General features: G+C 66.2%; 55 protein-coding genes and 1 pseudogene (1 of these 56 cut by a window edge). 19 read left to right on the top strand and 37 right to left on the bottom strand.

What is annotated here, in order from left to right:
• A partial coding sequence (locus Q331_RS0109160) for an integrase core domain-containing protein (RefSeq protein ID WP_026380428.1) occupies positions 1-239 on the top strand: 239 nt, incomplete at its 5' end.
• A 50-nt stretch (positions 240-289) separates the two neighbouring features.
• Here the strand turns inward: Q331_RS0109160 and Q331_RS20850 are convergent.
• From Q331_RS20850 to Q331_RS0109200, 8 genes and pseudogenes are all read right to left on the bottom strand, one after another.
• A pseudogene (locus tag Q331_RS20850) lies at positions 290-3,553 on the bottom strand (strawberry notch-like NTP hydrolase domain-containing protein); the annotation flags it as partial.
• A 141-nt stretch (positions 3,554-3,694) separates the two neighbouring features.
• Positions 3,695-4,339: a hypothetical protein gene (locus tag Q331_RS0109170; RefSeq protein ID WP_026380429.1), complete on the bottom strand. Its 645-nt coding sequence runs from the start codon at positions 4,337-4,339 to the stop codon at positions 3,695-3,697.
• Entirely contained in the window at positions 4,332-4,745 is a 414-nt protein-coding gene (locus Q331_RS0109175; RefSeq protein WP_026380430.1) for a hypothetical protein, read from the bottom strand. Before Q331_RS0109175 ends, Q331_RS0109170 begins: the two co-directional genes overlap by 8 nt.
• A gap of 68 nt (positions 4,746-4,813) precedes the next feature.
• Entirely contained in the window at positions 4,814-5,011 is a 198-nt protein-coding gene (locus Q331_RS0109180; protein ID WP_034491698.1) for a hypothetical protein, read from the bottom strand.
• Positions 5,011-5,271, bottom strand: a complete 261-nt coding sequence (locus Q331_RS0109185; RefSeq protein WP_026380432.1) for a DUF6117 family protein — start codon at positions 5,269-5,271, stop codon at positions 5,011-5,013. Before Q331_RS0109185 ends, Q331_RS0109180 begins: the two co-directional genes overlap by 1 nt.
• Before the next feature lie 83 nt (positions 5,272-5,354).
• The gene (locus Q331_RS0109190) at positions 5,355-7,517 is read right to left on the bottom strand and encodes a ParB/RepB/Spo0J family partition protein (protein ID WP_026380433.1); all 2,163 of its coding nucleotides are present in this window, start codon (positions 7,515-7,517) and stop codon (positions 5,355-5,357) included.
• A 52-nt stretch (positions 7,518-7,569) separates the two neighbouring features.
• The gene (locus tag Q331_RS20855; RefSeq protein ID WP_245615582.1) at positions 7,570-7,986 is read right to left on the bottom strand and encodes a hypothetical protein; all 417 of its coding nucleotides are present in this window, start codon (positions 7,984-7,986) and stop codon (positions 7,570-7,572) included.
• Positions 7,983-8,969 (bottom strand): ArdC family protein, encoded by a 987-nt coding sequence (locus Q331_RS0109200; RefSeq protein WP_026380435.1) that lies wholly within the window; start codon positions 8,967-8,969, stop codon positions 7,983-7,985. Before Q331_RS0109200 ends, Q331_RS20855 begins: the two co-directional genes overlap by 4 nt.
• A 573-nt stretch (positions 8,970-9,542) precedes the next feature.
• On the opposite strand from Q331_RS0109200, the gene Q331_RS0109205 reads away from it, so the two are divergent.
• The 4 genes from Q331_RS0109205 (at position 9,543) to Q331_RS0109220 (ending at position 12,016) form a co-directional block, all read left to right on the top strand.
• Entirely contained in the window at positions 9,543-9,812 is a 270-nt protein-coding gene (locus tag Q331_RS0109205; protein ID WP_026380436.1) for a pyocin activator PrtN family protein, read from the top strand.
• A 121-nt stretch (positions 9,813-9,933) separates the two neighbouring features.
• Positions 9,934-10,140 carry a hypothetical protein gene (locus tag Q331_RS0109210; protein WP_026380437.1) on the top strand — a complete coding sequence of 69 codons (207 nt, stop codon included), beginning with the start codon at positions 9,934-9,936 and terminating at the stop codon, positions 10,138-10,140.
• Positions 10,137-11,312, top strand: coding sequence for a nucleoside triphosphate pyrophosphohydrolase family protein (locus tag Q331_RS0109215; RefSeq protein WP_026380438.1), 1,176 nt, complete (start codon positions 10,137-10,139; stop codon positions 11,310-11,312). Before Q331_RS0109210 ends, Q331_RS0109215 begins: the two co-directional genes overlap by 4 nt.
• The gene (locus Q331_RS0109220) at positions 11,309-12,016 is read left to right on the top strand and encodes a uracil-DNA glycosylase (protein ID WP_026380439.1); all 708 of its coding nucleotides are present in this window, start codon (positions 11,309-11,311) and stop codon (positions 12,014-12,016) included. Before Q331_RS0109215 ends, Q331_RS0109220 begins: the two co-directional genes overlap by 4 nt.
• On the opposite strand, the gene Q331_RS0109225 is transcribed toward Q331_RS0109220, so the two are convergent.
• Genes Q331_RS0109225 through Q331_RS0109245 form a run of 5 tightly spaced genes read right to left on the bottom strand, consistent with a single transcriptional unit; the run spans position 11,989 to position 15,155 of the window.
• A complete protein-coding gene (locus Q331_RS0109225; protein ID WP_026380440.1) occupies positions 11,989-12,771 on the bottom strand; it encodes a hypothetical protein in 783 nt (260 codons plus the stop codon). The two genes, Q331_RS0109220 and Q331_RS0109225, sit on opposite strands and share 28 nt — an antisense overlap.
• The gene (locus tag Q331_RS0109230; RefSeq protein WP_026380441.1) at positions 12,743-13,429 is read right to left on the bottom strand and encodes a C1 family peptidase; all 687 of its coding nucleotides are present in this window, start codon (positions 13,427-13,429) and stop codon (positions 12,743-12,745) included. The genes Q331_RS0109225 and Q331_RS0109230 overlap by 29 nt, the downstream gene beginning before the upstream one ends.
• Positions 13,426-14,439: an ImmA/IrrE family metallo-endopeptidase gene (locus tag Q331_RS20860; RefSeq protein WP_026380442.1), complete on the bottom strand. Its 1,014-nt coding sequence runs from the start codon at positions 14,437-14,439 to the stop codon at positions 13,426-13,428. The genes Q331_RS0109230 and Q331_RS20860 overlap by 4 nt, the downstream gene beginning before the upstream one ends.
• 3 nt (positions 14,440-14,442) lie before the next feature.
• Complete coding sequence (locus tag Q331_RS0109240; RefSeq protein ID WP_026380443.1) at positions 14,443-14,814, bottom strand: helix-turn-helix domain-containing protein; 372 nt, start codon at positions 14,812-14,814, stop codon at positions 14,443-14,445.
• Positions 14,811-15,155 carry a hypothetical protein gene (locus Q331_RS0109245; RefSeq protein ID WP_034491700.1) on the bottom strand — a complete coding sequence of 115 codons (345 nt, stop codon included), beginning with the start codon at positions 15,153-15,155 and terminating at the stop codon, positions 14,811-14,813. The genes Q331_RS0109240 and Q331_RS0109245 overlap by 4 nt, the downstream gene beginning before the upstream one ends.
• A gap of 214 nt (positions 15,156-15,369) precedes the next feature.
• Here Q331_RS0109245 and Q331_RS23420 point away from each other — a divergent pair, with 214 nt between their 5' ends.
• Positions 15,370-16,560: an SIR2 family protein gene (locus Q331_RS23420; protein ID WP_084174962.1), complete on the top strand. Its 1,191-nt coding sequence runs from the start codon at positions 15,370-15,372 to the stop codon at positions 16,558-16,560.
• Positions 16,561-17,083: 523 nt separating this feature from the next.
• Here Q331_RS23420 and Q331_RS0109255 read toward each other — a convergent pair.
• Positions 17,084-18,181, bottom strand: coding sequence for a CaiB/BaiF CoA transferase family protein (locus Q331_RS0109255; protein WP_026380446.1), 1,098 nt, complete (start codon positions 18,179-18,181; stop codon positions 17,084-17,086).
• On the bottom strand, positions 18,181-19,341 hold the full coding sequence (locus tag Q331_RS0109260; RefSeq protein WP_026380447.1) for an acyl-CoA dehydrogenase family protein: 1,161 nt from the start codon (positions 19,339-19,341) through the stop codon (positions 18,181-18,183). The genes Q331_RS0109255 and Q331_RS0109260 overlap by 1 nt, the downstream gene beginning before the upstream one ends.
• Before the next feature lie 100 nt (positions 19,342-19,441).
• On the opposite strand from Q331_RS0109260, the gene Q331_RS0109265 reads away from it, so the two are divergent.
• On the top strand, positions 19,442-20,395 hold the full coding sequence (locus Q331_RS0109265) for a LysR family transcriptional regulator (RefSeq protein ID WP_051630920.1): 954 nt from the start codon (positions 19,442-19,444) through the stop codon (positions 20,393-20,395).
• 59 nt (positions 20,396-20,454) lie between these two features.
• Here Q331_RS0109265 and Q331_RS0109270 read toward each other — a convergent pair whose 3' ends face one another.
• Both Q331_RS0109270 and Q331_RS0109275 read right to left on the bottom strand, forming a co-directional pair.
• Positions 20,455-21,534, bottom strand: a complete 1,080-nt coding sequence (locus Q331_RS0109270) for a tartrate dehydrogenase (RefSeq protein WP_026380449.1) — start codon at positions 21,532-21,534, stop codon at positions 20,455-20,457.
• A complete protein-coding gene (locus Q331_RS0109275; RefSeq protein ID WP_034491707.1) occupies positions 21,531-22,580 on the bottom strand; it encodes a PdxA family dehydrogenase in 1,050 nt (349 codons plus the stop codon). Before Q331_RS0109275 ends, Q331_RS0109270 begins: the two co-directional genes overlap by 4 nt.
• A 160-nt stretch (positions 22,581-22,740) precedes the next feature.
• On the opposite strand from Q331_RS0109275, the gene Q331_RS0109280 reads away from it, so the two are divergent.
• Together Q331_RS0109280 and Q331_RS0109285 are read left to right on the top strand one after the other, a co-directional pair.
• Entirely contained in the window at positions 22,741-23,673 is a 933-nt protein-coding gene (locus Q331_RS0109280) for an alpha/beta fold hydrolase (protein WP_026380451.1), read from the top strand.
• The gene (locus Q331_RS0109285) at positions 23,670-25,244 is read left to right on the top strand and encodes a rhodanese-like domain-containing protein (RefSeq protein ID WP_026380452.1); all 1,575 of its coding nucleotides are present in this window, start codon (positions 23,670-23,672) and stop codon (positions 25,242-25,244) included. Before Q331_RS0109280 ends, Q331_RS0109285 begins: the two co-directional genes overlap by 4 nt.
• A 72-nt stretch (positions 25,245-25,316) precedes the next feature.
• On the opposite strand, the gene Q331_RS0109290 is transcribed toward Q331_RS0109285, so the two are convergent.
• The 3 genes from Q331_RS0109290 to Q331_RS0109300 form a co-directional block, all read right to left on the bottom strand.
• Positions 25,317-26,834, bottom strand: a complete 1,518-nt coding sequence (locus Q331_RS0109290) for a tripartite tricarboxylate transporter permease (RefSeq protein ID WP_026380453.1) — start codon at positions 26,832-26,834, stop codon at positions 25,317-25,319.
• Between the two features lie 9 nt (positions 26,835-26,843).
• Positions 26,844-27,314: a tripartite tricarboxylate transporter TctB family protein gene (locus tag Q331_RS0109295; RefSeq protein WP_026380454.1), complete on the bottom strand. Its 471-nt coding sequence runs from the start codon at positions 27,312-27,314 to the stop codon at positions 26,844-26,846.
• 78 nt (positions 27,315-27,392) lie between these two features.
• Complete coding sequence (locus tag Q331_RS0109300; RefSeq protein WP_026380455.1) at positions 27,393-28,394, bottom strand: tripartite tricarboxylate transporter substrate-binding protein; 1,002 nt, start codon at positions 28,392-28,394, stop codon at positions 27,393-27,395.
• Between the two features lie 431 nt (positions 28,395-28,825).
• Between Q331_RS0109300 and Q331_RS0109305 the strand changes: the two genes are divergently transcribed.
• The 7 genes from Q331_RS0109305 to Q331_RS20875 all read left to right on the top strand — a co-directional run bounded on the left by Q331_RS0109305 (position 28,826) and on the right by Q331_RS20875 (position 36,978).
• Positions 28,826-30,253, top strand: coding sequence for an MmgE/PrpD family protein (locus tag Q331_RS0109305; RefSeq protein ID WP_026380456.1), 1,428 nt, complete (start codon positions 28,826-28,828; stop codon positions 30,251-30,253).
• A 10-nt stretch (positions 30,254-30,263) separates the two neighbouring features.
• A complete protein-coding gene (locus tag Q331_RS0109310; RefSeq protein WP_026380457.1) occupies positions 30,264-31,349 on the top strand; it encodes an AbrB family transcriptional regulator in 1,086 nt (361 codons plus the stop codon).
• Positions 31,339-32,025: an SDR family NAD(P)-dependent oxidoreductase gene (locus Q331_RS20870; protein WP_051630922.1), complete on the top strand. Its 687-nt coding sequence runs from the start codon at positions 31,339-31,341 to the stop codon at positions 32,023-32,025. The genes Q331_RS0109310 and Q331_RS20870 overlap by 11 nt, the downstream gene beginning before the upstream one ends.
• Positions 32,026-32,027: 2 nt before the next feature.
• A complete protein-coding gene (locus tag Q331_RS0109320) occupies positions 32,028-33,413 on the top strand; it encodes an MmgE/PrpD family protein (protein WP_051630949.1) in 1,386 nt (461 codons plus the stop codon).
• Complete coding sequence (locus Q331_RS0109325) at positions 33,410-34,489, top strand: isocitrate/isopropylmalate dehydrogenase family protein (protein ID WP_210164933.1); 1,080 nt, start codon at positions 33,410-33,412, stop codon at positions 34,487-34,489. The genes Q331_RS0109320 and Q331_RS0109325 overlap by 4 nt, the downstream gene beginning before the upstream one ends.
• Positions 34,490-34,591: 102 nt before the next feature.
• Positions 34,592-35,305: an FCD domain-containing protein gene (locus tag Q331_RS0109330; protein ID WP_245615583.1), complete on the top strand. Its 714-nt coding sequence runs from the start codon at positions 34,592-34,594 to the stop codon at positions 35,303-35,305.
• Between the two features lie 176 nt (positions 35,306-35,481).
• On the top strand, positions 35,482-36,978 hold the full coding sequence (locus Q331_RS20875) for an MmgE/PrpD family protein (RefSeq protein WP_051630923.1): 1,497 nt from the start codon (positions 35,482-35,484) through the stop codon (positions 36,976-36,978).
• A 121-nt stretch (positions 36,979-37,099) separates the two neighbouring features.
• On the opposite strand, the gene Q331_RS0109340 is transcribed toward Q331_RS20875, so the two are convergent.
• A complete protein-coding gene (locus tag Q331_RS0109340; protein WP_051630925.1) occupies positions 37,100-37,633 on the bottom strand; it encodes a cytochrome b in 534 nt (177 codons plus the stop codon).
• Positions 37,634-37,946: 313 nt separating this feature from the next.
• Between Q331_RS0109340 and Q331_RS20880 the strand changes: the two genes are divergently transcribed.
• Positions 37,947-39,260 carry an MFS transporter gene (locus Q331_RS20880; protein ID WP_051630928.1) on the top strand — a complete coding sequence of 438 codons (1,314 nt, stop codon included), beginning with the start codon at positions 37,947-37,949 and terminating at the stop codon, positions 39,258-39,260.
• Positions 39,261-39,315: 55 nt separating this feature from the next.
• Here the strand turns inward: Q331_RS20880 and Q331_RS0109355 are convergent, their stop codons facing one another.
• The 11 genes from Q331_RS0109355 to Q331_RS0109405 form a co-directional block, all read right to left on the bottom strand.
• Positions 39,316-39,627: an antibiotic biosynthesis monooxygenase family protein gene (locus tag Q331_RS0109355; RefSeq protein WP_026380462.1), complete on the bottom strand. Its 312-nt coding sequence runs from the start codon at positions 39,625-39,627 to the stop codon at positions 39,316-39,318.
• Positions 39,628-39,752: 125 nt separating this feature from the next.
• Positions 39,753-40,439, bottom strand: coding sequence for a phosphoglycolate phosphatase (gene gph, locus Q331_RS0109360; protein WP_026380463.1), 687 nt, complete (start codon positions 40,437-40,439; stop codon positions 39,753-39,755).
• Entirely contained in the window at positions 40,439-40,993 is a 555-nt protein-coding gene (locus Q331_RS0109365; protein WP_026380464.1) for a thioredoxin family protein, read from the bottom strand. Before Q331_RS0109365 ends, gph begins: the two co-directional genes overlap by 1 nt.
• 11 nt (positions 40,994-41,004) lie before the next feature.
• Positions 41,005-41,688 (bottom strand): ribulose-phosphate 3-epimerase, encoded by a 684-nt coding sequence (gene rpe, locus Q331_RS0109370; RefSeq protein WP_026380465.1) that lies wholly within the window; start codon positions 41,686-41,688, stop codon positions 41,005-41,007.
• A complete protein-coding gene (cbbX, locus tag Q331_RS0109375) occupies positions 41,685-42,632 on the bottom strand; it encodes a CbbX protein (RefSeq protein ID WP_026380466.1) in 948 nt (315 codons plus the stop codon). Before cbbX ends, rpe begins: the two co-directional genes overlap by 4 nt.
• An 80-nt stretch (positions 42,633-42,712) precedes the next feature.
• Positions 42,713-43,135: a ribulose bisphosphate carboxylase small subunit gene (locus Q331_RS0109380; RefSeq protein ID WP_026380467.1), complete on the bottom strand. Its 423-nt coding sequence runs from the start codon at positions 43,133-43,135 to the stop codon at positions 42,713-42,715.
• Between the two features lie 35 nt (positions 43,136-43,170).
• Positions 43,171-44,628, bottom strand: coding sequence for a form I ribulose bisphosphate carboxylase large subunit (locus Q331_RS0109385; protein WP_026380468.1), 1,458 nt, complete (start codon positions 44,626-44,628; stop codon positions 43,171-43,173).
• Positions 44,629-44,666: 38 nt separating this feature from the next.
• The gene (fba, locus tag Q331_RS0109390) at positions 44,667-45,749 is read right to left on the bottom strand and encodes a class II fructose-bisphosphate aldolase (RefSeq protein ID WP_026380469.1); all 1,083 of its coding nucleotides are present in this window, start codon (positions 45,747-45,749) and stop codon (positions 44,667-44,669) included.
• Entirely contained in the window at positions 45,749-47,788 is a 2,040-nt protein-coding gene (gene tkt / locus Q331_RS0109395) for a transketolase (RefSeq protein WP_051630930.1), read from the bottom strand. Before tkt ends, fba begins: the two co-directional genes overlap by 1 nt.
• A 17-nt stretch (positions 47,789-47,805) precedes the next feature.
• Positions 47,806-48,681 carry a phosphoribulokinase gene (locus tag Q331_RS0109400; protein WP_026380471.1) on the bottom strand — a complete coding sequence of 292 codons (876 nt, stop codon included), beginning with the start codon at positions 48,679-48,681 and terminating at the stop codon, positions 47,806-47,808.
• A gap of 9 nt (positions 48,682-48,690) precedes the next feature.
• Complete coding sequence (locus Q331_RS0109405; protein ID WP_026380472.1) at positions 48,691-49,740, bottom strand: class 1 fructose-bisphosphatase; 1,050 nt, start codon at positions 49,738-49,740, stop codon at positions 48,691-48,693.
• A 122-nt stretch (positions 49,741-49,862) separates the two neighbouring features.
• Between Q331_RS0109405 and Q331_RS20885 the strand changes: the two genes are divergently transcribed.
• The gene (locus Q331_RS20885; protein WP_084174963.1) at positions 49,863-50,876 is read left to right on the top strand and encodes a LysR substrate-binding domain-containing protein; all 1,014 of its coding nucleotides are present in this window, start codon (positions 49,863-49,865) and stop codon (positions 50,874-50,876) included.
• A 28-nt stretch (positions 50,877-50,904) separates the two neighbouring features.
• Here Q331_RS20885 and Q331_RS0109415 read toward each other — a convergent pair whose 3' ends face one another.
• Positions 50,905-51,189: a YrhK family protein gene (locus Q331_RS0109415; protein ID WP_026380473.1), complete on the bottom strand. Its 285-nt coding sequence runs from the start codon at positions 51,187-51,189 to the stop codon at positions 50,905-50,907.
• A 269-nt stretch (positions 51,190-51,458) separates the two neighbouring features.
• Here Q331_RS0109415 and Q331_RS0109420 point away from each other — a divergent pair, with 269 nt between their 5' ends.
• Positions 51,459-52,307 (top strand): c-type cytochrome, encoded by an 849-nt coding sequence (locus tag Q331_RS0109420; protein WP_026380474.1) that lies wholly within the window; start codon positions 51,459-51,461, stop codon positions 52,305-52,307.
• A gap of 9 nt (positions 52,308-52,316) precedes the next feature.
• Here the strand turns inward: Q331_RS0109420 and Q331_RS0109425 are convergent, their stop codons facing one another.
• From Q331_RS0109425 to Q331_RS0109440, 4 genes are all read right to left on the bottom strand, one after another.
• Entirely contained in the window at positions 52,317-52,697 is a 381-nt protein-coding gene (locus Q331_RS0109425; protein WP_084174964.1) for a DUF6980 family protein, read from the bottom strand.
• A gap of 23 nt (positions 52,698-52,720) precedes the next feature.
• Positions 52,721-53,311 (bottom strand): HupE/UreJ family protein, encoded by a 591-nt coding sequence (locus tag Q331_RS0109430; RefSeq protein WP_026380476.1) that lies wholly within the window; start codon positions 53,309-53,311, stop codon positions 52,721-52,723.
• 139 nt (positions 53,312-53,450) lie between these two features.
• Positions 53,451-55,313 carry an acetyl-CoA hydrolase/transferase C-terminal domain-containing protein gene (locus Q331_RS0109435; protein WP_322786495.1) on the bottom strand — a complete coding sequence of 621 codons (1,863 nt, stop codon included), beginning with the start codon at positions 55,311-55,313 and terminating at the stop codon, positions 53,451-53,453.
• Positions 55,300-55,540 carry the 3' end of a 3-hydroxyacyl-CoA dehydrogenase NAD-binding domain-containing protein gene (locus Q331_RS0109440; RefSeq protein WP_026380478.1) on the bottom strand. 1,877 nt of this gene lie beyond the right edge of the window, so only the last 241 of its 2,118 coding nucleotides appear in the window; its start codon lies off the right edge, out of view; the stop codon is at positions 55,300-55,302. Before Q331_RS0109440 ends, Q331_RS0109435 begins: the two co-directional genes overlap by 14 nt.

Consider the following 55,540-nt stretch of genomic DNA (forward strand, 5'->3'; position numbering starts at 1 on the left):
ACCAGACGCTGAAGAACCGGATCCTGCTCGAGAACCACTATCTGCCCGGCGCGCTCGAGGCCGCCATCGGCGACTTCATCGATCACTACAACCACCGCCGCGTCCACGAGAGCCTCGGTAACGTCACGCCTGCCGATGCCTACTTCGGCAGGGCGCCGGCCATCCTCGAGGAGAGAAGGAGGATCAAGGACGAAACCATCCGGCAGCGCCGCTTGCTCAACCAGCAGCCCGCAGCCTAACGTCAACCCAATCGAGCCAGACCCTCCAAAGCGTCATGGCCTCCGAAGTCCCGAAATATCTGACGACGGACATGCGATTCCAGATTGTCCTCGGGGCGGAACAGGCCCTGTCCGCCCGTCTGCCTCTGGCCGCGCGTGATCGCGCCCAGGGTGTCGAGCCGGCGGGCGATCGTGCTCAAGAACCGCTTCTCGGCCTTGACGTTGGTGGCGATCGGCCGGAAGAGCGGCGGCTGTGCCTGGTTGGTGCGATGCGTGCGGCCGAGCCCCTGGATCGCGGCATCGGCCTTCCAGCCAGGTTCGAGCAGGTAGTGGACGCGCAGCCGCCTGTTCCGCGCCGACAGCTCGGCGTGATACGACCTGCCGGTTCCGCCCGCCTCGCTGAACACCAGCACCCGCTTCCGGTCGTCCATGAAGGCGGCGGTTTCGGCAAGGTTGGCCGAGCTGGCGCGGGTCTCTACGACAAGGCGATCGTGGCCTCCGGCGCCTGTCCTGCGGACGATGCGGCGCGAGCGGCCCGTCACCTCGGCCACCATGTCGGTGCCGAAGCGCTGGACGATCTGGTCGAGCGCGCCGGGAACCGGCGGCAGGCTGGCGAGCTTCGCGATCAGCGCATCGCGGCGGGCGACGGCCTCACGGCTCTCGACGGGCTGGCCGTCGCGCGTGACCGGCCGCGACGACAGCCTCCCCTCCGAGTCGGTGAAGGGCTCGTAGAGCTGCACCGGGAAGGAATGGGCAAGGTAGTCGAGGACGTATTCGCGAGGCGTGATGTGGACGCGGACGTCGTTCCATTCCTCGGTCGGCAGCTCCGCCAGCCTGCGCTCCATCAGCGCCTCGCCTGTCGAGACGATCTGCACGACGGCGGAATGGCCCGCCTCCAGATCGCGCTCGATCGAGCGGATCAGGGTGGGCGTTTTCATGCTGATAAGCAGATGGCCGAAGAAGCGCTGCTTGGCCGACTCGAACGCGGAGCGCGCGGCGGACTTCGCCTGCTTGTTCAGCGTGCCGGAGCCGCCTTCGCCGCCGCCGGTGATGTTGGCGGCCTGCATCGCGGCATCCAAATTGTTATGGATGATCGCGAACGCCCCGGCATAGGCGTCGTAGATGCGGGTCTGCTCGGGCGTCAGCTCGTGCTCGACCAGCTCGTATTCCACGCCGTCGAAGGACAGCGAGCGGGCGGTATAGAGGCCGAGCGCGCGCAGGTCGCGGGCGAGCACCTCCATCGCCGCCACGCCGCCGGCCTCGATCGCCTCGACGAACTCGGCCCTGGTTGAGAACGGGAAATCCTCGCCGCCCCACAGGCCGAGCCGCTGCGCATAGGCGAGATTGTGGACGGTGGTGGCGCCGGTGGCCGAGACATAGACGACGCGGGCATCGGGAAGCGCATGCTGAAGACGAAGCCCGGCGCGGCCCTGCTGCGACGGGGCGGCGTCGCCGCGCTCGCCCTTGCCGCCGACCGCGTTCTGAAGCGCGTGGCATTCGTCGAAGATGACGACGCCATCCCAGTCCGCGCCGAGCCAGTCCACGATCTGTTGGACGCGCGACGCCTTCTCGCCGCGCTCGTCGGTCCTTAGCGTGGCGTAGGTGGTGAACAGGATGCCTTCGGGCAGCGTGATCGGCTTGCCCTGCGGGAACCGCGACTGCGGGGTAATCAGCAGGCGCTCCATGCCGAGCGCCGACCAATCCCGCTGCGCGTCTTCCAGGAGCTTGTCCGACTTCGAGATCCACAGCGCCTTGCGGCGGCCTCTCATCCAGTTGTCGAGAATGATGCTCGCGGATTCGCGGCCCTTGCCGACGCCGGTGCCATCGCCGATCATGAAGCCGCGCCGGAAGCGGACGGAGCCGCTCGCGTCGTCGGCAGCGGCCTTCACGACATCGAAGGTCTCATCGACCGTCCATGATCCGGCCAGATGGTCGGAATGCGCCTCGCCTGCATAGATCAGGGTTTCGAGCTGGGCGTCCGACAGCAGATCGTGGATGTTGGCCGGTAGGCGCGGCCGGTAGCTCGGCTTCGGCGGCGCGACGGAGGCCATCGCCGCCGACTGGACCAGCTTGGTCGGATGCGGCTGCCCGCCGGGAATACGGATCGCCTGGAGCGCGTATTCCTCATAGATGGAATCGGTGATGCGGCCGGTCCCGGCATCCTGCCTATCGACGGTCTCGTATACGAGATCGACGCCCTCCGGCTCGGCCAGCGCCTTCCTCGGCGCGGCCTTCGCCGCGCGGGAGAGATAGCCGCGCACGGTGCGGGGCGCGGGCGTGGCGGCGACCGGAACCGCGACGGCGGGATCGACCGGCAGGCGGGCCGGCACATGCCCGGCCACCCAATCCATCAGCGTCGCGGCGTCGGCTGCGATACCGCGCGAAGCGGGAAAGACGGCGGGATCGTCGGCCGGCACCTTGTCGATGACGGTGAGCCGCGTCGGGAAGGTCGTGCCGTGCTTGGCATAGACCGAGCCGTCGATCGCGGCTGAGAACACGACGCGGCCGCGCTCCTGCAGACGGGCATAGGCGGAAGCCCATTCGGGCGCGTCGGGCGCGAAGTTGGCGCCGGTGATCGTCACGAGGCGGCCGCCGGGAGCCAGACGCGCCAGCGCCGAGGCGACATGGCGGAACGCTGCGTTGGCCATGCGGGTCTCGACATTGGCCATGACGGAGAATGGCGGGTTCATCAGCACGACGGTCGGCGTCACGCCAAGATCGAGGTGGTCGTCGATCTGGGCGGCGTCGAAGCGCGTGACGGACAGGGCCGGAAAGAGGGAGGAGAGAAGCGAGGCGCGGGTCTCGGCCAACTCGTTGAGGACGAGCGTGCCGCCGGCGATCTCCGCCAGGATGGCAAGCAGGCCGGTGCCGGCCGCGGGTTCCAGCACCCGGTCGGCCGGCGTGATCGCGGCCGCCGTCGCCGCGACCAGGCCGAGCGGGATCGGGGTCGAGAACTGCTGGAAGGACTGCGCCTCCTCGGACCGGCGCGTGTGGGTCGGCATCAGCGCGGCGATCTTCGCAAGCAGCGGCAGGCTCGCCGCCGGGGAGCCGCCCTTGCGGTAGAGCGCCTTGCCGAACCTGCGCAGGAACAGCACCGTGGCCGCCTCGCAGGCTTCGTAGGCCGTCTTCCAGTTCCAGGCGCCCGCCGCGTCGGAGCCGCCGAAGGCGGTCTCCATCGCGTGGCGCAAGGCCGGCGCGTCGATGCGCTGGCCGCGTTCGAGATGGGGAAGGAGGAGCTGCGCGGCCGCGAGGATGGCGGCGGCGGTGTCGGGCTCGCAGGCGTGCGGGATCGACGCGGCCGCGTTGGCGGCCACGGTAGCGGGCATCATGTTCATCGGGGAACCTCGGGAGAGCGGGAACGGGACGAGCCGCGCAGCGCTCTCTCTCGACCGCACCGGCTCGAACCCGTCCAGGCCTTCCTCTGCCTCTCGGACCACCGGGACCGACAAACGGTCGGCCGATCTGCCGGAAGCGGATCAGCCGAAGCGGCGGCCTGATGCGGTGAAGGTGTAATCGTTGGCGACGATGGTTTCGTCGACCACCTCGTCGGAGGTCTGATACTCGTATTCGCGCTCAAGCCGGCGATAGAGCCAGCGTGCGAGATCGCGCAGCGCCTCCGTCACGTCATCCTCGGCTTCGGCGGTCATGTCCTGATAGACGGGACTGACGCGCCCGACCGAGATCGCCATGCTGTATTCGTGGCAATAGCGGCCGCGATGGCTGATGGTGGCATGGAGCTGGTAGAAGTTGCGGCGCTGGATCGCCTGGAGCGCATCGGCGATCCGGTGAAGCTCGCCATCCTTCGGCGCGTAGTCGCGGATGTTCCGCGCCGCGCCTTTGGCATGGCTGTAGTTTCCCTCGTAGCTGGCGCCGTCGCCCTGGCTCCAGAAGCCGGAGAAGAAGATGCACGGCTTCTGCCTTGTGCCGCCGCCATAGAGGGGAACGGCGCGGGTCCGCAGCCGCACGCCGAGGATTTCGCACACACGCTCGAAATCGTCGAAGACGAACTCGAACCAGTCGTGGTCGAAGGCGCCCTGCCGATACCAGACGCGCGCCTTCTCCTTCGCGCCCTCGGACAGCTCGTCGAGGCGATAGACGGTGGTTTCGACGATCTCAGGCATTGCGGCCGCTCCCATCGGGATCGCGGGCGCCGGCCATGATCGCTTCCGCCTTGGCGATCGCCGAGACGGCGCGTCGCCGCCAGAGCGCGAGTTCGGGCGCTGCGGGATCGGCGGCGGCGAACATCTTGAGAAGGCCGAGCAGCACCTCGAAATGCCGCGCCTTCCGGCGCATGGTCTCGCCATATTGCGAGGGGACCGGAAGGCTGCGCGCCGCATGGGGTGCGCCGGTTCCTTCCCAGATGCCGGTGACGAAGGTTTCGCCGGGGGTGTCGTGGGAAATCTTGCGGATCGACCAATCCTCGTCTTCCAACGCCAGCCGGCACGCCTTGTCGACGGTATCGGCCTCGTAGGGGCGAAGTCGGTAGACCGGCACGTCATGTGCGGTCTCGATAGTGAAGGTGGGCATGGAAGCCTCCTGAAACGAAAAATGCCCGGCGCGAGGCCGGGCGTGGTTGGGAGAATGGGCGGGGGGCGTCAGTGGCGGGTTCGCATGAAGGCGCGCTGGATCTCCGCGTGCCGGCGAAGCATCGCGCAGTAGAACATCCTGCGAAGGAGCCGCCGGCACGGATCGGCGCGGACTTCGCGCGGCACGTATTTTGCCGCCGCCCGGACCACGGCCCGGTCGGTATCGAGCGGGGCGACGCCGAGATCGGGATAGTGCGAGCGCAACATCACCGGCCTCCGTCATCGCGAGGTAGGAAGCCTGACGGGTCGTCCGGGTCCGGCGGAAGATAGGCGTCGTAGGGATTGCCATCGGCCAGATGGCCGAACGGCGTGAAGACGTAATCGCCGCCGTCGCGGCCGACCGCGCAGATGACGTAGCGCAGGTCGCCGGTCGCGGCGTCCTGGCATTCCATCAGCGCGAGGCTGCCGTCGCCCGCGGCTTTCAGCAGCGTGTTGAAGTTGGTGCGAGCATGGTCGGGAATCGCCATCGTGATCTCCTGAAACGAAAACGGCCCGGCCATGGCCGGGCCGAGAGTGAGGAAGGAACGGAGCGGCCGGAGCCGCTCCACGACTATTCGGCGGCGACCAGATGCTCGGGATCGCTCCCCTCGGCGCCGGCCGCCACATCGTCCTCGTCGTCTGCGAGGAAGGCGGGCAGCGCCTCGGCGTCGTCGCTGCTGCTCGCGTCAAGCTCCGGCTCGGCATCGAGCGGACGCAGCGGCTCGGGCAGCCAGCCGGTGTCGGCCAGAAGCCGTTCGGCTTCCTCGGCCATGTCGCCCTTCTTCAGATGGGCGATGAGGTCCGCCGCACGGTCGCCGGCGCCCTCGCGGACGGCTTCGAGGATGCGGGTCTTGGGAACGCGGCCGAGATAGTTGTCGACCGTGGGCCGGAAGCCCGCCTCGATCATGTCGAGCCCGGTGGTGCGTGCGAGCCGATCGGCCTCGGCCATGCGAAGGTCGAGACCGTACTGCGAGATGCCGGTGGCGCTGATCGGGTTCGGCCGCTCGTAGAGCGCGTTGATGCCGAAGCTGACGCAATGGGCGAGCAGCGCCAGGCGGCTGGCCTCGTCCAGCACGGCGAGCCAGTCCCAGAGCGCGTCGTCGTCGGAGGGAAGGTCCGCCTTCCAGCCGTCGTGCCGCTCCTTGACCGACTGCGCATAGGGGCTGTCCTTGAGGTCCGGACCCTGCTCGCGGAAATAGACCTCGCGGACGGAAGCCCCAACCGCGGCGCCGGTGGTGGAGCGCCCGAACGTGTCGCGCACCAGCTTGTGCAGCAGCGCCGTGAGCGCGACTTGCGGGTTTGCGCCTACCGCATCGCGCAGCGCGAGCGTGCGATGCGCCGTCAGTTCGGCCACCAGCCTTTCCGACAGGGGACGGATGACGTCTTCCTCGTCCTCCTCCGGCTCGGCCGGCTCGCCGCCGATGGTGATGACGGTCCGGATGACGCGCGGCTCCTCCGTGCCGCCGCCGTCCGCGTCGGCGCCTACGGCCTCCGGCGCTTCGCCGTCGATCGCTGCGGCCGGCTCGTCCTCGGGCCGGACATAGCCGCGTTCGACGACAAGATCGCCATCGGAGTCGACCGAGATAAAGACGCCGGCGGCTGCAATCTCGGCCGGGTCGTAGATGGCCGGACGGTTCTCGAAGGCGTCCAGGGCCTCCTCGATCTCCGTGAGCCGCTGGTGGGTCTCGTCGGGCAGCTCGTCGCAGCCGTCATGCTCGGCCATCAGGGCGTCGTACTCGTCGCGCAGCGCCTGGCGCTGCTTGCGCTCCTTGCGCGTGAGTTCGGGCAAGGTGCCGGCGAGCACGCGAAGGCCCCGCTCGTGACCGAGCGGGAGGTCGAGGCTGACGGTGATCCACTTCCAGCCCTCGGCGGCCACCTCGTCGGCGACGGTCCTGAGCTTGTCGGCAACAAGTCTGTCGAGGAGCGGCACGTCGTCCAGCCAGCCGCTGTCCTCCTCGTCGAACAGGTAGCGCGGCAGCACCGGGCCGCCGGCCGCGACATAGGCGTCGAGGCCGATGAACATGGCGCGCTTGTCGGACGCGGGAACGCTGGTCTCGGTGAGCATCTGGCGGACGTGCCAGGGTTCGCGGTAGTGCGACTGCCTCACGGCATCCCAGACCTGCTCCTGACGGGCATGATCGGGATTCGCGGTGAAGGTCTCCAGCAGCGCCAGCGTCATGCCGTTCTCGGCATAGACCTCAAGCAGCTTCGGCGAGACCTTGGAGAGCGCGAGGCGCTGCGCGACATAGCGCTCGGTGGTGAAGTAGGCGGTGGCGACCTCCGCCTCGGACATGCCGCCGTCGACCATGCGCTTGAAGGCGCGGAACTGGTCGAGCGGATGCAGCGCCAACCGCAGCACGTTCTCGGCCAGCGAATCGTCCACGGCCGTCGTCTTGGCGTCGGCCTTCTTGACGATGCAGGGAACAAGACCGTCCTCGGGGAAACGCCCCGCCTTCACCAGCCGGGCGATCGACCTGTAGCGGCGACCGCCCGCCGGGGTCTCGAAATCGCCGGTCTCGTTGCCGTCCGCATCGAGGATGGCGCGGACATTGAGGCCCTGCACGAGATCCTCGCGGCGGTCGATGTCGAAGGTGAGTTCGTCCAGGCCTGCCTCGACGTCGACCTCGCGGACGTTGCTGTCCGACAGCCTGATCCGGTTGAAGGGAATATCGCGCGCCCGCGAGAAGACGATCATCGGGACGGCGGCGGACTTCTTCCTGGCAGCTCTTGCCATCGTGGTTTCTCCACGACGGGCGCGGAGAGCCTCTCTCTCCGCTTCCAACCCGTCACGGAAAACCCGGTCCCCTCTCTTCCTCTCGGCTGTGCCGGCACAAGCCAGCGCAGCCATCGGCCGGAACGGTCACAAGGCGTACTGCCGGGGCCGTTCGTCGTTGACGCGGTATTTGCAGCGCAACGCCAGAATCGCGCCGTTCTGCCGCTCGACCTTGCGGCGAAGCCGCTTCAAGCTCGGCCTGGGCGGCATCCGTCATTCGGTCGAGGATGCGCCGGTATTCGGCCTCGTCGGCGCCGGTCCACCGGCTCATCCGGCGATGATACCAGCGCGACTTCGGACGCCGCCGGATGGTCTCGGCTTCGGCGCCGTCGCAAAGCCGGTGCTCGACAAAGGCGAGGTTGTGCCGGGTTTCCGCCAGGCCCGCCTCCATTCGGGCGAGCGCCGTGCGCGACTGGGCATAGGTCATCATGCCGCCCTCCTGTCGATAGAGGAGACGGTCTCGACGGAGGGCTGCCCGGCGATCTGATCGTCGGTCTGGTCGTCGGGCGGAAGGAAGGAGAGCAGCCAGTCGGCCGCCTTGCTGGCCTGCGACGCGGCGCGGAAGATTGCGCGATTGTCCTCCCGCATCGTCTCGATCCACGCGCCGATATAGTCGGCGTGGCGCACGGTGGGCTTGATGCCCAGAGCCGCACAACAGAAAGCGCTTGAAAGCTCGGCGACGCATTCCTCGATAAAATACTTCTTCGAGCCGAAGGAACCGCCGAGATCGCGCGCGAGGCGCGAGTGATGGCCGCTGGCGTGCGACAGCTCGTGCAGGGCCGTGCGGTGCCAGTTGATCGGCTCGAAGAAGGCGGCCGGAGGCGGCACGACCACATAATCGGGGACCGGCATATAGAATGCCTTGTCGCCGCCGATGCGGAAGTCGATGCCGGTGGCCTTGATGAGCGCCTCGACCGTGGGCTCGATCTGGCCGGGCGGCGGTGGCGGCACGGCGACGGTGACGTCTTCCGGAAGGTTCTCGCATTGCGCCGTATTGAACACGGTGAACCGCTTCAGGAAGGGGATGGCGTGGGCTTCCTCGCCGGTCTCCTGAGCGCGCTGCTTCTCGCCATCGGGGATGAAGCGGTTGGCATAGACGACCGTGGTGCCGCGCTCGCCCTTGCGGACATTGCCGCCCAGCGAGAGCGCCTGGTGGAAGGTGAGCCAGCCCTGGCCGGGGAACCCGCGCTCGACCACGGCGCCCCAGAGAAGGAGGATGTTGATGCCGGAATACTGGCGGCCGGTGGCCGCGTTCTTCGGCAGGCCGAGAAGCGCGCCGGCCTCGGGTGTGCCCCAGGGCTGGGCCCAGGGGACGCGGCCCGCCTCGAGCTCGGCGATGATCTTGTCGGTGATGTCGTCATAAAGGCTCGTCCGGTCGTTGCCGGTCCGGGCGCTGCGGTCGTGTCTGGCCATCGGGATTTCTCCGCGACGGGCCTCGGGAGCCTCTCTCCCGATCCCAGCCCGTCACGGCAAGCCCGGCCTGCCTCTCACTCTAGGGGGCGTTGCAGGGTCTCCCCGCAGAAGGGGGTGCGCCGGCAACGTAGTGCCGGCCAGGGGGAAGGCTTTCCCCCGAAACCAAACCACTGACTAACTGGCGCCCAGGCCCGGCCGGGTCGACCCACCTCCCCTCCTCCGCAACCGGCGAAGCCGCGGCTCGGACAATCATGGAAACGCCGATGTGGGCAGACCGCTATTTTTACGATGGCGCACGCTATTTCCGCCGCATGATCCACCAGCGCCCACGAGGCGATGCGACAACGAACGTCGCGCGGCGCTGAAGATCGCGGACCTACCCGCGATTTCGCGTTCACATCGGCACGATTCCGGCCCAGCCTCCGCACGGATGGAATGGTCCGTTCAGGGTGCAGCAACGCGCAGCGGCGGAACCGGACAGATCGAAAGGCAGCGTGCGCGAAAGGCTCACCCGCTATCGCGACCGTCCGGTGCCGCCGTCTCGCTGGGTCGAGATGGGATCAGCGTGGAATCGTGAATACAGCCTTCATGCTGATGGCGATGTATTCGGGACGGCCGGTCATTCCGGCCGAGGATGTGGCGAGGGACTTCTTCGAGCTGTCGACGGAGAAGTTCATCCGCAAGGTGTCATCCGGTCACATCGCCCTCCCCCTCATCCGCATGGAAGCCTCGCAGAAATGCGCGAAAGGGGTCCATCTCAACGACCTCGCCGCCTATCTGGACAAGCAGCGGGCCGCAGCGCTGAAAGAGTGCGAGCAGCTCAACGGCAACGGGCGATCGTAGATGCCGGCGATTCCGCTTTGCGGCCGGCGGTTGCCCCGATACGCAGGAGCGATCAGCCCGGCCGATTCTCCATTCCTGGCGGAACCTTCTCACTCTCATGAAATCATGGTAAAATGGTTTCATGAAAGCAGGAGACACCGAAACACGCGATCAGGCGGACGAACACCTGCAGATTCAGGTGCCGGCAGTCACGAGGCACGATCTCGGCATCCGGGCGGCGGAAACGCGCGAGCCCATCCGGGTCATTGTTCTGCGTGCGCTGAAAGCGTATGGCGTGACCGTTCCCGAAGAGGCGATCTCCGACCGCCGAAAAAGGCGGCGCGCATGACGGACGAATTTTCTCCGCTTACCCTTCAGGACTACGCCCAGCAGGCGTTGACCACCGACCAGCGCAGCGACGCCGGCTCCCTGACATTCCCTTTGCTCGGCCTGTTCGGGGAGACGGGCAGCCTGCTCAGCGAGGTCAAGAAGAAGCAGCGTGATCGTGCTTCCTATCTCGGCTACGCCGGTGCGGTCGTCGAGGAATTGGGCGATGTGCTCTGGTATCTCACGGTGGTCGCGGCTCGAAGCGGCCTGTCTCTCGATGACATCGTGAGGAATTTGGGATCGGAGCACCCCAGCCCGCAGTCTGCACCCGACAGCACGCCTACCTTTGCCTCCTTGCAACCTGCGATCATGCAGCGTGGTGCCGACCCTACCCCTGCCTTCGAGAAGACCCTGCTCCAGCTCGCAGGCGAAGTCGGCATGCTCCTGAGTGAGCACGAAGCCGTTCGTCTGGCGTCCGACCAGGCCGCGCTAACGGCCCGGCTTACTGCGATCATGCGGAACTTGATCCAGGCCGCAAACGACGCCGGCGTGACGCTGGAGGCGGCCGCGGTCAAGAATCTGAGCAAGATCTTCGATCGCTGGCCGCGCGAACGTATCTACCCGGCACCGCTCGACGAGTCGGCCGAGCCGGATGAACAATTGCCGCGCGATCTCTATGTCGATGTCTTCGAGCGCAAGGTCGGTGGCCGGACTTATGTGTTTCAGCGTTGCAATGGCGTCAACATCGGCGACCGGCTGACCGACAACGCCATGACCGCGGATGACTACCGTTTCCACGATGTCTTCCACTACGCCTATGTGGCGGTGCTGTCGTGGTCGCCGGTCATCCGCGCCCTCTTCCGGCTCAAGCGCAAGAGCGCTCCGAAGGTTGACGAGGCGCAAGACGGGGCGCGGGCCACCCTCATTGAAGAAGGCGTCGCGACCTGGGTTTTCGGGCAGGCGGTCAAGCTGGATTTCTTCGCCAACGTGAAGCCTGGCGAGTTGCCGTTCGACATGCTGAAGCACGTTCGCCAGTTCGTCGCCGGCTACGAGGCCGAGCAAATCCCGCTGTGGCTATGGGAAGAGGCGATTCTGCAGGGCTACGCCGCCTTCCGGTTCCTGCGCGAGCACCGGCGCGGCCGCCTTCACATCGACATGCACAATCGCCGCCTTACAATCGAGACTTTACCTTGAAAACACCGCGATCCTTTGCCGAAGCCCTTGCCCGGACCCGCTTGCCGTCGGTCTTCAACCCCTACTCCGACTGCTGCCCAGACCATGACCGGGCGGATGCCGCGCGCGTGAGGCGGCGCAATCTCGTGCGGTGCCTGGATGCGGCCCTGGCCGAGCACGTCGATACGATCTGGATCGCGCGGGATCTCGGTTATCGGGGAGGACGCAGGACGGGCGTGCCGCTGACCGACGAAGTTCATCTGGATCATGCCGCCGCGCTCATGGGCGGCATAGAACTGGATCGCGCGACACGCGGTCCGGCGGTTGCGGAGCGGACAGCCGCGGTGGTCTGGAGAGTCCTGTCCCGTATCGGCGAGCCCGCCGTGCTATGGAACATATTCCCCCTGCACCCGCACGAACCCGCCGACCCCTTTTCAAATCGCTGCCACACACGGTCCGAGCGCGAGGCGACATGGCCGCTGCTCACCGCCCTCATCGACATGATCCAGCCCCGCAGGATCGTGGCGATCGGACGGGATGCCGGCATGGCTCTGACCGGCCTGGACATCACGGTCGAAGTCGTCCGGCATCCAAGCTACGGAGGCCAGGCCGAGTTCATCGCCGGCGTTCATCGAATCTATGGCGTGCCGGACGACGATGGCCGTGAGGGGACCGGAGAGCTTCCCTTCGCGGCCGCTCACGCCGCAAGCGGGGCCGCTGCCTGATCGAAGCTGGCGATCAACTGACCGATCTCGGCGCGGGTTGCCGCCTTTCCGTTGCGCTTCGGCTGGTCAATCTCCGCATGGGTGGAAATGACGGTGAGCGCGCCGACCTTGAGGCCGGCTTCGCCTGCGACGAAGTCCATCAGGCGGCCGAGGCCGACCAGGTTTCCCAGCAGTTTCTCGACGTAGAAATGATTGCGGTACATGACCGTCAAGGTCAGCGTCTTCTCCGGGCCGGGTACGACTTTGAAGCTCATGAAGCTGAGGCATTGCCCGCCATAGGGCGAGTTATCGACATCCCTGCCTGGATCGAACAGCGAAAGCTCGAACTTGTTCAGAGCACTCACATTGTCGTCGCGCAACCGCTGGACGATGTTCCAAAGCTGATTGGGCGGCTCTCCCGAGAGCGTGGGATACTGGATCATGCGCTCGAAATAGTAGCCGGACCAGCGCTCGGTGCGGCGCACCTTCTTCAGAACCGTGTCGAGGAATACGCTGAAAAATTCGGGGGCGCCATAGCGACGATAGAGACCGGCGGGAAAGATCGTATTCGCAACCGTTTCGACTGACTTGTCGTAGCCGGAGAGAAATTCATCAACGACGGCGATCCGGGGATCGGCGAGTGTCGCGTTGGCAACCGGATCGGCCACGTCGATGATGACGTTGTACGCGGCATGGCCCGGCTGGCCATCAACGAGGCGGACGGCTTCTCGCCACGCCCTTGCGCAATCAGGCTGTGACGGAACGGGCAGATACATCGACCTCCTCCAGGAGCGTTGCGGCCGCGTAGATGCGCGGGCCTAGAAAGCGCTCGGTAAGCCAGCCGTAGCCGGCATCACCCCAGTTCGTGCCCCAACTGTTGCGCACCAGAATGGCACGATGTTCGCCGACGACGCCGTGACCGACCGCGATAACCGCGTGACGTCGATCAGGTTCGGGCAATTCCTCGGGTCCGGCATCGACGATGCCTTGCGGGTTTCGCAGATAGAAAGCGCGCGACAACATCAGCAGGACGATCAAAGGTCGGCCTTGATCCAGTTCCTGAATCACGCAGTCGATCGCGTGGCTGGCCGGTCCGCCGTTGCGGCCGAAGAGCTGCCCGACCTCGCTAGGTGGCATCCACGATGCGGCGTCTGCGGGCGTCGCGGCCAGATAGGGCCAGCCGCTCTCCTTGGGTTGACCGTCCTCACGCAGCGTTTCCAGCATGGACGAGAGGAGAGCGCCCGCGTCTGGCGGCCGACCGGCACGCCGTTGCGCATGATAGAAGGCGTATTCGCAGGACAAGGGTGCCCAGCCGGCACGCAGCGCCGCGTGGGCGTCGCTTGCCGCGAAAGCAAGGCAGGTCGGACGCGCGCCCTGATCGCGTGCCAGTCCGAACGAAGTCCGAAGATCGACAGAAACAGCGATTGTGCTCATGCGGCCTCAAGCAGCCTCCGCCGCTCGGCACGGGAAAGACCTTCCTGCTCAGGGCCGGTCAGGTCGACGTCGACAACAAGCGTGCTGAGAGGCGGGTCAGGCTCCCAGGGCCTGCGCTCGTCGATTTCCAGACGACCTCGATAAGTCTCCGGCGGCGCGGCCGTCACGCGACGAATCACAGAGCCGCCGACACCTTCCGCGTCGATCGCCTGAAGATCGTCCCGCACAATCGCGAATCCGCTCTCTTTGAGCTGGTCGATGTCCCAGAGGTAGCCGCCGCCGCTATGCTCCTCGAGCCGCAGAACGAACAGATCGTTGCGGCTACCGTCGATCCGCGATCCGGCGTCCCGCTTTGTCAGCAGCCAGACGTCACCGCGATAGTCTTGCGGACGATAGGCTTCGAGCAACGCTACCTTCAGTTCCCGCGGCTGGGTCTGAAGAAGCTCACGAGCCTGGGCGGCTGTGATGAATCCATGACGCGCGAGTGTCCAGCAGGTCGCCTCGTAGCTCGTCCCGATGCGCAAGGAGAGCTGATAAACCACATTTGGTCGCCTGAAATCGGCCACGGTCCAGCCCTGGCGTGCCGTATGCCACGCGATCAACCAGCGCGGCATCGTGAACTCAACCGCGAAGGCGTTGGCCTCGACCTCTTGGAAATCTCCCCCTGGCGGCGCCTGCAACGGCATCCTTCGAAGGATGTTTTCGTCATCAAGACTCGGCTGATGCCGCATGCGGTAATGTCCGAGTTCATGCGCGGCGGTGAAGCGCTGGATGCTCATCGGCCGTTGCGTCGTGACGAGCACGCCGGGCTGGGGATCGCTCAGATACGCGCCGAGGAGCCCCTGAAGCGGGCGCACGAGCAACGGCAAGTCGAGTGTATGGATGGCCGCGAAGACATCGACGTTCCCGCCTGCTCCCTCGATCTGGCGGCGCAGGTCGAGTTCCTGATGCAACCGCGTCGCGGCCATCGTGCCGGCGCGGACCGCGCTCGGATAATCCGCGGAAACCATTTATCAGCCTCGCGGAGCGCGCGATCTGGCGCGAAGATATTCGGCGAAACGCCCAAGCTCGGTGCGGTCCTGCTCGGAGAGATCGGCCGCCTGACGCGCCAGGTGGGCAACGTCGATAGGCAATCCTGCGGCGGCATCCTCTCCGGTGAAGTAGCCCACTGGCTGACGATAAAGCTTGGCAAGGCGGGCAAGCTCGATCGCTTCTACGCGGCGCTGGCCGTTCTCGATGTCAGTCAGAGCCGTGCGCGGAATCTTCAGATAGGTCGCGACCTCCTCCTGCTTCAGACCGAGATACTTGCGGGCGTCCCGCAGCCGATCACCCAGAAGGCGTCGCGCCTCGTCATCATTCTCATGTTGAAGTGCGAGTTCGGTCATGGCTTTGCTCCTTTTTTCTTCGTCCACTCTTTCTCCAGGCGGGGCAACAGATGCTCAAGCGCGCCGTCCACCGAGCCATAGCCACCAGCACGGACGAGGTTTTGGGGCAGTTCAAAGCCGACGATCGGTTCCACGGCGCAGAGGATCGAGACCGCCACCAGCGAGTCGACCTGAACCGCCGCCTTCGCTACCTCCGCCGGAGTGGGTGGCAGCGCCACTCCCCTGATCGAAGCCTCGACCTTTACGGCCTCGATCAACTCATCGCGCAACTTGGCCTCGACAGCCGCCTTGGGAAATGGCGCTGTCTTGACGGGGGGTGGAAGAATCGTAGTGGCGACCATAGCTGTGTCTTTCTCGGACTAACAGCCAATATAATGTCGGAATTTCCGACATGCAAGACCATCCTGCTCTGGCTGTTGACGCCAAGTCGGCAGATCATTTTATCGCGGCGACTGGCAGGTCCGAAAGCGTCCACTGCGCACCGCGATCTCCGCGCTTGAGAGTTCTCGACGATCATGCAAACTCGCGTTGCAGAAGGATTGAAAGGAATGTGGCGTGGCGCTTGATCTAGAGCCGGGGTTAGTCGATGCAGTTCGATCGAAGCGAGCAGTCATTTTTTTAGGTGCCGGCGCGTCACTTGGAGCAAAAAAGGGGACCGAGACTATTCCCGATGCTAAAAGACTCGCAAAACTTCTGTGCGATGAATTTCTAAGTCCAGATTATGAGGATTCTGATTTTTCTACTATATACGATTTCAGTTGTTCTGCGCGAAGCACGAGGGAAGTTCAGGATTTTTTGCATGGAATTCTATTCGGATTTGAGCCGGCCGACCATCACGCGCTTATACCAAAGCTGGTGTGGGCTGGCCTAGCGACGACGAATTACGACCTTCTGATCGAAAAGGCATACAAACGCGACCATGACGCCAAGCAAACGTTGATAGCAAATACCCGCGATGGCGATGGAGCGAACGATAAGATCGGTCCCGACACCGTGCTTTATGTCAAGCTGCACGGATGCATCACTCGCTACCAAGAAATAGACCCGCCAATGGTGGCGAGCACTGAGCAAATTATCAATCACAAGACTGGCCGATCCGGGCAATTCGCCCAGTTCATGGAATGGGCGCGCACGAAGACGATCATTTTCGCTGGCTATGCTCTCGCTGATTACAACCTGCGAACTTTGATCGATGAGATACGCAAGGAAGGTGATGCGCACCCTCGTCATTACATCGTCCGGCCGGGTATCTTACCCACTGAGGCCGACTACTGGGCCGAGCGCAGAATAAAGACCATCAGCGCGAAATTCAGCGAGTTCCTAGAAGCCGTTGATCGCGAAATAACGGAGCACTCCCGCGCGCTGGCTCTCGCGCCGGTCGCGGTGATGCAGACGACCTTCACACGCTTCATATCCCGGGCAGATGCGACCGAGACTGATCGCCTCAAGACATACTTGGCCACCCGATGTGAGCATGTGTCAGCGAACGCCACAATCGAAGACGCCGACCCAAAGAAGTTTTATCGTGGAGCTGAGCTCGGATGGCTTCCTCTAATCCGTAACCTCGATGTGAAACGACGCGTCAGTCAGGACGTGCTTCAGGAGCAAATCCTGTCAACGTCCGTCACAAACGGGCCGCGTCTGGTGCTTCTCAAGGGTCATGCAGGATCGGGCAAGACGATCGTCTCCAAGCGTATCGCTTGGGACGCTGCGACGAAACACGACAGGCTGGTTCTGCGGATCTAGTGGACAGCACGTCAAGGTCTGAGGTGTCGGTCGGCCCGAACTAAGGCAGATGAAACTCGGCTTAAAAAGCTTTGGTCCATGGTCCATCACGATAGTGCCTAATGGACTGTTTTTATTATCCCTTCTCACTCCGGTCCGTCCAGTCCATCATCGGGGCGACGGCGAAGGGATGGCGATAGGGCATTTTTCCTCGTCGCTGGCGGTGGCGCCCGCTGGGCCGGGCAAGGTGCGCGGGAGGGCGGAAGGCGAAACATGCGCCCCCTTCCCTGCCGTCTGGCGGCCATGCGCGCAAGATCGGCGAGGCGGCGCCTTCCCGCAAGCCCCCGCCCCGCCGCGCGCCAGGATCGCGCGTTCAGCAAGCGGCGCGGGCGCTCAAGACGATATTGCCGGCACGTTCGTCACCGGGCGAGGAGGGTCTGCCGCGATGGAGGCGACGTCCGCCGAACTTGCGAACGCGCATGGCAATCGCTCCTGCGCATTCTCGCGCCGGGCCATCGCCGCAGGCCTTCAAGGCCGGTCTTGGTCACCCTCGGCTCCGGGCCGCCAGTGCAGGCACGGGGCCATAGGCGCGTTCCTCGCCGACAAAGCGTGCGCCAGGGGCGGGAAAACTCACCGGGCCGTTCGGCGTGTCGACGGTGATGCGCCGCAAATGAGGGTGGGCGGAAAGCCCCGCCATGTCGTTGACGGAGGCAAGCGCGATACCCGCCTTCTGGAGAAGCTCGATCGCCGTGGCGGCATCGTGACGGGCGAAGGCTTCGGCGACGAGCGCATCGGTCGCTTCGCGATGGGTCACACGCGCAAGATTGGTGGCAAAGCGCGGGTCGCTCGCGAGCGCCGGGTCGCCGAGAAAGACGTCGCAGAACCGGCTCCATTCACGCTCGCTCTGAATGGAGATAAGGATCGGCGCACCCGTCCTGGGACGGAAGGCGCCGTAAGGCGCGATGGAGGGATGCGAGAGGCCGGCGCGTTTCGGGGGCCTGCCGCCTTCGTGGTTCAGCAGCGGCACGGTCAGCCAGTCCGCCATGACATCGAACATCGACAGCTCGATCTGCGCGCCCTCTCCGGTGATGCCGCGGCGGATCAGCGCCTCCAGGATCGCCGAATAGGCCGTGGCGCCGGTGGCGATATCGACGATGGAGATACCCACGCGCGCCGGCTCCGAAGGGCCGCCGGTGATCGAGCAGAGCCCGCTTTCGGCCTGTATGAGAAGGTCGTATGCCTTGCGCTGCGCCATCGGGCCGGCTTCGCCGTAGCCGGAGATCGAACAGGTGACGAGCCGCGGATTGGCACGCCGCAGCGCCGCCGGCTCGAAACCGAGCCGGGCGAGCGCGCCGGGCTTAAGGTTCTGGACCAGCACGTCGGCCTCTTCCACGAGGCGGGCCATGGCGGCGCGGCCGGCCTCGCTTGCAAGGTCGAGCGTGACGCTTTCCTTGCCCCGGTTGAGCCAGACGAAATAGCTCGACTGGCCGCGGGCGACATCGTCGTAGCCGCGCGCAAAATCGCCCTCCGGCCGCTCCACCTTGATTACCCGGGCGCCGGCATCGGCGAGCCGCGAGGTGGCGAAAGGCGCGGCCACCGCCTGTTCGATGGCGACGACCTTCAGTCCCTCAAGCGGGCGCATCAGAACGACCTCGGCAGGCCGAGGACATGCTCGGCGACGTAGGACAGGATGAGATTGGTGGAGATCGGCGCGACCTGATAGAGCCGGGTCTCGCGGAACTTGCGCTCCACATCGTATTCGCAGGCGAAGCCGAACCCGCCGTGGAACTGGATGCAGGCGTTGGCCGCCTCCCAAGACGCCTTGGCGGCGAGGTACTTCGCCATGTTGGCCTCCGCGCCGCAGGGTTGGTCCGCGTCGTAGAGCGCGCAGGCCTTGTAGCGCATGAGGTTGGCCGCCTCGACCTCGATGAAGGCTTCGGCGATGGGAAACTGCACGCCCTGATTCTGGCCGATGGGCCGCCCGAAGACCTGGCGCTCCTTGGCATAGGCCGTCACCTTGTCGGTGAACCAGTAGCCGTCGCCGATGCATTCGGCCGCGATGAGCGCGCGTTCGGCGTTGAGCCCGGTCAGGATATACTTGAAGCCGCGCCCCTCCTCGCCGATCAGATTTTCCTCCGGAATCTCCAGATTATCGAAGAAGAGCTCGTTGGTCTCGTGGTTGACCATATTGGGGATCGGCTTGACGTCCATCCCGCCGCGCATCGCTTCGGCGATATCGACAAGGAAGATCGACAGGCCCTCGGACTTCTTGCGCAGCTCGGCGAGCGGGGTCGTGCGGGCAAGCAGGATCATCAGGTCCGAATGCTGCACGCGGCTGATCCAGACCTTCTGGCCGTTGACCAGATAACGGTCGCCCTTCTTCACGGCGGTGGTGCGGATCTTCGTCGTGTCGGTCCCGGTCGTCGGCTCGGTGACGCCCATCGACTGCAGCCGCAACTCGCCGCTTGCGAGTTTGGGAAGGATGCGCCGCCGCTGCTCATGCGAGCCGTGCCGGACGAGCGTGTTCATATTGTACATCTGACCGTGGCAGGCGCCCGAATTGCCGCCGGCGCGGTTGATCTCCTCCATGATGACGCTCGCCTCGGTGAGGCCAAGCCCCGAGCCGCCGTATTCCTCCGGGATCAGCGCGGCCAACCAGCCCTCGCGGGTCAGCGCCGCGACGAAATCCTCAGGGTAGCCGCGCTCCTGGTCGACCTTGCGGTGGTATTCCGGCGGGAACTGAGCGCAGAGCGCGCGCACTCCCTCGCGGATGTCCTCATAGTCGTCGCTCGGACGGGTCATCGGCAGGCCTTTGCGCTTCAAGATACCATTGCGGGACGAGTAGAAGGACCTTGGCCAGTACGCAAATATATGTTCTGGATGTTTTTCATAACAAATTGATATGGCATCGCTCGCGGAGAACGGCATGGATTTCCGGCAGCTGCGCTATTTCCTGGAAATCGTCGATCAGGGCTCGATCACCCGCGCCTCGAAGGCGCTCAACGTGGCGCAGCCGGCCCTGTCGCTGCACATGCGGAACATGGAGGCCGGCCTCGGCACCCGCCTCCTGGAGCGGAGCCGGTTGGGGGTTGCGCCGACCGAGGCGGGCGAGCTTTTGGCACGGCGGGGGCGGATGATCCTCGACGACCTCGCCCGCACCGAGGAGGAGATCCGCAGGCTCGACCGCGAGCCGGGCGGCCTGGTGCGCATCGGCCTGCCCGGCACGATCAGCGGCATCGTGGCGCTTCCGGCGCTGATCGCCGCGCGCGAGCGGTACCGGGGCGTCACGGTCAACATCGCCGAGGCGATGAGCGGCTTCATCGGCGACTGGCTGCGCGAGGGCCGTGTCGATCTTGCCGTGCTCTACGCCCGGGCGGAGGATGCCGTGGCGACCTCCGAACTGCTGCTGGAAGAAGAACTCGTGGTTCTTTGGCGCCGCGAGGCGGATCTTCCCGATCAGATCGGCCTGTCGGAGCTTCGCGGGACGCCCCTTGTCCTGCCGAGCGCGGCCCACGGACTTCGCGCCCAGATCGACGAAGCGTGCGAGGTCCTGGGATTCAGCCCCGAGATCGCCATCGAGATCGATTCCTACGCCAACATCAAACGGCTGGTCGCGGCGGGCTTCGGCGCCTCGATCCTGCCCTTGCACGCGGTCGCCGAGGAGGTGCGCAGCGGCGTCTTGTCGATCAGCCGGATCGCGGCGCCGGGGCTCTGGCGGGGGGCATACCTGATCCAGCCGACGGGCCGGCCCGCAACCCGCGCGCAGGCGGCGGTTCGCGACCTCTTGCGCGAGGTGATCCTCGGCCTTCTGGAGCGAGGCGAATGGGTCGGCGCGCGGGCGCCGGGCAGAACGTAAGGCGGTTGCCTTGCGCGGCCGGGCGCCCATCGGTCCCGCCGGGCTTTGAAAAGCCGGGCTCAGCCCTCAAGCAGAGCCTCGCGGACCGCATCGCCGCAGGCAAGCGTGTCCGCCGTGCCTTTGAGGTCGCCCGTGCGCGTCGCCGGATCGGCAAGCGTCTTCTCGACCGCGGCGACGATCGCCGCGGAGGCTTCCGGATAGCCGAGATGGTCGAGCATCATCGCTCCCGCCCATATCTGTCCGACCGGATTGGCGATGCCCTTGCCGGCGATATCGGGCGCAGAGCCGTGGACAGGCTCGAAAAGCGAGGGATGCCGACGGTCGGGATTGATGTTGCCGGAGGGCGCGATGCCGATGGTGCCGGTGCAGGCGGGCCCGAGGTCCGACAGGATATCGCCGAAGAGGTTGGAGGCGACGACCACGTCGAACCAGTCCGGATGCAGGACGAAATGCGCCGTCAGGATGTCGATGTGGTATTTGTCGACCGCCACGTCGGGATAGGCCTTGGCCATCTCTTCCACACGCTCGTCCCAGTAGGGCATGGTGATGGAGATGCCGTTCGACTTGGTGGCCGAGGTCAGGCGCTTTCTGGGGCGCCGCTGCGCGAGTTCGAATGCGAAACGCAGGATCCGGTCGACCCCCTGCCGCGTCATAACGGTTTCCTGCACCACGACCTCGCGCTCCGTCCCTTCGAAGATGTGGCCGCCGATGGAGGAATACTCACCCTCCGTGTTCTCGCGCACCACCCAGAAGTCGATTTCGCCGGGCGACCGCCCGGCCAAAGGCGACACCACACCCGGCATCAGCTTCACCGGGCGCAGGTTCACATACTGGTCGAATTCGCGCCGGAACTTGAGCAGCGAGCCCCAGAGCGAGATGTGATCGGGAACGGTGTCTGGCCAGCCGACGGCGCCGAAGAAGATCGCGTCGGTGTCGCCGATGCGGTCTTTCCAGTCGTCCGGCAGCATCTTGCCGTGGCGGGCATAGAAATCGCACGAGGCAAAGTCGTGCTCTTCGAACGCAAGGCCGATGCCGAAAACATCCGCCGCGGCTCGCAGCACCTTAAGCCCCTCGGGCACGACTTCCTTTCCGATGCCGTCGCCCGCGATCACGGCGATACGATGGGTGTTCGCAGTCATTGCGCGGTCTCCTCAATGGTCTGGTGGCCTCTAGCGGCAAGCCGGGCGGCAAGACGGATCGCGCTTTCCAGCGCGCCGGTATCGGCGACGCCCAGACCGACGATGTCATGGGCGGTGCCATGCGCCGGCGTGGTGAAGACGATGGGAAGGCCCGCCGTCACCGTCACACCCTTGTTGAAACCCCTGAGTTTCGTCGCGATCTGACCCTGATCGTGATACATGGCAAGGACGCTGTCGAACTCTCCCGCGAAGGCCTTGATATAAACGCTGTCTGACGGGAAGGGGCCGCTGCAATCGATGCCCGCGGCCTGCATGCGGGCGATGGCGGGGGCGATGACGTCGATTTCCTCACGCCCGAAGAGGCCGCCTTCGCCGGCGTGCGGGTTGAGGGCCGCGACGGCGATGCGCGGCCGGGCAATGCCGGCGGCACGAAGCACCCGGTCCGTCAGGCGCAACGCATCGCAGATGCTTTCCTCCGTGACGAGATCGAGCGCCTGTCGCAGCGAGACATGCGAGGTGACCCGGCTCATCCACTGCCCTTCAAGCACGTTCATCTCTCGGAAAAGGCCTTCATGCCCGATCAGGTGCGCGAAAAGCTGATGTTCATCGTTGAAGCGCCAGCCGCCGTCGAACATCGCCTTCTTGTGCAGCGGCGCGAAAGTGATGCCACGCACCCCGCCCGCGCGCGCGATCTCAACCGCCGCGGCCAGCGTCTCGCCTACCTTTCGTCCGACCTCAGGATCGGGACGGCCGAGGACGATCGCGGCGGGATCGAGGTTTCCAAGGTCGACGATCGGCACGGCGCCGATTGCGAAATCGGCTTCCGACGGACTTGCCACCGGGGCCAGCGGAACCGTGACCCCCGCATGCCGCATACCCATCTCCACGACGCGCCGGTCCCCGACGAGAAGAAAGTCGGCGACGTCCGCCATCCTTCCATCGGCAAGCAGTCGCGCGACAAGCTCCGGCCCGATGCCCGTGGGGTCGCCGGGCACAAGCGCCAACACCGGCTTGCCAGCGGGCGGATCAACTGGCGTGGCGTGCATTCCGGTGTCCTCCAGTGTCGGCAATCCAGCGGCTTATAGAAAGTCAAGGTTGCTTAATGTCAACAATCATAGATGATATAGGCAGATTTTCGCGATGGTTGTCGGTAAGACGCTTCAGAACGCGCGCGAACGACCGAAATTGCAGACAGTGGAGGATATGATGCCGATGCCACCGCTACGGCAGAGCCGCAACCTCATGGAGGGGTTTCGCCGCGAGCGTATTCGGACCGCCGGAGCCGAGATCAATCTCGCTATGGCAGGAGACGGGCCGCCGCTACTTCTCTTGCACGGCAATCCGCTGACCCATGTAAGCTGGCACAAAATCGCGCCGACGCTGGCGGAGAGCTTTACCGTGATCGCGCCCGACCTGCGCGGATACGGCGATTCCTCCAAGCCCGAGGGTGGCCCCGATCACGCCGCCTACACCTTCCGCAGGATGGGCGAGGATTTCTTCGAGGTCATGGACCATTTCGGCTTTAACCGCTTCGCGGTAGCGGGCCACGACCGCGGCGCCCGCGTGGCGTTCCGCATGTCACTTGACCGGCCCGAGCGGGTGGAGCGGATGGCCGCGCTCGACATCGTGCCGACATATAACGTGCTATCGCAGATGACGCTCGGCTGGGGCCTGGAATCCTACCACTGGTTCTTCATGGCGCAGGAGGCGCCCTTCCCGGAGAACCTCTTGTCGGCCGATCCGGCGTCTTACATCCGCTACAAGCTGGACAAGAAGAACGTCGGGCTTCAGATTTTCGCGCCCGAGGCGATGGCGGAGTACATTCGCTGCACCACGCCGGAGCAAATCCACGCGGTATGCGAAGATTATCGCGCCACCGTGACGCTCGATTTCGCGATGGACAGCGCCGATCACGACAAGCGCCGGATCGACTGCCCGGTGCTGGTGCTTTGGGGCTCCAACAGTCACTGCGGCCGGCATTTCGAACCGCTGAAGGCTTGGGGCGAATGGGCCGACGACCTGCGCGGCACCGACATCCCCACCGGTCACTATCCGGCCGAGCATCGGCCCGATCTCGTCTACCCGATTTTCTGGGAGTTCTTTTCTGGGCAGGAACCCAACCTGAGGAGGGTGCAATGATCCGCATCACGGCACGCGAAGCCGCGGAACGGGTGTGCGGGACGGGCGAGGTCGGCCTGCTCGACCTGCGAGAAGCGGGACAGTTCGGCGAAGGGCACGCGCTCTTCGCCGTGCCGCTGCCCTATTCGCGGGCCGAACTCGACATCGGAGCGCTGGTGCCCCGGCAAGAGGCGCCGCTCGTTCTCATCGACGCCGGCGACGGCGTGGCCGAGCGTGCGGCCGCGCGGCTTAGCGCGATGGGCTATTGCGACATCGCGGTGATGGATGGCGGGATGCCGGCCTGGGCCGCCGCAGGCCTTCCCGTCTACCAGGGGGTGAACGTTCCCTCCAAGACGCTGGGCGAACTCGTCGAGGCCGTCTGGCACCCGGCGATGATCCGGGCCGACGAGCTCGCCGCATGGCAACGCCAAGGCCGTGAGCTCAGGTTCTTCGATGCGCGCCCGCCGGCCGAGTACGGCAAGATGCGGGTGCCAGGCTCCAGCTGCCTTCCGAACGGCGAACTCGCGCACCGGCTCGCCGCCCTGCCCGCGCCGAACGCGCCCGTGATCATCACCTGCGCAGGTCGCACGCGCGGCATCGTGGGCGCGATCGGGCTTCGGGTCGCGGGTCATTCGGGCGAGGTCTTCGCACTCGAGAACGGCACGCAGGGCTGGGCCTTGTCGGGCGAGCGGCTCGAACGCGGCAACACCGCCGCCCCCTACCCCGAGCTCTCGCCCGAAGCCTTGGCGGCATCGCGCGCGGCGGCGGACCGGGTGATCGCGCGCTTCGGCCTGCCCGAGGTCACGGCGCGGGAACTGGAGAAGATGCGCGCGGAGAAGGGCCGAACGACCTACCTGTTCGACACGCGCTCCGCCCCCGAGGCGGCGGCGGATCCGATCGCGGCAGCGGTGCATGCTCCGTCGGGACAGCTGGCTCAGGCGAGCGACCAATGGATCGGGCTGCGCCGGGCGCGGGTGGTCCTGTGCTGCGACACCGGCCTTCGGTCCGCGCTCGGCGCCTTCTGGCTGCGGCAATTGGGCTATGACGCACAGGTTCTGCGCATCGACGAGGCGCTGCGCAGCCTTGCTCCGCCCGAGGCGATCGCAGCCCAAGCGAGGGAGATCGCAACGCTTACGGCGGATGCGGCGCTTCAGCGGCTCCGGCAAGGCGCGTCGCTCATCGATTTGCGCGCTTCGGCCGCGTTCCGCGAGGGCCATGTGAAGGGCGCCATCTGGGCTCGGCGGCCCCGCCTTGCCGAAGTGGTGCGCCGCACACGACCGGCGGCGGCGCTTCTCCTCGCCGAGGATGCCGGCGAAGCGGCGCTGGCGGCAGAGGAGATGCGCGACCTTGGCGTGAACGAGGTGTTCGGAATCGAAGGCGGCATGCCGGCCCTCATCGCCGCCGGGGCAAGCTGCGAGGCCACACCCGACAACCCGCCCGACGCGGAGCGTATCGACTACCTGTTCTTCGTCCACGACCGCCACGACGGAAACCTGGAGGCCTCGCGCCGCTATCTTGCGTGGGAAACCGGGCTGGTCGCGCAGCTGACGCCTGCGGAGAGGGCGCAGTTCCGGCTCTATCCGGCCGACTGAGCGGCCGGACAGAACGCGAAAGGGGCGCCCGCGAGGCGCCCCTTTTTCTCTTCCTCTCAGGCCCTGCGCGCCTCAGCCGCTCCCGGCGGCCGGTATCGCCGCGCGCCGCCGGCGGCGCGCCGACCAGGCGGTCAGGCCGATGGAGAGCGCCATCAAGGCGAAGATCAGAAGAGCGCCGGGGCGCTCCAGCGCGTAGGCGGGATCGCCGCCGCTGATCTGCCATGTCCTCAGAAGATTGCCCTCCACCAGGCTTCCAAGAAGCAGCCCAACCACCGTGGCGGCGACCGGGTAGTCATAGCGAACCATCGCCCAGCCGAGGATCGCGAAGACGACCAAGGTGATCGGCCCGGAGATCGTGCCATCGATCGCGTAGGACCCGAACACCGCGACGACAAGCACGCTGGGGATCAAAAAGCGCATCGGCACGCGCACGATGTAGCCCGCCAGGTAGACGAAGCCGAGCCCGACGCCGAGCAGAAGAAGCGCCTGCGCGAAGTTGGAGAGGATGATCGCGTAGACGATATCCTTGCTGTTGGCGATGAAGCTGGGGCCGCCGACGATGTTGTGCGTCGCAAAGGCGGCCAGCAGGATCGCGGTCGCACCGCCGCCGGGGATGCCAAGGGCAAGCATCGTCGCCATCGCTCCACCCTCGGAGGAAGAATTCGCGGCTTCGGCCGCGGCGACACCTTTGGGGTTGCCTCGGCCGAAACTGTCGCCATCGGGCGCGTTGCGCTTGGTCTCCGAATAGGAAAGGAGGTTCGAAATCGACGAGCCCACACCCGGGATCGCGCCGATGATGACGCCGATCAACGAGCCGCGAAGGATGATGGTGGGAAAGCTCAGCGACAGGCGGAAGCCGCCGATGATCTTGGCGAAGCTGATTTTGCGCGAGCCCTCGTCCTCGATGAGGTATTTCGTGTTCACCAGGCCGATGAGCTGGCTCGCCGCCAGCAGCCCCATCATCGCGGGAATGGTGGGAACCCCATCCAAGAGCCATGGCACGCCCATGGTGCCGCGAACGTAGCCGGCGGTGTTCATGCCCACCGTTCCAAGGAGGAGGCCGAAGACGCCGGCCAGGAGCCCGCGGGGAAGCGAGTTGCCCGACAGCGAGCCGAGCAGCAGCATCCCCCAGATTGCGACGGCCGACATCTCCAGCGGCCCCATCTTCAGGACCACGCTCGACACCGGCACGATCAGGAAGAGAAGCAAGAGGTAGCTTGCAAGACACCCGGTCACCGAGGCCGCGAGCGCGACACCGAGCGCCTCGTTGTGGCGCCCCGAACGCGCCATCGGGTAGCCGTCGAAGGTGGTGGCGACGGCGGAAGAGGTGCCGGGGATGTTCATCAGGACGGCAGGGACGGAGCCCCCGAAGCCGGCGCCGGTGTAGATGGCGGTCAAGAAGATGATCGCGGGCAGGAAGTCCATGTAAAGCGTCATCGGCAGGAAGATCGCCATCGCCATGGTGATCGAAATGCCGGGCATCGAGCCGAAGAAGAGGCCGATGAGAAGGCCGGGGATCACGAATACCCAAGCCGATGCCGAGGAGGTCAAAAGGTCAAAGGCGCCCTGGATGGAGGCAAGATCGAGCATCGCGGGGCCTTAAAGGATCGTCAGCGGGAAGGGGAACGGGATGATGGTGCCGTAGCCGTAGATCAAAATCGCCGTGAAGACCGCGCTATAGCCGAGGTTCACGAACCAGTTCCGCTCTCCGCAAAGACGCAAGGCGGCGAGGAGGAAGCAGAAGGTGGCGACGTCGAAGCCGATCCGCTCCATCGACAGCGCCAGCGCCACGAGAGCGGCCATGAGACCGGCGGCCTTGGCGAGATGGGACAGCGGCTGAGCCGGCTCGGCCTCCGCACCGGCGGGGCGGCGACGGAAGCATTGCGGCACCACCAGCAGAACCAGCAGCAGCCCTATCAGGGCCGCCGGCTGCACAAAGAGAAGATTGTTGACGCGCAGGGAGGTGGCCCGCGTATCGAGGAGATAGGCCGCGATCACGCTGCCGATCACGGCGAGCAGGGCGAGATGCCCCCAGTTCACGACGATCCGGTGGGAGCGGTTCATCGTCATCGGGCAGTTCCTTTGGCTGTTGAAGCAACGAGACCGCCACCCCCCGTTTCCAGGGGATGGCGCCCCGGCGGCGTGAGATCACGCGCCCTTCAGCAGGTCCAGATGCTGCTCCATCACCCGTGCGGTGGAAGCCAGCGCGGCGTTCGACGCCTCCGGCCCGTACCAGTCGGTGGCAAGCTGCTGCGCGGTGAGCGCTTCAATGACCTTGGGATCTTTGGAGGTCGCTTCGACCGCGGTCAGGATGGTGTCGTAGATTTCGGGGCTGCCGGCAACGAGCGAGCTATGCACACCCCAGCCGCGCTGCGAGCCGTAGACGAAGGCCGTGTCCGCGCCGCTCAGTTCGGTTACCAGCTTGCCGCCCCAGCCGTCGCGCTGGACCTTCTCGTAGACGAGAAGAGGCTTGATCTTCTCGGCCAGCGGCAGAAAGCCCTGTCCACCGGCAAGGCCGATGTCCACCACATTGCCCGCGACCGCGTTGCGAGCGGGGCCGCCGCCGTCGAAGGTGACGATGCGCAGGCGGTCACGCGCGATGCCGTTGGCGTCCGCGAGCAACATAAGGTTCACCAGGTCGGCCGATGCCGGCTGCACACCGATGGAGAGCGAGCCGGGGTCGGCCTTCAGCTTCTCGATCACCTCGCCGATGTCGGTGATGTCCGACTCAGCGCTCCTCGCCAGGAGCGTATAATCCTGGGACGGCAGGTTGATCATGTGGAAGTCTTCCAGGTTGAACGGCGCATCCTGGGTCAGGATGTTGAGCGGGATGTAGGGCGCCGCCGACGTGCAGAGCAGCGTGTAGCCGTCGTCGGGCTGCTGCAGGAAATAGGTATGGCCCAGTAGCGCGCCGGCGCCGCCGCGGTTGATGATGTTGAGCGGCTGACCAAGACGCTCCTGCAAGAACGGAGCGAAGGCACGGGAGAGACGGTCGTTGTAGCCGCCGGTATCGAACGGAACGACGACGTTGATCGGCCGGTCGGGATAGACGCCCTGCGCGCGCAGAACCGTAGGCGCGGCCAACGCTGCCGCGACCACCCCGCCGGAGGCCAGCCTCAGCATTGTCCGCCGCGTGATGTTTGTTGTCATGCGATTTCCTCCTTCATGCTGGTCGATGCCCGATACCCGGAACATCTACCCGCCCCACCCCGGCGCTTTGGCTCGAGAGACGAGCACGGGGACTGTATGGCGCCACTTCCTATTGTCAACAATTTATCGCGATAAGCGGCGAATTTACCATATTTCGTATTTCACGCCGCGTGCACTCCTACGGCGACACGAGAAGCGAACCTAGACCAAGCCCTCACGTGAAATCTCATTTTCGCATTGTTTTTCATTGCTTTCTCACCGGAGAAACAAGCCGTTTCGGGCCTCATTCCGCATCCTGACAGCTCAACTCATCTGCGAATTTTGTTGACAATTCTCTGACCTGCTGATTTTGAGGAGCGGGTTGCCGGCGCGCGTGAACGGGGTTTCGAGACGGCCGTCCGCCGCGCCTGAGATCGGGAGAAAATTCGACGATGAACATCGAGAATCGTGGCGCCGAGGGAGCCAGCGAACTGGCCGGGCTGACCCAAGAGGTCGCGGAATTCGTGCTGAACGCCAAGCTGGCGGACCTGCCCGAAGCGGTTGTCGCGAGCGGCAAGAAATCCATCCTGGACGGGCTCGGCCTCGCGCTATCGGGCTCGGTCGCCAAGACAGGCGAATTCGTCCGCCGGCATATCGCCGATATCGGCGCGCCCGCGGGCGCCGCAACCGTCATCGGATCGGACATTAAGGTCCCGGCGCGGTTCGCGGCGTTCTGCAACGGCGTCGGCGTCCACGCCGACGATTACGACGACACGCAGCTCGCCGTCGCAAAGGACCGGGTCTACGGGCTCCTGACCCATCCCACGGCCCCCGCCCTGCCCTCCGCGCTCGCTCTCGGCGAGACAACCGGCGCCTCCGGCGCCGACGTCATGCTCGCCTACCACCTCGGCGTGGAGGTGGAGTGCAAGGTGGCCGAGGCGATCAATCCCCGGCACTACCAGGACGGCTTCCACGCCACCGCGACCTGCGGCACCTTCGCCTCGGCCTCGGCGGCTGGCCGTCTCATGGGGCTTGACCTCGACACGATGAAGCGCGCGCTGTCGATGGCCGGCAGCCAGTCCGCCGGCTTGCGCGAGAACTTCGGAACGATGACCAAGCCGTTCCACGCCGGGCGCTCGTCGGAAAGCGGGATCGTGGCGGCGCAGTTCGCCAGCTACGGCTGGACGGCCGCCGGCAACATCCTGGAGGCGCCGCGCGGCTTCTTCCAGGCCGCGGGCGGCGGCTACGACAAGACGGCGATCGCCGGCAAGCTGGGCGCACCCTGGACCTTCGATTCGCCGGGCGTGTCGATCAAGCCGCACCCGTCGGGATCGCTGACCCATCCGGGGATGACGGAGATGCTGCGCCTCATTCGCGAGAACAGGATTGAGGCCAAAGACGTCGTGCGCGTGCGCATCGGCACCAACTCCAACATGCCGAACGCCCTCATCCACCATCAACCGCACAACGAGCTCCAAGCCAAGTTCTCAATGGAGTTCTGCATGGCAATCCTGCTGCTGGAAGGGCGCGCGGGGCTCAACGAGTTCACCGACGAGGTCGTCCTGCGGCCCGACGTGAAGGAGATGATCGCCAAGATCGACTTCGTGGTCGACGAGCGCGCCGAGGCCGCAGGCTACCACCTGATGACGACCTATATCGACGTGCATCTTGCAGATGGCAGCGTGATCTCCGGCGTTGCAGATTTCGGCAAGGGCAGCCCGGCCAACCCGATGAGCTACGACGAGGTGGCCGAGAAGTTCCGCGAATGCGCCGAGTTCGCGCGTTGGGACATGGCCAAGGCGAACGAGGTGGTCGCGATGGTCGCCGAGATGGAAGGCCTGCCCGACGTTCACGGCCTCATGGCGCTTCTGCGCCGCTGACGGAGGTCGCATGACAGCGGCGCCAAGCGCGGGTTCGAACCGGCCGTCGGCCCGGATCCGCCAGCTCGTGACGACCTATGCGCTCGCCGCCGTCGCCGGCGCCGCCGCTGCCTGGCTGGGCATGCCCCTGCCCTGGATGCTCGGGCCGTTCTTCGTCTTCGCGGTGCTGTCGGCGGCGGGCGGGCGCTTCCGGCTGGTGCCGAAAGGACGCGAGCTCGCACAGGTAGCGATCGGGCTTGCGATCGGGCTTCGCTTCACTGGCCCGGTCGTGGCCGCGATGCTTTTGCTGACGCCCCAGATGGTGATGGCGACGCTGTACCTGCTCGTGGTCACGACGGCGGCCGCCCTCCTGTTCCGCCGCCTCAGCGGGGTCGACCCGGTCACCGCCTTCTTCGCCACGGCGGCGGGCGGCGTGGCCGACATGGCGGTCGTCGCGGAACGCTTCGGCGGCGTTCCCTCCTCCGTGGCGGTCGTCCACGCGATGCGCGTGTCGCTGGTCGTGGCCACGGCGCCCTTCATCGTTCTCGGCACGGCCGGGACCGGCGGAGGTGGCGGGCTCGGGGAGCCGGGTAGCATAGCGGGGCTTCCGCTTCTGATCGCGGGGCTGCTGGCGGCCTATCTCGGCGCCCTGCTCTTGCGGCCGACGCCGCTTCCCAATCCATGGCTCGTCGGCCCGATCCTCGCCGGGATGGCGATGGCTCTGGCCGGCCTTACCGGGATCGTCGTGCCGGGCTGGCTGATCATGATCGCCCAGATCGTGCTCGGTGTCTGGCTCGGCTGCCAGTTCCGGCGCGACCTTCTGACGGCGCTGCCGCGCGTGACCGCCGCAGCGGTCGCGGTCGGCGGCTTCCTTGTGGCGATGGCCGCGCTCGGCGCGGCGGCGCTGACCGGGCTGAGCGACCTTCCCTTCGCCACGGCCTTCCTGTCGCTCGCTCCGGCGGCGGTCACCGAAATGGTCCTCATCGCCAAGGTCATGCACCTCGACGCCGAAACCGTCGCCGCCTTTCACGTGATGCGGATCGTGATCGTGGCGACGACGGTTCTGGGCATCTTCAAACTCTACTGCGCTATCGTGGGGACGAAAATTGGACCTTGAATACCGCAACCGCCGCGTTCTTATCATCGGCGGCAGCTACGGCATCGGCGAAGCAACGGCACATCTGGCGCTCGCGGAAGGCGCCGAAGTGGCGATCGCATCTCGCAGCGAAGACAACCTTGCAGCGGCCGCCTCGCGGATGGAAGCCGCCCTCGGGCGGCGCCCGCAGACGATCGTCGCCGACGTCACCCAGCCCGGCTCCGCCGAAGAGCTCGCGGGGCGGGTATCCGATCTCTGGGGCGGGCTCGACGTGCTGGTCTCGGCCGTGGGCGGCAGCATCCGCTCGGCCTTCGCCGAGCTGAGCGACGAGGACTGGCTGGGCAACTACACCTTCAACGTGCTTTCGACCGTGCGGGCGATCCGCGCGCACCTGCCGCTTCTGACCTCCGGCGAGGCTCCCGCGGTGGTGATGCTGGGCGCCGCTGCCTCCAAGATGCCCTATGCGCACCAAATCGTCTCGAACGTGCACAAGGCCGGCCTTCTTGGTCTCAGCAAGACGCTGGCCTCGGAATTCGCGCCGCTCGGCATCCGGGTGAACCTCGTCGCGCCGGGACGGACGCTGACGCCGCTCTGGACCAATCGCGCCGACAAGATCGCCGCCGAGGAAGGGCGCAGGCGGCCAGGCGATCAATGTCGACGGCGGGATCGCTCGCGGCCTGCTTTAAGGAGAGAATGAAGATGAGCGGACATCACGCCACACCTCCGGGAACCCCGGAGGTCACCCGGCTGCTTGCCGATTGGATCGTTGCGCTTGAGGGTTCGGACATTCCCGACGAGGTTCGGCGCGAGGGGCTTCGAACCTTTGTGAACTGGGTGGGCTGCGCCGTTGGCGGCGCGCGCCACGAAACGGTCGACGCCGCGCTGAGGGCGATCGGGCCGTTCTCTGGTCCGAAGGCCGCGACGGTGCTCGGCCGGCCCGAGCGGCTGGACCCGCTGAAAGCCGCGCTTGTGAACGGCATCACCTCGCATGTCCTCGACTACGACGACACGCATCTGAAGACGATCATCCACCCTGCCGGGCCGGTCGCCTCCGCGCTTCTGGCGCTGGCGGAGACCAGGAAGATGAGCGGCAAGGACTTCCTCACCGCGCTGATCGTGGGTGTCGAAGTCGAATGCCGTCTCGGCAACGCCGTCTACCCCGACCATTATGACCGCGGCTGGCACATCACCGGAACCGCCGGCGTCTTCGGCGCCGCCGCAGCGGTCGGCAAGGCCATCGGCCTGTCGCGCCAGAAGATGCAATGGGCGCTTGGCATCGCCGCCTCGCAGGCCGCCGGCCTGCGCGAGATGTTCGGCACGATGACGAAGAGCTTCCATCCCGGCAAGTCGGCCGAAAACGGCCTGCTCGCAGCGCTGCTGGCCGAGGCGGGCTTCGATTCGTCCGAACGGGCGCTGGAGGCGCCGCGCGGCTTCGCCTGCGTGATGTCGCAGAAACAGGACTGGACCGAGATCCTGGGCGAACTCGGGACCCGCTGGGAAGCCGGACTGAACAGCTACAAGCCCTTTGCCTGCGGGATCGTGATCCATCCGACCATCGACGGCTGCCTGCAGGTCCGCACCGAGATCGGCGAGCGCGTCCACGACATCGCCAAGGTCCACCTGACGACGCATCCGCTGGTGCTGGAACTGACCGGCAAGCGCACGCCGAAGACCGGGCTGGAGGGCAAGTTCAGCGTGTTCCACTCCGCGGCCTGCGCGCTGCTGAGGGGCGACGGCGCCCCGACGGCCTTCACCGACGAGGTGGTGAACCTGCCCGAGATCATCGGCCTGCGCGACCGGATCGAGGCGACGGCGGACCCGGCCTGCCACGAGGCCTCTGTGACGATCGACGTGACCTTCGGCGACGGCAGCACGATGCAGAAGCACGTCCACCGCGCCATCGGCAGCCGCGACGTGCCGCTGTCCGATGCGCAGATCGACACGAAGTTCCGCAACCAATCGGCGCTGGTGATCGGGACGGCGGCGACGGAGGCCCTTCTCGCGCTCGCCTGGAAAACGCCGGAACTGGCGGATGTCGCGACGGTGCCCCGGCATTCCGTGGCGGTGCCGGAGCTGGCGACGTGACAGCCGCGCGGGCGCTGCGTATCGGTGTTCTGAACGGCGACGACATCGGGCACGAGATCGTGCCCGCCTCCGTCACCGTCGCCAGCGCGGCGGCGGAGGCCGAGGGGCAGGCGATCGACTGGGTTCAGCTGCCGCTCGGCCGCGCCGCGCTCGACAGCCACGGGCACACCATGCCGGAGGGCACGCTCGATGCGCTGGCCGGGCTCGACGGCTGGATCCTCGGCCCCATCGGACACCGCGACTATCCCAAAGTGCCCGAGGCGGTGAACCCCCACCCCATCCTGCGCAAGCATTTCGATCTCTTCGCCAACCTGCGCCCCACACGCTCCTACCCGGGCATCGGCTGCCTGCGCGACGACATCGATCTGGTGATCGTGCGCGAGAACAACGAGGGGTTCCAGCCCGACCGCAACCTCCATATGGGCAGCGGCGAGTTCCGCCCGAACCCGGACCTGACGATTTCGGTGCGCGTGATCTCGCGCGAGGGGTCGCAGAAGGTGGCGCGCGCCGCCTTCCAGATCGCCCAAACCCGCAAACGGCGACTGACGCTGGTTCACAAGAACACCGTCTTCAAGCTCGGCTGCGGCATGTTCGTGGAGGGCTGCTACGAGGTGGCCGAGGAGTTTCCCGACGTTACCGTCGAGGAGGTGATCGTCGACACGATGGCCATGCGGCTGGTGCGCGATCCGCAGAGCTTCGACGTGATCGTGACCACCAACATGTTCGGCGACATCCTGACGGACGAGGCCGCCGGACTTGTCGGCGGGCTCGGCATGGCGCCGGGCCTTTGCATCGGCCGAGGATCGATCGCCATGGCGCAGGCGACCCACGGCTCGGCCCCCGACATCGCGGGCAAGGGCATCGCCAATCCTTATGCGATGATCGAATCCACGCGGATGCTGTTCGAATGGCTGGGACACCGGCACGAACGGCCGGCCTGCCTGGCGCTTGCCGCCCGCATGCGGCGCGGCATGGACCGCGCGCTTGCCGACCCCGCCACAAGGACGCCAGACATACGCGGAAGCGCCACGCAGCAGGCGATGGTGGAGGGCATCCTGGCGGGGATGGAGGAGTGAAGAAACCGCCAAGTGGTGAAAACAGAGGTTCCTTTCGCTGGATCGAGGCGGTTTTGGTATATAACGACCGGTATATTCGGGTCTTGTGATGAAGGAGCGATCGTGTCGGACGGCAGCGCATTCGACGGGGTCATGCCGATGGCCGAGCCGAAGACGGATCGCTCGCTTTCGCTTACCGAGCAGACGGAACGCCGGCTGGAACATCTGATCCTGACCGGCGAATTGCTGCCGGGCGAGCGGCTGAACGAGCTTGAGCTCGCGCAGCGCTTCGGGATCAGCCGCGGCCCGGTGCGCGAGTCGATGCAGGCGCTCTACGCCAAGGGCCTCGTGGAGATGATCCGCAACCGCGGCGTCTTCGTGCGCGCCATCTCGACCAAGGAGGCGATGGAGCTCTACGACGTGCGGGCGGCGGTCTTCGGACTGGCCGGGCGCATCCTCACCGACCTCGTCGATGACGACATCCTTGCCCGCATGCACCAGTTCCTGGAGGAAATGGAGGTGCTGGCCAGGACGCGGAACTTCGACGATTATTATCGGCTGAACCTCGCCTTCCACGATTATCTCATCACCACCACCGGCAACAGTATCCTCGTTGCCGAGTACCGCGGCTTCGTGAGCAAGCTGCATCTGTGCCGCGCGCGCGGGCTCGTTCAGGCCGGCGGCCTTGCCGTTTCGAACCGCGAACACCGCGAAATGGTCGATGCCATCGCCTCCGGCGACAGGCTGCGGGCGCAGGAGGCGTTCTTCCGCCACGTCGAGCGTGCGAAGCTTCGCTTCCGCTCGACCGTGGAGCAGGCCGGCACGACAACGGGCTGATCCCGCCCCCATCCAAAGACCGCATGCAAGGCGTGGGCGCGCCGCCTGGCGCTGGGCGCCAGCATATTGTCGACGCAATGCGCTGGCGGATTGACGTTGGCACATCAATCGCCGACAATATTTTCATCTAGTTCTTATTTTTTCCAAGATTGCCGACAAATTAGGAGGGCGCTGCGATGACGGCGGAGCTTCGACAGCCGGGAACGGGCGACGCCACGGCGCATCTTGAAGGGCTAACGGCCGCGGCTGCGCGCTTTGCGGCCACGCACCTTTTCGAGCATCTCGATGCTGAGACATTGCGGATCGCTCGGCGCTGCATGCTCGATGGGCTGTCGGTGATGCTGGCGGGGAGCGACCAGCCCGGCATGGCGCCGCTCCTGTCGTTCCTCGAAACGCAGGCAGGCGCAGCCCAGGCACGGCTTATCGGCCTTGCGCATCCGGGTCTGCCGGCACCGGCCGCGGCGCTCTGGGCCGGAACCGCCGGTCACGCCATGGACTGGGACGACACCCAGCTCGCCGAGGGGCCCGGACGTCCCTACGGGCTTTTGATGCATCCCACGGTGCCGCCGCTCGCGGCAACGCTCGCGCTTTGCCAGACCGTCGCGGCAGAGACCGGCGCGCCGGTCGACGGACGGCGCTTTCTCGCCGCCTTCACGGCGGGCTTTGAAGTGGGCTGCAAGGTGGCCGAGGCCATCGCTCCCGACCATTACATGCGCGGCTTCCACACTTCGGGCACGATCGGCACCTTCGCGGCGGCGGCCGCGGCGTCGAACCTTTTGGGTCTCGACAGCGAACAGACCGCGCGCGCCCTGGGGATCGCGGCCTCGATGGCCGCCGGCATCCGCGCGGGCTTCGGCACGATGACGAAGCCGCTGCATGTCGGGCGCGCAGCCGAGAACGGCGTCACCGCCGCGCTCCTGGCCCGGCACGGCCTTTCGGCGAACACGGAGGCGCTCGACGGGCGCTGGGGCTACCTTGCCATCGCCGGTCCCGGCGGCGAGCCCGCGCTCGTGCGCGAGCGCTTCGGGGCACCGCATGCGATGGTCTCGCCGGGGGTCAGCATCAAGCCCTACCCCTCCGGCGTGCTGACCCATCCCAGCATGGACGCCATGCTCTTTCTGATGCGCGAGGAGGGGCTCGCGGCAGAGGACATCGCCGCCGTGCGGCTGTGCGCCGGCTCGAACGTGCTCGGCCCGATCCGCTTCCGCATCGCCCGCACCGAGCTTGAGGGCAAGTTCTCCTTCGCTTTCCTTCTTGGCGCGATCATCCTGCGCGGACGCGCCGGCAAAGCCGAGTTCACGGACGCATTCGTCGCCTCGCCCGCCTGCCAGGACATGCAGGCACGGATCGAGACGCACTTCGATCAAGAGATCGAGGATATGGGCTGGGACCGCATCCGCTCGCGCGTGGAGGTCACCACCCATGACGGACGGGTCCTGAGCCGCTGGGCCGACGAGGCCTATCGCGGCGGCCCGCACAACCCGCTGTCAGACGCCGATCTCGCCGGCAAGTTCCGCGACTGCGCCGAGGGGCTTCTGGATGGAGCGCGGCAGGAGGAGGCGCTTGCCCGCGTCATGGCCTTTGAGGAAGAGAGGGACGCCGCAGAGCTGTTCGATATCCTCCAGTGGCAGAGCCCCCCGACAGGGCGCCGACGCCCGCGCGGCCTTTTTTGACAATCTGCGGCACGTCAAGCAGACCACCGCTTTCGACAAGGAAGCAAAGCGAGGCTCGCGCTACTTAGCGCCCTGATGCGGGCCGCACGGCCGGCGCCAGGGCCGGCCGCCTCCTGCCGCCCTACGGCCGGCCGGTGAACCACATCTTCTGCATCAGCCCGTCGCGGCGGACGAAGTGGTGATAGAGCGCGGCGCCGGCATGCACCGTCACGAGCGCCAGGATGAGACGCGCGCCGAAGCCGTGCGGCCGGCGCGGACGCAGCATCTCGAAAGGTGGCAGCATGCCCGGCGCATCAGTCAAAAGCTGCGGCGCGGCGCCCGAGCGCAGGATGAGGCTGAGGCCGCTGACGGTCATGCCGAGGGGAACCAGAACGAGAAGGAGATGCACGGCCCTCGCCAGCACGCCCTTGCGCTCCGCGCCGCCGGCGCCCGGGACCTGCTTCGGCTCGGCCACCCACCAGGCGATGCGCGCCAGGGTCAGCACCGCCGCCAACAGGCCGGCAAGGACATGCAGGCGCAAGGCGTCACGCCCCGCCATGCCGATATTGTCGGCCGCAAAGCCGGAGACGAGCGCCACCAAAACCGTCGCGGCGATCGACCAATGCAGGAAGACCCTCACCTCGCCATAGGCTCGCGGCGTGCTCCTTATCATCATCGCATATCTCCCTCGGCTGCGGCGCGGCAGAAAGGCATGCAGGCCAGCAGCGCCATCCTCATCTCGCCGCGCCAATCACATAGCAAGCTATGTATCATCGCATAGCTTGCTATGTAATAGACATCTAGGAAAATGCTCCGGCTCTGCCACATATGCTGCGCATGGATGAGCTCCCGCCCCGCACCATCGCGCCGGTCTGTGGCCGGCCCTTACGGCTTTCAGGAGGAAACAACGCAAGGAAACGCGCGCCCCGCATCGCCGGCGCGTGCAAGCCGGCGCTTGGTGAAACGGCCTCTGCCGTGTCACATCGGCGATGATGGACGCTTCCGACACGCCGATATCGCCCGCCGGGCCGGGCGCACGCCGCCGCCGGCTCGGCGTCTTCGCCTGGTGCTCCTACGACTTCGCGCATTCGGCCTTCGGCACCATCGTCACCACCTTCATCTTCGCCCCCTATTTCATCTCCGCCGTGGCGCCGAGCCCGACGGAGGGCACCGTCATGTGGGGTCATACGACGAGCATCGCGGCGCTGTGCGTGGCGGTGCTGAGCCCCGCGCTCGGGGCCATCGCCGATCGCGGCGGACGGCGCAAACCGTGGATCGCCACCTTCACCAGCCTGTGCGCCGTGCTTGCCTGCGCGCTTTACTTCATCGAGCCTTCGACGGATTTCGTCTGGCCGGCGCTCATCCTCTTCGCCATGGCGCTGATCGCCTCCGATCTTGCCTGGGTGTTCTACAATTCCATGCTGCCGACGCTGATCGCGCGCGAGCGCGTCGGGCGTATCTCCGGCTGGGCCTGGAGCCTGGGCTATTTCGGCGGCATGGCCTCGCTCGTCCTCGCCCTTGTCTTCTTCGTGCGCGAGGACGCGCCGCTGAAAGCGCTCGACAGCGGCGCCCTTGAATCGGTGCGCGCCACGGCCATCCTCGCAGGCCTGTGGTTCGCGCTCTTCGCCCTGCCGCTCTACTTTCTGACACCCGACACGCCGAAACTGCCGATGTCCGTCGGCGCGGCGGTGACCTCCGGTCTGAAGGACCTCGCCGCGACGCTGCGGCATGCCAGGCGCCACGCCAATATCGCCTTCCTGCTTCTGTCCTGGCTGTTTTCCTCCAACGGGCTGGCGACGCTGTTCGCCTTCGCCGGCATCTACGCCGCCGGCACCTTCGGCATGTCGCTCAGCGAGGTCACGCTGCTGGCCATCGGCGTCAACGTCACAGCCGGCATCGGCGCGGCTATCTTCGGCTGGGTCGACGACTGGCTGGGGCCGAAGAAGACGATCCTCGCGGCGCTCCTCGCCCTCTTCGTCCTCGGCACGATCCTGGTGCTCACGGAGGAAAAGGCCGTGCTGTGGGCGGGCGGTCTGGCGCTCGGCGTCTTCATAGGACCGGCGCAATCGGCAAGCCGCTCCTTCATGGCGCGCCTGGCGCCGCCGGGAATGGAGGCGCAGATCTTCGGGCTCTACGCCCTGTCGGGGCGGGTCACCGGCTTCATCGGCCCGGCCGTGCTCGCCTTCGTCACGGCGGCCTTCGACAGCCAGCGCGCCGGCATGGCCTCCATCCTCGTCTTCTTTGTCCTCGGCATGGTGACGCTTTTGTTCGTGCGCGAGCCGGCGAAGGAGGGGGCGGCATGAAGCGCCATAGCGCCTGCCCAAATCCGGGCGGCACCGTGGCGCCCCCCGCAGGCTCCTACTTCACGTCGTCGACCACCTCGAAGCCCTCAAACTCCGGCGGGCCGAGATAAAGCGGCTTGTTGTCGCCGGCATTCTTGTGGGCGGCACGGAAATGCTCCGATTTCGTCCAATTGGCAAAATCGTCGAAGGAGCGCCAGACGGTGTGCGAGGCAAAGAGCACGTGATCCTCGCGCTCGGGGCCCTTGAGGAACTGGAACTCCACGAAGCCCGGCACCCTGGAAAGCTGGGAATCGCGGCTGCGCCAGATCTCGGTGAACTCCTCCACGGCCTCCGGGCGGACCTTGAAACGGTTCATGGCGATAAACATGGGTGAAATCCCTCAATTGTCGGCCTTCCGCCGAAAACATGACAATGACAATCGCCTTATAGCCGGCTCGGCACGGAAAGCCAGCCTCTCTGGAGCCTTTCCAGGACGGCAGGAACGGGCGCGCCTTACGCGGCGCGGCCCATCAAGCGGATCGCGGAGACGATTTCGCCAAGCTCGTCAACGACCTGATCGGCGCCGAGCTCGGCGGGAGGTATGGCGGTGTAGCCGTAGCTGACGGCGATGACCGCAAGGCCGGCGGCACGGGCGGCGCCGATATCGGCCGGACTGTCGCCGACCAAGAGCGCCTCCTCGGCGGCAACGCCAAGCTCCTTCAGCGCCCGGAAGACCACGGCGGGATCGGGCTTCTTCGGCAGGCCGCTATCGCCGCCGATGACGACGGAGAAGAAGCGCTCGACCTTCAGCCCCTCCAGGATGAGCCGCGTCGCCTCGGCCGGCTTGTTGGTGAGGACGGCAAGGCGGATATCCTCGCCGGCAAGGCTCTCAAGCGTTTCGGCCACGCCGGGAAAGAGCCGCGTCTTCAAGGTGGCGCGCGGCTCGTAGAGCGACAAGAAGAGGCGGGTGAAGCCTTCCAACTCCTCGCCGGCCAGCTTGCGCCCGCGCGCGGCAAGGCCCCGCTCCACCAGCCTTTCCACCCCGTCGCCCACCATCTTGCGCACCTCGCCCTCCGACAGAGGGTCGAGGCTCTCCGCCTCCAGAAGCGCGTTGAGCGCCCCGGCAAGGTCCGGGACGGAATCGACGAGCGTTCCGTCAAGATCGAAGAGGATGGCCCTGGGCCAGGTGGCGGCCGCCATCAGGCGGCCTTCCATTTGATGGAGCAGCCCATGGAGGGGATCTGCTCGCGCGGGCCCTCGCCGGTCTCGGCGACCTGCCTCATCGCCTCGAACAATTCGCGCGGCGCATCGCTCGGCCCCGCCTGCTTGCGCGAGGCGTCGAGGCGGCCGCGATACTGCAGCTCCAAATCGGCGTTGAAGCCGAAGAAATCCGGCGTGCAGACCGCGTCCCAGGCGCGCGCCACCTCCTGGTCCTCGTCGTGCAGATAGGGGAAGGCAAAGCCGTGCTCTTGGGCAAACCTCGCCATGTTGTCGAAGGAATCGTCGGGATAGGTCTCAGCGTCGTTGGAGCAGATGGCGACGGTCTTGACGCCAAGCGCCTCCAGTTCCTTCGCATCGCGCACCAGCCGGTCGATGACGGCCTTCACATAGGGGCAATGGTTGCAGATGAAGGCGACGAGCGTGCCCTTCTCGCCGGCCAGCTCGGCCAGGGAATAGGTGTTGCCATCGGTCGCCTTCAGCCGGAAATCCGGCGCCTTCCAGCCGAAATCGCAGATACCGGCGGTCGCTGCCATGCAAATCCTCCTTACGCAGCCTTCCGCAACGCGCCCTCGGCGGCGCCGCGGATGGCTTCGATGTTCTGGCGGTAGGCCTCCTCGTTGCCGCCCTTGAAGACGGCCGAGCCGGCGACGAGAACGTCCGCCCCGGCCTCCGCGAGCGCCGGCGCGGTCTCAGGCGTGACGCCGCCATCGATCTCGATGCGGATGTCGCGGTCGCCGATCATCGCCTTCACCCTTCGCACCTTCTCCACCACCGCGGGGATGAAGGCCTGACCGCCGAAGCCCGGATTAACGCTCATCAGCAAGATGAGGTCGAGCCGGTCGAGGACATATTCCAGCGTCGTCTCCGGCGTGGAGGGGTTGAGCGAGACGCCCGCCTTGACGCCGAGACCGCGGATCGCCTGAAGCGAGCGGTCGAGATGCGGGCCGGCCTCCTGATGGACGGTGATGTATTCGCAGCCGGCCGCGGCGAAGGCCTCCAGATAAGGGTCGGCAGGAGCGATCATCAAATGGCAGTCGAAGACCTTCGGCGAGGCGCCGCGCAACGCCTTGATGACCGGCGGGCCAAAGGTGATGTTGGGGACGAAGTGGCCGTCCATGACGTCGAGATGGATCCAATCGGCGCCGGCCCGGTCGACGGCGGCGACCTCCTCGCCGAGCTTGGCGAAGTCGGCGGAAAGGATGGAGGGGGCGATCAGAATGTCGCTCATCGGGCTTCCTGTGTCTGGCGTTCGGCGTCGGTCGGCAAGCTGAAGACACGGCTCGGGGTGATGTCCTCGGCCGCGATGAGGGAAAGGTCGTCCGCCGTCAGCGGTCCTTGCGCGCCCTCAAACAGCCGATTGGCCTGGCGCAGGCGGGCGCGGTCAAGGGCGTTGCGCACCGAACGCGCGTTGGCAAAATGCGGCTGCTGGCGGCGCCGATCGATATAGCGGGCGAAGACCTCGCGCGCCTCCTCGGAGAAGCTGTAGCCTTGCTCCTTCAGCATCATCTCGGCGATCCTTGAGAGCTCCTCGTTGGTGTAGTCGGGAAAGTCGATATGATGGGCGATGCGCGAGCGGAAGCCCGGATTGCTCTCAAAGAACCGGTCCATCTTGTCGGCATAGCCGGCGAGGATGACGACGAGGTCCTCGCGCTGGTTCTCCATCACCTGCAGGAGGATTTCGATGGATTCCTGGCCATAGTCGCGCTCGTTTTCCGGCCGGTAGAGATAATAGGCCTCGTCGATGAAGAGGACGCCGCCCATCGCCTTCTTCAGGATCTCCCTCGTCTTCGGGGCGGTGTGGCCGATATACTGGCCTACGAGATCGTCCCTGGTGACGGAGACGAGGTGGCCCTTGCGGATATAGCCGAGGCGGTGCAACAGGTCGGCCATCTTCATGGCCACCGTCGTCTTGCCGGTACCGGGATTGCCGGTGAAGCTCATATGCAGGGTGGGGGCCTCATGGGCGAGGCCGAGGCGCTTCCTGGCCCGCTCCACCAGAAGCAGGGCCGCCGTCTCGCGGATGCGCTTCTTCACCGGGGCAAGGCCGACCAGCGTCTCGTCGAGCTCACGCAGAACGTCGCCGACGCCGGATTCCTCGAACTCCCGATGCAGATCGACAGAGGTGACGGGTTCCTCGGTTACTTCCTCAGGCGAATTCGCAACGTCGTTCATCGCCGATTTCGTCCCTTAACTTGCGCCGCAAAGATGCCGCGCCCCGGCGGGGCGCGGCCGCATCATCAAGAGCGGAGCCCTCAGCCGTAACGCTGGCCTTCGGGCTTGGCCGCGACATAGGGGCTGGTCGTGTAGCGGATATTGCGACCAGCCGCTTCCTGGCGATCCAGACGGAAGCCCGGCTCCTCCTCGCTCGGCCGGTTGACGATAAAGGAGAGCTTGACCGATTCCCAGCCATGGCTGGCATCGAAGGCCGACAGGCGAATATAGCGGTCGCCATAGACCTTGCGGCACTCGTTGAGCTCCATCATCACGCCCGCCGCATCCTCAATGTCGAACATCGGATGGCCCCACATCTCCCAATAGGTGTTGCGGGGATGCGGATCGTCGGTGAACTCCAGGTTCACGGCCCAGCCGTTGTCGATGCAGTACTGCACCTGCTTGGTGATCTGCTCGTCGGTGAGATCGGGCAGGAAGGAAAAGGTGCCCTGGGTAATGCGCATGTTCTTGCGTCCTCTTCGCTGTCTCGGCTTCAGGCTCAGGCGGCGGTCGCCGTCGGCACGAAGTCCGGCGTGTCGGTTGAAGCGTAGTTGAAGGTCACGTCCTTCCAGGTGTCGAGCGCCTGCTGCAGCGGCTGGCACGACTTGGCCGCCGCCTTGAGGATGTCCGGCCCCTCATTGACGATGTCGCGACCCTCGTTGCGGGCAAGGATCATGGCTTCCAGGGCCACGCGGTTGGCCGTCGCGCCGGCCGCGATGCCCATCGGATGGCCGATCGTGCCGCCGCCGAACTGCAGCACCACATCCTCGCCGAGAAGGTCGAGAAGCTGGTGCATCTGGCCGGCATGGATACCGCCGGAAGCAACCGGCATCAGCTTGTTGAGAGAGGCCCAGTTCTGGTCGAAGAACAGGCCGTTCTCCAGCTTCTGCGGGTTAAACTCCTCGCGGCAGATATCGTAGTAGCCCTTGGTCGTGGCCGGGTCGCCCTCCAGCTTGCCGACGACGGTGCCGGCATGGATGTGGTCGACGCCGGCAAGGCGCATCCATTTGGCGATGACGCGGAAGGAGACGCCATGCGTCTTCTGGCGCGTATAGGTGGAGTGACCGGCCCGGTGCAGATGCAGGACCATGTCGTTCTTGCGCGCCCAATTGGCCATCGACTGGATGGCCGTATAGCCGATGACAAGGTCGATCATGACGATGACCGAGCCGAGCTCCTTGGCGAATTCGGCGCGCTCGTACATGTCCTCCATGGTGGCGGCGGTGACGTTGAGGTAGGTGCCCTTCACCTCGCCGGTGGCGGCCTGCGCCTTGTTGACGGCCTCCATGCAGTAGAGGAAGCGCTCGCGCCAATGCATGAAGGGCTGCGAGTTGATGTTCTCGTCGTCCTTGGTGAAGTCGAGACCGCCCTTCAGCGCCTCATAGACGACGCGGCCGTAATTGCGACCGGACAGGCCGAGCTTCGGCTTGACGGTGGCGCCCAACAGCGGCCGGCCGAACTTGTCGAGGCGCTCGCGCTCCACGACGATGCCGGTGGCCGGGCCGTTGAAAGTCTTCACATAGGCCGTCGGCAGCCGCATATCCTCCAGACGCAGGCCCTTCAGCGGCTTGAAGCCGAAGACGTTGCCGATGATGGAGGCGGTCAGGTTGGCGATGGAGCCCGGCTCGAAGAGGTCGAGATCGTAGGCGATATAGGCGAAGTACTGGCCCTCCGCGCCCGGCACAGGATCGACGCGGTAGCACTTGGCGCGGTACTTCTCGGCCGCCGTCAGACGGTCGGTCCACACCACCGTCCAGGTCGCCGTGGAGCTCTCGCCGGCGACGGCCGCGGAGGCCTCAACCGGGTCGACGCCGTCCTGCGGGATCACCCGGAAGCAGCAGATGACGTCGGTGTCCTTGGGCTCGTAGTCCGGCTCCCAGTAGCCCATCTTCTTGTATTCCATGACGCCGGACTTGTAGCGGTCCTTGCCGGTGACGGTCTTGGCTTCGGTATCCATCTCTCTCCTCGCTTTCTAAGTCAGTGACAGCGGCGCCCTCAGGCGGCGGCGCGCGCCATATCGGTCTTCGGGTCGAGCTCGCCCGCCTTGTAGCGCTTGGCCATCTCCGACATCGGGATGACCTTGATCTTGGAGGCGTTGCCCGCCGTGCCGAAGCGCTCGAAGCGGTCGCGGCAGAGGTCGCGCATGGCGTCCATGGCCGGTTTCAGGAATTTGCGCGGATCGAACTCGGCCCGCTTTTCCTGGGCGATCTTGCGGAACTGCCCCGTCATCGCCATGCGGCAGTCGGTGTCGATGTTGACCTTCCTGACGCCGTGGCGAATGCCACGCTCGATCTCCTCCACCGGCACGCCGTAGGTCTGCGGCATCTCACCGCCGAAGGCGTTGATGACGTCCTGCAGCTCCTGCGGCACGGAGGAGGAGCCGTGCATAACCAGATGCGTATCCGGCAGGCGGCGATGGATCTCCTCGATGACATGCATGGCGAGGATGTCGCCGTCCGGCTTGCGCGAGAACTTGTAGGCGCCGTGGCTGGTGCCCATGGCGATGGCCAGCGCGTCGACCTTGGTGGCGGCGACGAACTCCACCGCCTGGTCGGGGTCGGTCAGAAGCTGGTCGTGGCTAAGCTTGCCTTCCGCGCCGTGGCCGTCCTCGGCCTCGCCCTCGCCGGTCTCCAGCGAGCCGAGCACGCCGAGCTCACCCTCCACGGAGGCGCCGACCCAATGGGCCATCTCGGCGACGCGGCGGGAGATGTCGACATTGTACTCGTAGGAGGCCGGGGTCTTGGCGTCGGCTTCCAGCGAGCCGTCCATCATCACGGAGGTGAAGCCGTGCTGGATGGCGGTCAGGCAGGTCGCCTCGTCATTTCCGTGGTCCTGATGGATGCAGAGCGGGATCTGCGGATAGATCTCAATCAGCGCCTCCATCATCTTGGCCAGCATGATGTCGTTGGCGTAGGAGCGCGCCCCGCGGCTCGCCTGCATGATGACCGGCGAATCGGTGGCGGCCGCCGCCTCCATGATGGCGAGGCCCTGCTCCATGTTGTTGATGTTGAAGGCGGGAACGCCGTAGCCGTGCTCGGCGGCGTGATCCAAAAGCTGCCGAAGGGTGATGCGCGCCATCACTCGCTCTCCTTGCCAATATTGATGAATGTCTTGGCCGCTTCGACGATGGCGGCCGGGGTGATGCCGAAATGCTCGTAGAGCTGTTCGTAGGGCCCGCTCGCCCCGAAGCCCTCCATGCCGATGAAGGCGCCCTGCGGACCGATCCAGCGGTCCCAGCCGTCGCGCACGGCCGCTTCCACGGCGATGCGCGGGGCGGAGCCGAGAACCTCGTCCTGATAGGCCTTGTCCTGAGCCTTGAAGAGGTCGATGCAGGGCATGGAGACGACCGCCGCGGCGATGCCCTCCTCGGCCAGCCGGTCGGCCGCCTCCATGGCGATCGTCACCTCCGAGCCGGTGGCCAGGAGCGTCACGTCGCGGGCGCCACCCGCCTCGCGCAGCACATAGGCGCCGCGGGCGGTCAGATTTTCCGACAAATGCTCGGTGCGCAAGGTCGGCAGGCCCTGGCGGGTGAGGCACAGGACCGACGGGCCGTTGGCGTTCTGGATGGCGCAGAGCCAGGCCTCGGCCGTCTCCACCGCGTCGGCCGGGCGGAAGACGTTGACGTTGGGCATGGCGCGGAGCGATTCCAGATGCTCCACCGGCTGATGCGTCGGCCCGTCCTCGCCAAGGCCGATGGAATCGTGGGTCATGACATGGATGACGCGCACGCCCATCAGCGCGGCGAGCCGGATCGCCGGGCGCGAGTAATCGGCGAAGACCAGGAAGGTGCCGCCATAGGGCACGAAGCCGCCATGCAGCGCCAGGCCGTTCATGGCCGCGGCCATGCCGTGCTCGCGCACGCCGTAATGGAGGTAGGTGCCTGAGGCATCGTCCGGGGTGACGGCGCGGTGCGAGGGAACGCGCGTGCCGTTGGAGCCGGTGAGGTCGGCCGAGCCGCCAATCAGCCAGGGCAGCGCCGGAACGAGCTCCTCCAGCACCTTCTGCGAGGATTGCCGCGTGGCAAGCTTAGGCTTCTCGGCGGCGAAGCGAACCTTGATGGCGTCGATCGTGTCTTCCAGATCGGTGTCGAAATCGAGCTCCAGCGCCTCGTGGAAGACCTGGCGCATGGTGGAGGGCACCGACGCCAGCCTGTCGCGCCAGCGGGCATGGGCGGCGGTGCCGCGGGCGCCGACGGCACGCCAGTCGTCGAGCACGTCCTGCGGCACGACGAAGGGCTCGTGAGACCAGTCGAGCGCCTCGCGCACGGCGGCGATCTCCTCGGAGCCGAGCGGGGCGCCATGCACGCCATGGGTACCCGCCTTGGTCGGGGCGCCCTTGCCGATGACGGTGCGGCAGGCGATCAGCGAGGGCCGGTCGGTCTGGCGCTCGGCGGCGATCGCCTCCTCGATGGCGGCCATGTCGTGGCCGTCGACGCGGCGGGTCGACCAGCCGGCCGCCTCAAAGCGCTTCAATTGATCGACGGAGGTCGACAGCGAGGTCGGCCCGTCGATGGAGATGTCGTTGTCGTCGAAGAGGACGATGAGCTTGGAAAGCTTCAGATGCCCGGCAAGGTCGATGGCCTCGTGGCTGACGCCCTCCATCAGGCAACCGTCGCCGGCGATGGCGTAGGTGTAATGGTCGACGAGTTCGGCGCCGAAGCGCGTCTGCATCATCTTCTCGGCGAGCGCCATGCCGACGGCCGCGCCCAGGCCCTGGCCGAGCGGCCCGGTGGTGACCTCCACACCGGCGAGATGGCCATATTCGGGATGGCCGGCGGTCCTCGCCCCGAGCTGGCGGAAATTGGCCAATTGCTCGATCGTCGCTTCCGGGTAGCCGGTCAGGTAGAGCAGCGAATAAAGCAGCATGGAGCCGTGGCCGGTCGACAAGACGAAGCGGTCGCGGTCCGGCCAGGCGGCGTCCTCAGGGTCGAAGCGCATGAACTTGGAAAAAAGCACCGTCGCCGCGTCCGCCATGCCCATCGGCATGCCCGGATGGCCCGACTTCGCCTTCTCCACCGCATCCATGGACAGGACGCGGATGGCATCGGCCATGCGCTTCAGGTTCGGCTCGCCCTCGGCGGAGGCGGCAGCCAGAGCAGCGGATTGCAAGGAAGCCATTTCTCTGTCCTCCGTCTTCACGAAACGCGCCGCTTGCGCTCGATGAGCTGCAGGATGAGCGGCGTCAGAATGAGCTGCATGGCGATGTCCATCTTACCGCCCGGAATGACGATGGCATTGGCGCGGGACATGAAGCTGTCGTGGATCATCGACAGCAGATAGGGGAAGTCGATGCCGCGCGGATTGGCGAAGCGGATGACGACCATCGATTCGTCGGCCGTCGGGATCCATCGGGCGACGAAGGGATTGGAGGTGTCGACGATGGGCACGCGCTGAAAGTTGATCGTCGTCTCGGTGAATTGCGGGCAGATGTAGTGCACGTAGTCGGGCATGCGCCGCAGGATGGTGTCGGTCACCGCCTCGGTGGAATAACCGCGGGTGGAACGATCGCGGTGGATCTTCTGGATCCACTCCAGGTTGATGACCGGCACGACGCCAATCTTCAGATCCGGATACTGGGCGATGTTGACGTCCTCGGTGACCACCGCGCCGTGCAGGCCTTCATAGAAAAGCAGGTCGGATTCGGCCGGAAACGGCTCCCAATCGGTGAACTCGCCCGGCGCCTTGCCCCAGAGCTCGGCCTCCGCGTCGTCATGCACGTAATGGCGGGTGCGGCCGCTGCCCTTGCGGCCGTATTCCTCGAAGGTCGCCTCCAGCTCGCCGAGCAGGTTCGCCTCGGGGCTGAAATGGGAGAAGGAGAAGTCGCCCTTGGCCTTGCGGCGCTCGGTCTCGGCGCGCATCTCCATGCGCGAGAAACGGTGGTAGGCGTCGCCCTCGATGAAGATGGCGTTGACGCCCTCGCGACGGAAAATCTGCTCGAAGGTGCGGCGCACAGAGGTGGTGCCCGCGCCCGAAGAACCGGTCACGGAAATAATCGGATGCTTAGCTGACATTCTTCTGCCTCAGGCCCGAAACAGGCCGCGATGGGTGAAAAGGGGCGAGCGCTCGCCGATCATGGCCGGCGCCTCGTGGTAGCGGGCAATGCGCTCCACCTCGCGCTTGGAGCCGAAAACCAGCGGCGTGCGCTGATGCAGGCTCTGGGGCTCGCGGTCGAGAATACGGTTGACGCTATCGGTGGCGGCGCCGCCGGCCTGCTCCACCAGCATGGCGATCGGGTTGGCCTCGTAGACCAGGCGCAGGCGACCCTCGCCATAGCCGCGGCGATCATCGCGCGGATAAAGGAAGACCCCGCCGCGCGCGAAGATGCGATAGCCGTCGGCGACGAGCGAGGCGATCCAGCGCATGTTGAAGTCGCGCCCGCGCGGGCCGGCCTGCCCGTCGAGGCAATCGTCGATGTAAAGACGCACGCCCTCGTGCCAATGGCGGTAGTTCGACATGTTGATGGCGAACTCGTTGGTGTTGGGCGGGATCTGCACGGTATCGACGATCTGCTGATAGCCGCCGATGCGGTGGGAATAGACAAAGACATGCGTGCCCTCGCCCACCGTCAGAACCAGAGCGAGCTGCGGGCCGTAGACGACGAAGCCGGCGGCCAATTGCTCGCGCCCGGGCTGCGAGAAGCTCTCCCCGACGCCTTCATCCGGCTCGGCGATATGCGGCAGGATGGAGAAGATGGTGCCGATGGAGACGTTGGTGTCGATGTTGGACGAGCCGTCGAGCGGGTCGACGGCCACGGCGAGCGGCGCCTCCGGATTGATGAGGATCGGCGCGCCGATCTCCTCCGATGCATAAGCGGCCACCGGCGCCTGGCGCAGCTCCGCCAGGACGATCTCGTCGGCGCGCACATCGAGAAAACGCTGGCGGTCGCCATCGGCATTGACGGAGCCGCGCGCCCCGCCCAGATCGCCGGCGAGAGCCCCTTGCGAGACCACGTCGCGGATCTGGCGACTGGCGCGGGCGATTGCCCTGATCGTCTCGACGACTGCGATTTTGCGCGGGTCCTTCCCGCTATAGGCTGATAAAAAAGCCTCGAGCGTGCTTAGCCCGGCCATCTCTTCGCCCTCCCCCCGGCCAGGAAACGTTCCCGGCCTTATGGCGCCACGCATACACCCTTGGTTGCCTAAGTAAATTTAATTCTTGTAATTGAAGCAGTAAATATATTTAACTGCCGGCCATGGACTGGATTACGCTTCGCCAGCTCAGGGCCGTCTCGGAGATCGCCCGACGTGGCACAATCGCCAGCGCCGCCAGGGCCTTAGGGCTCACCGGGCCGGCCGTCACACTGACGTTGAAACAAGTCGAGGAGGGTCTCGGCCTCACCCTTTTCGACCGCACCGCGCAGGGGATGCGACTGACTGACGCTGGGATTGCGGTGAACAAAACGGCCGGCGAGGTCGCCGGCGCCCTCAATCGCCTGGAGGAGACGGTGAACGGCCTGAAGGGTCTCAGCGCCGGCACCGTGCAGATCGGCGCCGTCTCCACCGCCAAATACTACACGCCGGCCCTCATCGCCGGCTTCAAGCGCCAGCATCCGATCATCGATATGCGCCTGACGCTCGGCAACCGCGAGGACGTCATCAAGGCGCTCGGGGATTTCACCATCGACTGCGCCATCATGGGGCGCCCGCCCAAGGGCATCCCCGTGGAAGCGGCCGCCTTCGGCGACCATCCGCTGGTCATGATCTCCGGGCCCGAGCACCGCTTCGCCGGCGGCGTCGGGCTCTCCAAGAACGAGCTTTCCGGCGAGACGCTCCTGGTGCGCGAAGCCGGCTCCGGCACGCGCACCTCCATGGAGATGTATCTGGCCGACCTCATCGCCGACAACTCCATCCACTATGTGGAGTTCGGCTCCAACGAGACCATCAAGCAGGCGGTGATGGCGGGCCTCGGCATCGCCTTCCTCTCCGCCCATACGGTGGCGGAAGAGATCAAGGCGGGGCGGCTGGTGGCCATCGACATGGAAGGACTGCCGATCCGCCGGCAATGGTTCATCGTGCGCAGGCGCGACAAGACCATGTCGCCATCGGCCCGCGCCTTCCTCGATTTCGTGGTGCATTCGGGGACGCAGTTCCTGCCGCATTTCCCCAAGCTCTATGCCGAGCTCGGCGGCAAACAGCCCGACGGCGCAGCGCCCACATCATCGTCACGGCCGGAGGCCTTGGCGGGCAAGGCGGCACCGGAAGGCTGAGGGCGCGGCCCCGCACGGCCGGCAAGCCTCAACCGGCGCGCGCCGCCTTCTCCAGATCGGTAAAATCACCGATCGCAAGGTAGTGGAACTCGCGCACGATGCGGATCGTCGGCTTCATGGCGAAACAGGCCGAGCCGACGACGAAGCACCAAATCGCCAAGTTCTCCAGAGGCTTGTAAAAGAACAATATGGAGCCGACGAGGAACAGAATGGCGGCGGAGAAATCGACCGCCGTATGAGCGATCTCGTAGGCGGCATAGACCTTGCGGTGCCGCATGGTGCGCGTTCGGTTGTCGGGATCGAAAAAGGCCATGCCTCTCCTCTTCCGCCGGCAGCTTCTACCGGCATCATCATCTCCTGCGAAAGCCAATCTATCCTAGGCACGCGGTGCTGCGGGAAAAGCCCGTCCTATCGGGCGCGCGACGTTCCCAAGCCATGATCTTGGCGCGTCAAGCAAGCCCGCCGCAACCTGGAAGAATTCTTGCCAAGGCACCTGCCCGTCCCATAGAACAGAGTGTGCGACAGTCTGTCGCACCTATAAGAGAAGGCGGCCGCGGCAGCGCCCCCGCGAGGAGACGACCGATGAGCCCACGCGCAACGCTCCTTGTGGGCGCCCTCCTCCTGGCCGCCCTGCCGGCGCGGGCCGAAACGCCGCTGGAGCGCGGCACCTATCTGATGCAATCGATCGTCGCCTGCGGCAATTGCCATACGCCGATGGGACCCGACGGGCCGGTGGAGGGCATGGAGCTCGCCGGCCAATTGGTGATGAAGGACGCGGCCTTCACCGCCTATGCCGGCAACATCACCCCCGACGAGGAAACCGGCATCGGCGCCTGGAGCGAGGAAGAGATCGTCCGCGCCATCCGCGAGGGCGTGCGCCCGGATGGCAGCCTCATCGGGCCACCGATGCCGATCGAGCATTATCGCCATATGTCTGACAGCGACGTTGAAGCGATCGCCGCCTATCTGCGCAACGTGCCGCCGGTTCGCAACGAAGTTCCGGCCTCCGCCTACAACATTCCCCTGCCGGAGAGCTACGGCCCGCCCGTCGACAAAGTGGCGGAGGTGCCAAGGGACGATCTCATCGCCTACGGCGCCTATCTCGCCGGCCCGCTCGGCCATTGCGTGGAATGCCATACGCCGATGGCCGGACCGGTGCGCGACTATGAGAACCAGCTCGGCGCGGGGGGCTTCCAGTTCCCCGGGCCCTGGGGTGTTTCCACCTCCGCGAACATCACCCCGCACGCGGACGGTATCGCCCATCATTCCGACGCGGAGCTAAAGACCATCATCACCACCGGCATCAAACCGGACGGGCGCAAGATGATGCCGCCGATGCCCTATGCCTATTACGCGCGGATGGAGGAAGGCGACCTTGAGGCGATTATCGCCTATCTGCGCACGCTGCCGCCAAGGGCCTCGCCGCGCTGAGGCGGCGCGTCACGGCGCGCGCCAGGCCGCCGTCAAAAAGCGCTCCGGCAAGCTCTCCCAGGCCTGCGGATCGAGCCCGGCCGCCTCCACCGCCGCGAACCAAGGCTCGCGCCAGCTCTTTGGAAGCGGCGTTCCGCACCAGGGGCAATGGGCGAGGCGCAGATAGGACATGCCGCCGTCGCGGATCGGGATCCCGTATTCGTCGAAGGGCTCGTGGTAGACGAGCACGGTGTCGGGGCATTGCCAGGGATTGGCGTGCTGCGGGCAATCGTGCTCCAGCGCTGCCGCCATCGCCTCGCAGCAATGGCGCGCGCCCGGCGAAGCCGGCCGCCACGGCCAGGCGAGCGGCATCCACAGGACGCGATGCTCAGCGAAGAGGCCGCGCGACATTCACGCGGCCTTGCAAGAACGGCTCAGAGCACGCCGGCGAAAAGGGCGATGCCGGCCGCCGCCGTCGCCCCACCGAGGCCGCGGGCAAGCGCAATGCCCGGCCTGGAGCGGCCGCCCCCCAGAACGAGGCCGATGCCGATGCCGGCCGCATGCAGGCCCGCCGTCGCCAGCGCGAAGCCGAGAAGATAGGAGAGCGCGCTCGCGGCGCCGAGCTCCGTGCCATGGGCGTAGCCGTGAAAGAGCGCGAAGGCGCCGACGAGCACGGCGCCGGCGGCCGCCGGCAGGCGCACCGCCATGGCGACGATGAGGCCGAGAACGACGACCGAGGCGAGAATCACCGGCTCCACGAAAGGCAGGGAGAGGCCGAAAAGCGCCAGGAGAAAGCCGGCAATCATGGTGCCGACGAAGGCAGCCGGCACGGCAAAGAGGGCGCGCCCGCCGAGCATCGCCGCCCACAGCCCGACCGCCACCATGGCGAGGATATGGTCGAGGCCGAAGAGCGGATGCGACAGGCCGGCGGCGAAGGAACCGTGCTCACCCGGATTGAGATGGGCGAAGGCAGGCGCCGTGGCGGCGAAGAAAGCGGCGGCGGAAAGTGCGGTCAATCTCAGCATTCTTTGTCCCTCATTTGGTCGACGGGCGCCCGGATTTCGGTCACACCTCTCGCGCGTCCCGCGCGCGATTTCGCTTTAGGCCACACGCTGTGCACGCTCACAGCCGGTTGCGCAAGAGGCGGACGCGCCCCCCCCGCGCTCAGACGGAGCGTAGCGCCCCGAGGATGAGCGTGGCGAGCGCCCGCTCCTTGAAGCTGGAGGGATCGGCAAGGCCCATGCGCGCCAGCGCCTTCCTCTCGTCCTCCTCGGGGCGGAGAACCAGGGCGCCCCTGCGGAAAGCGCCGATGAGGGCGCGGTTGGCCCCCTGATGGTCCTTGAGGAAGGACAGGGCCGGCAGCAGCGTCCGCTCCTCCTCGGTGAAATCGGTGCCGAGCGGGAAAGGCGGCAGATGCCCCTGACGGCGGAAGGGCGCGAGCGCGGCGGCGATGCGCTCCGGCGTGTTGTCGGACCGCGGCAGGCGAAAATCCTCCTCCAGCTTGCCGGCCGAACGCGCCTTCTGCGCCAGATCTTCCTGGAAGCGGGAATCGGCGAGGGACAGCATCGCGGCCACCGTGTCGCGGTCGCTGCGACCCCTCATGTCGGCGATGCCGTATTCGGTGACGGCGATGTCCTTCAGATGCCGGGGGACGGTGGCATGGCCGTAGTCCCAGAGGATGTTGGAGCGCACCTCGCCGGCGGAAAGGCGCGTGGCGCGCAGCGTCATCACCGAGCGGGCATCCTCAAGCGCGAAGGCCTGGGCGACGAAGTTGTACTGCCCGCCGACGCCGGAGACGACGCGCCCGTCCTCCAACTGGTCGGAGACGATGGCGCCCAGAAGCGTCGCCATCATGGCGTTGTTGACGAAGCGCCCCTTTTGCCGGTCGCGCCGCTTGGCGCCCTCCTCGTCGCCGTAAAGCTCGTTGACGAAGGAGATCTCGCGCATGCAAAGGCGCGCCCGCTCGGCTTCGGGCATCGCCTTCAGGCGTTCGTAGAAGCTTTGCTGGCCGAGGAAGAAGCCGGCATGCAGGACGGCGCCGTCGGACGCCTCGCGCTTCAGGATGCCGGCCTCGTAAAGGTCGAGGAAGCCGTCGACGAACATCTCCGAAGCGCCGTAGAGGCCTTCGCGGAAGGGCTCGTCATGCCGCTCCAGCCCCTTCGGCGCCGGCCCCAGCGCCTCCAAGGCGGCACGGAAGACTTCCGGCTCGCGCTGGCGCAGGATGAGGGCGTGGGTGAGCGCGTCGCCGATGGAGCCGATGCCGATCTGCAGCGTGCCGCCATCCGGCACCAGGCCGGCGGCATGAAGGCCGACGGCGTAATCGGCGAGCGAGACCGGCGGCTTGGGCACGGCAAAGAGCGGATAGGCCTCCGCCTCAAGCAGGAAATCGAATTCCTGCGCATCGAGCTCGGCGGCGCCCGGCATATAGGGCAGCGCCGCGTTCACCTCGCCGACCATGGCAATTTTCTCGCCCGCCTCGCGCCGGCGGCGAAGGGCCGGCAAGAGATCGAGCGTGATGTCGGTGTTGCAGGAGAGGCTGTAGCGCGCCTTGCCGCCCTCGCCCCTTGCGGCCACCATCTGGGCGACGACGTTGACACCGCGGTCGAGGAGATAGCGCGTGGCGTGGGTGTAATTGGCGCTGATATAGGCCTGCTGCGCGGAAGGGCTCGCAAGATACTTGCCGGCGAGAAGGAAGAACTCGCTGACGGTGACGTTCGGCGGCAGCGTGCCCTGCCGCGCCGGCCCGCCATAGGCGAGCGGCGGATAGCGGGCGTAGAGGCGCTCCGCCAGCGGGCCGAGGAAGCGGCGTTCGATCTCGGTGGAGCCGGAGGGCGCCTGGAGCGTCAGGGCGGTGAAGATATGCAGGGAGATGGAAGGGTCGGCGGCGGCGCGGGCATAGAGCGCGTTCGCCACCAGATTGCCCTTGCCGAGCCCCAGCGGCAGGCCGAGAACGACGTCCCGGCCGACATGGGCGAGGATGCGCTCGGCGATCTCATCGGCGTTGGAAAAGACTTCAGGCAGCTTCACGCGTTTCCCGTCTCAGCTGCGACCAGCCATCATCGGGGCGGAAGCGCTCGCCATGCTTTTCGGCAAGCTCGGAAAGCCGCTTCACCACCTCGTCGACGCCGCGGCTCCTGGCATAGTGCATCGGGCCGCCGCGGAAGGGCGCAAAGCCGGTGCCGAAGATCATCGCCCCGTCCAGCGTCTCCTCGTCCTTGACGACGCCCTCGCGCAGGCAGGCGACCGAGGTATTG

The organism is Afifella pfennigii DSM 17143 (assembly GCF_000688515.1).
GTDB lineage: Bacteria > Pseudomonadota > Alphaproteobacteria > Rhizobiales > Afifellaceae > Afifella > Afifella pfennigii.

What these genes read in the sequence shown, in the direction of transcription:
- Q331_RS0109380 (WP_026380467.1), bottom strand. Translation starts at nt 43,135, where the DNA reads ATGCGCATTACCCAGGGCACCTTTTCCTTCCTGCCCGATCTCACCGAC.
- gph (WP_026380463.1), bottom strand. Translation starts at nt 40,439, where the DNA reads ATGGCGGCCGCCACCTGGCCCAGGGCCATCCTCTTCGATCTTGACGGA.
- Q331_RS20855 (WP_245615582.1), bottom strand. Translation starts at nt 7,986, where the DNA reads ATGATGACCTATGCCCAGTCGCGCACGGCGCTCGCCCGAATGGAGGCG.
- Q331_RS0109265 (WP_051630920.1), top strand. Translation starts at nt 19,442, where the DNA reads ATGGCATCGCTCGCGGAGAACGGCATGGATTTCCGGCAGCTGCGCTAT.
- Q331_RS0109415 (WP_026380473.1), bottom strand. Translation starts at nt 51,189, where the DNA reads ATGGCCTTTTTCGATCCCGACAACCGAACGCGCACCATGCGGCACCGC.
- Q331_RS0109255 (WP_026380446.1), bottom strand. Translation starts at nt 18,181, where the DNA reads ATGCGCCCGCTTGAGGGACTGAAGGTCGTCGCCATCGAACAGGCGGTG.
- Q331_RS0109420 (WP_026380474.1), top strand. Translation starts at nt 51,459, where the DNA reads ATGAGCCCACGCGCAACGCTCCTTGTGGGCGCCCTCCTCCTGGCCGCC.
- Q331_RS0109185 (WP_026380432.1), bottom strand. Translation starts at nt 5,271, where the DNA reads ATGGCGATTCCCGACCATGCTCGCACCAACTTCAACACGCTGCTGAAA.
- Q331_RS0109175 (WP_026380430.1), bottom strand. Translation starts at nt 4,745, where the DNA reads ATGCCCACCTTCACTATCGAGACCGCACATGACGTGCCGGTCTACCGA.
- Q331_RS0109215 (WP_026380438.1), top strand. Translation starts at nt 10,137, where the DNA reads ATGACGGACGAATTTTCTCCGCTTACCCTTCAGGACTACGCCCAGCAG.
- Q331_RS0109310 (WP_026380457.1), top strand. Translation starts at nt 30,264, where the DNA reads ATGACAGCGGCGCCAAGCGCGGGTTCGAACCGGCCGTCGGCCCGGATC.
- Q331_RS0109275 (WP_034491707.1), bottom strand. Translation starts at nt 22,580, where the DNA reads ATGCACGCCACGCCAGTTGATCCGCCCGCTGGCAAGCCGGTGTTGGCG.
- Q331_RS0109245 (WP_034491700.1), bottom strand. Translation starts at nt 15,155, where the DNA reads ATGGTCGCCACTACGATTCTTCCACCCCCCGTCAAGACAGCGCCATTT.
- Q331_RS0109240 (WP_026380443.1), bottom strand. Translation starts at nt 14,814, where the DNA reads ATGACCGAACTCGCACTTCAACATGAGAATGATGACGAGGCGCGACGC.
- Q331_RS0109210 (WP_026380437.1), top strand. Translation starts at nt 9,934, where the DNA reads ATGAAAGCAGGAGACACCGAAACACGCGATCAGGCGGACGAACACCTG.
- Q331_RS0109270 (WP_026380449.1), bottom strand. Translation starts at nt 21,534, where the DNA reads ATGACTGCGAACACCCATCGTATCGCCGTGATCGCGGGCGACGGCATC.
- Q331_RS0109230 (WP_026380441.1), bottom strand. Translation starts at nt 13,429, where the DNA reads ATGAGCACAATCGCTGTTTCTGTCGATCTTCGGACTTCGTTCGGACTG.
- Q331_RS0109400 (WP_026380471.1), bottom strand. Translation starts at nt 48,681, where the DNA reads ATGTCAGCTAAGCATCCGATTATTTCCGTGACCGGTTCTTCGGGCGCG.
- Q331_RS0109425 (WP_084174964.1), bottom strand. Translation starts at nt 52,697, where the DNA reads ATGTCGCGCGGCCTCTTCGCTGAGCATCGCGTCCTGTGGATGCCGCTC.
- Q331_RS0109340 (WP_051630925.1), bottom strand. Translation starts at nt 37,633, where the DNA reads ATGATGATAAGGAGCACGCCGCGAGCCTATGGCGAGGTGAGGGTCTTC.
- Q331_RS0109430 (WP_026380476.1), bottom strand. Translation starts at nt 53,311, where the DNA reads ATGCTGAGATTGACCGCACTTTCCGCCGCCGCTTTCTTCGCCGCCACG.
- Q331_RS20875 (WP_051630923.1), top strand. Translation starts at nt 35,482, where the DNA reads ATGACGGCGGAGCTTCGACAGCCGGGAACGGGCGACGCCACGGCGCAT.
- Q331_RS20860 (WP_026380442.1), bottom strand. Translation starts at nt 14,439, where the DNA reads ATGGTTTCCGCGGATTATCCGAGCGCGGTCCGCGCCGGCACGATGGCC.
- Q331_RS0109190 (WP_026380433.1), bottom strand. Translation starts at nt 7,517, where the DNA reads ATGGCAAGAGCTGCCAGGAAGAAGTCCGCCGCCGTCCCGATGATCGTC.
- fba (WP_026380469.1), bottom strand. Translation starts at nt 45,749, where the DNA reads ATGGCGCGCATCACCCTTCGGCAGCTTTTGGATCACGCCGCCGAGCAC.
- tkt (WP_051630930.1), bottom strand. Translation starts at nt 47,788, where the DNA reads ATGGCTTCCTTGCAATCCGCTGCTCTGGCTGCCGCCTCCGCCGAGGGC.
- Q331_RS0109405 (WP_026380472.1), bottom strand. Translation starts at nt 49,740, where the DNA reads ATGGCCGGGCTAAGCACGCTCGAGGCTTTTTTATCAGCCTATAGCGGG.
- Q331_RS0109305 (WP_026380456.1), top strand. Translation starts at nt 28,826, where the DNA reads ATGAACATCGAGAATCGTGGCGCCGAGGGAGCCAGCGAACTGGCCGGG.
- Q331_RS0109180 (WP_034491698.1), bottom strand. Translation starts at nt 5,011, where the DNA reads ATGTTGCGCTCGCACTATCCCGATCTCGGCGTCGCCCCGCTCGATACC.
- Q331_RS0109225 (WP_026380440.1), bottom strand. Translation starts at nt 12,771, where the DNA reads ATGTATCTGCCCGTTCCGTCACAGCCTGATTGCGCAAGGGCGTGGCGA.
- Q331_RS0109170 (WP_026380429.1), bottom strand. Translation starts at nt 4,339, where the DNA reads ATGCCTGAGATCGTCGAAACCACCGTCTATCGCCTCGACGAGCTGTCC.
- Q331_RS0109300 (WP_026380455.1), bottom strand. Translation starts at nt 28,394, where the DNA reads ATGACAACAAACATCACGCGGCGGACAATGCTGAGGCTGGCCTCCGGC.
- rpe (WP_026380465.1), bottom strand. Translation starts at nt 41,688, where the DNA reads ATGAGCGACATTCTGATCGCCCCCTCCATCCTTTCCGCCGACTTCGCC.
- Q331_RS0109355 (WP_026380462.1), bottom strand. Translation starts at nt 39,627, where the DNA reads ATGTTTATCGCCATGAACCGTTTCAAGGTCCGCCCGGAGGCCGTGGAG.
- Q331_RS0109365 (WP_026380464.1), bottom strand. Translation starts at nt 40,993, where the DNA reads ATGGCAGCGACCGCCGGTATCTGCGATTTCGGCTGGAAGGCGCCGGAT.
- Q331_RS20880 (WP_051630928.1), top strand. Translation starts at nt 37,947, where the DNA reads ATGATGGACGCTTCCGACACGCCGATATCGCCCGCCGGGCCGGGCGCA.
- Q331_RS0109290 (WP_026380453.1), bottom strand. Translation starts at nt 26,834, where the DNA reads ATGCTCGATCTTGCCTCCATCCAGGGCGCCTTTGACCTTTTGACCTCC.
- Q331_RS0109280 (WP_026380451.1), top strand. Translation starts at nt 22,741, where the DNA reads ATGCCGATGCCACCGCTACGGCAGAGCCGCAACCTCATGGAGGGGTTT.
- Q331_RS20885 (WP_084174963.1), top strand. Translation starts at nt 49,863, where the DNA reads ATGGACTGGATTACGCTTCGCCAGCTCAGGGCCGTCTCGGAGATCGCC.
- Q331_RS0109385 (WP_026380468.1), bottom strand. Translation starts at nt 44,628, where the DNA reads ATGGATACCGAAGCCAAGACCGTCACCGGCAAGGACCGCTACAAGTCC.
- Q331_RS0109295 (WP_026380454.1), bottom strand. Translation starts at nt 27,314, where the DNA reads ATGACGATGAACCGCTCCCACCGGATCGTCGTGAACTGGGGGCATCTC.
- Q331_RS0109260 (WP_026380447.1), bottom strand. Translation starts at nt 19,341, where the DNA reads ATGACCCGTCCGAGCGACGACTATGAGGACATCCGCGAGGGAGTGCGC.
- Q331_RS0109285 (WP_026380452.1), top strand. Translation starts at nt 23,670, where the DNA reads ATGATCCGCATCACGGCACGCGAAGCCGCGGAACGGGTGTGCGGGACG.
- Q331_RS0109320 (WP_051630949.1), top strand. Translation starts at nt 32,028, where the DNA reads ATGAGCGGACATCACGCCACACCTCCGGGAACCCCGGAGGTCACCCGG.
- Q331_RS0109200 (WP_026380435.1), bottom strand. Translation starts at nt 8,969, where the DNA reads ATGGCCAGACACGACCGCAGCGCCCGGACCGGCAACGACCGGACGAGC.
- cbbX (WP_026380466.1), bottom strand. Translation starts at nt 42,632, where the DNA reads ATGAACGACGTTGCGAATTCGCCTGAGGAAGTAACCGAGGAACCCGTC.